General features: G+C 42.5%; 55 protein-coding genes, 4 tRNA genes and 2 pseudogenes (2 of these 61 running past the window's edge). 18 read left to right on the forward strand and 43 right to left on the reverse strand.

Annotated elements, in window-relative coordinates; all coding sequences use genetic code 11:
* The 6 genes and pseudogenes from bioA to queA form a co-directional block, all read right to left on the reverse strand.
* A protein-coding gene (bioA, locus tag QUE24_RS02255; RefSeq protein ID WP_286305052.1) for an adenosylmethionine--8-amino-7-oxononanoate transaminase crosses the window boundary here: on the reverse strand, positions 1-221 show its start. Its footprint begins 1,081 nt before the window's first position; only the first 221 of its 1,302 coding nucleotides appear in the window; it begins with the start codon at positions 219-221; the stop codon falls past the left edge of the window.
* A gap of 104 nt (positions 222-325) precedes the next feature.
* A complete protein-coding gene (locus tag QUE24_RS02260) occupies positions 326-652 on the reverse strand; it encodes a HesB/IscA family protein (RefSeq protein WP_286305053.1) in 327 nt (108 codons plus the stop codon).
* Between the two features lie 146 nt (positions 653-798).
* Positions 799-1,244, reverse strand: a pseudogene (locus QUE24_RS02265) (Rrf2 family transcriptional regulator).
* 57 nt (positions 1,245-1,301) lie between these two features.
* Positions 1,302-2,087: a serine O-acetyltransferase gene (gene cysE / locus QUE24_RS02270; RefSeq protein WP_286305054.1), complete on the reverse strand. Its 786-nt coding sequence runs from the start codon at positions 2,085-2,087 to the stop codon at positions 1,302-1,304.
* The gene (locus QUE24_RS02275) at positions 2,084-2,815 is read right to left on the reverse strand and encodes an RNA methyltransferase (RefSeq protein ID WP_286305055.1); all 732 of its coding nucleotides are present in this window, start codon (positions 2,813-2,815) and stop codon (positions 2,084-2,086) included. The genes cysE and QUE24_RS02275 overlap by 4 nt, the downstream gene beginning before the upstream one ends.
* A complete protein-coding gene (gene queA / locus QUE24_RS02280) occupies positions 2,799-3,842 on the reverse strand; it encodes a tRNA preQ1(34) S-adenosylmethionine ribosyltransferase-isomerase QueA (RefSeq protein ID WP_286305056.1) in 1,044 nt (347 codons plus the stop codon). Before queA ends, QUE24_RS02275 begins: the two co-directional genes overlap by 17 nt.
* A gap of 182 nt (positions 3,843-4,024) precedes the next feature.
* On the opposite strand from queA, the gene QUE24_RS02285 reads away from it, so the two are divergent.
* Positions 4,025-4,109, forward strand: a tRNA-Leu gene (locus QUE24_RS02285).
* A 509-nt stretch (positions 4,110-4,618) separates the two neighbouring features.
* Here the strand turns inward: QUE24_RS02285 and QUE24_RS02290 are convergent.
* Positions 4,619-5,218 carry a helix-turn-helix domain-containing protein gene (locus QUE24_RS02290; RefSeq protein ID WP_286305057.1) on the reverse strand — a complete coding sequence of 200 codons (600 nt, stop codon included), beginning with the start codon at positions 5,216-5,218 and terminating at the stop codon, positions 4,619-4,621.
* Positions 5,219-5,387: 169 nt separating this feature from the next.
* Here QUE24_RS02290 and QUE24_RS02295 point away from each other — a divergent pair, with 169 nt between their 5' ends.
* Positions 5,388-5,618 carry a DUF2789 domain-containing protein gene (locus tag QUE24_RS02295; protein ID WP_286305058.1) on the forward strand — a complete coding sequence of 77 codons (231 nt, stop codon included), beginning with the start codon at positions 5,388-5,390 and terminating at the stop codon, positions 5,616-5,618.
* Here QUE24_RS02295 and cfa read toward each other — a convergent pair whose 3' ends face one another.
* The 3 genes from cfa to QUE24_RS02310 form a co-directional block, all read right to left on the reverse strand.
* Positions 5,619-6,806: a cyclopropane fatty acyl phospholipid synthase gene (gene cfa / locus QUE24_RS02300; protein ID WP_286305059.1), complete on the reverse strand. Its 1,188-nt coding sequence runs from the start codon at positions 6,804-6,806 to the stop codon at positions 5,619-5,621.
* A 161-nt stretch (positions 6,807-6,967) separates the two neighbouring features.
* Positions 6,968-7,447: a bacterioferritin gene (gene bfr, locus QUE24_RS02305; RefSeq protein WP_286305060.1), complete on the reverse strand. Its 480-nt coding sequence runs from the start codon at positions 7,445-7,447 to the stop codon at positions 6,968-6,970.
* A 318-nt stretch (positions 7,448-7,765) separates the two neighbouring features.
* On the reverse strand, positions 7,766-7,966 hold the full coding sequence (locus tag QUE24_RS02310) for a (2Fe-2S)-binding protein (protein ID WP_286305061.1): 201 nt from the start codon (positions 7,964-7,966) through the stop codon (positions 7,766-7,768).
* Positions 7,967-8,128: 162 nt separating this feature from the next.
* On the opposite strand from QUE24_RS02310, the gene QUE24_RS02315 reads away from it, so the two are divergent.
* On the forward strand, positions 8,129-8,827 hold the full coding sequence (locus QUE24_RS02315) for a response regulator transcription factor (protein WP_286305062.1): 699 nt from the start codon (positions 8,129-8,131) through the stop codon (positions 8,825-8,827).
* Between the two features lie 3 nt (positions 8,828-8,830).
* Here the strand turns inward: QUE24_RS02315 and QUE24_RS02320 are convergent, their stop codons facing one another.
* Genes QUE24_RS02320 through QUE24_RS02355 form a run of 8 tightly spaced genes read right to left on the reverse strand, consistent with a single transcriptional unit; the run spans position 8,831 to position 16,644 of the window.
* Complete coding sequence (locus QUE24_RS02320) at positions 8,831-10,129, reverse strand: sensor histidine kinase (protein ID WP_286305063.1); 1,299 nt, start codon at positions 10,127-10,129, stop codon at positions 8,831-8,833.
* 7 nt (positions 10,130-10,136) lie between these two features.
* Positions 10,137-11,219, reverse strand: a complete 1,083-nt coding sequence (locus QUE24_RS02325) for an SAM-dependent methyltransferase (RefSeq protein WP_286305064.1) — start codon at positions 11,217-11,219, stop codon at positions 10,137-10,139.
* Complete coding sequence (locus QUE24_RS02330) at positions 11,149-11,919, reverse strand: DUF1295 domain-containing protein (RefSeq protein ID WP_286305065.1); 771 nt, start codon at positions 11,917-11,919, stop codon at positions 11,149-11,151. The genes QUE24_RS02325 and QUE24_RS02330 overlap by 71 nt, the downstream gene beginning before the upstream one ends.
* The gene (locus QUE24_RS02335; RefSeq protein WP_286305066.1) at positions 11,912-12,436 is read right to left on the reverse strand and encodes a DUF2878 domain-containing protein; all 525 of its coding nucleotides are present in this window, start codon (positions 12,434-12,436) and stop codon (positions 11,912-11,914) included. The genes QUE24_RS02330 and QUE24_RS02335 overlap by 8 nt, the downstream gene beginning before the upstream one ends.
* Positions 12,429-13,694, reverse strand: coding sequence for an SAM-dependent methyltransferase (locus tag QUE24_RS02340; RefSeq protein WP_286305067.1), 1,266 nt, complete (start codon positions 13,692-13,694; stop codon positions 12,429-12,431). The genes QUE24_RS02335 and QUE24_RS02340 overlap by 8 nt, the downstream gene beginning before the upstream one ends.
* Positions 13,691-14,488 carry a DUF1365 domain-containing protein gene (locus tag QUE24_RS02345; RefSeq protein ID WP_286305068.1) on the reverse strand — a complete coding sequence of 266 codons (798 nt, stop codon included), beginning with the start codon at positions 14,486-14,488 and terminating at the stop codon, positions 13,691-13,693. The genes QUE24_RS02340 and QUE24_RS02345 overlap by 4 nt, the downstream gene beginning before the upstream one ends.
* Positions 14,489-15,733 (reverse strand): NAD(P)/FAD-dependent oxidoreductase, encoded by a 1,245-nt coding sequence (locus QUE24_RS02350; protein ID WP_286305069.1) that lies wholly within the window; start codon positions 15,731-15,733, stop codon positions 14,489-14,491.
* The gene (locus QUE24_RS02355; RefSeq protein ID WP_286305070.1) at positions 15,730-16,644 is read right to left on the reverse strand and encodes an acyl-CoA desaturase; all 915 of its coding nucleotides are present in this window, start codon (positions 16,642-16,644) and stop codon (positions 15,730-15,732) included. The genes QUE24_RS02350 and QUE24_RS02355 overlap by 4 nt, the downstream gene beginning before the upstream one ends.
* A gap of 142 nt (positions 16,645-16,786) precedes the next feature.
* Here QUE24_RS02355 and QUE24_RS02360 point away from each other — a divergent pair, with 142 nt between their 5' ends.
* Positions 16,787-17,317: a chalcone isomerase family protein gene (locus QUE24_RS02360; RefSeq protein WP_286305071.1), complete on the forward strand. Its 531-nt coding sequence runs from the start codon at positions 16,787-16,789 to the stop codon at positions 17,315-17,317.
* A gap of 8 nt (positions 17,318-17,325) precedes the next feature.
* Here the strand turns inward: QUE24_RS02360 and QUE24_RS02365 are convergent, their stop codons facing one another.
* The 6 genes from QUE24_RS02365 to ectA all read right to left on the reverse strand — a co-directional run bounded on the left by QUE24_RS02365 (position 17,326) and on the right by ectA (position 23,624).
* On the reverse strand, positions 17,326-18,765 hold the full coding sequence (locus tag QUE24_RS02365) for a sodium/proline symporter (RefSeq protein WP_286305073.1): 1,440 nt from the start codon (positions 18,763-18,765) through the stop codon (positions 17,326-17,328).
* 38 nt (positions 18,766-18,803) lie between these two features.
* Positions 18,804-19,688: a TPR end-of-group domain-containing protein gene (locus QUE24_RS02370; RefSeq protein WP_286305074.1), complete on the reverse strand. Its 885-nt coding sequence runs from the start codon at positions 19,686-19,688 to the stop codon at positions 18,804-18,806.
* Positions 19,673-21,115, reverse strand: a complete 1,443-nt coding sequence (locus QUE24_RS02375; protein ID WP_286305075.1) for an aspartate kinase — start codon at positions 21,113-21,115, stop codon at positions 19,673-19,675. The genes QUE24_RS02370 and QUE24_RS02375 overlap by 16 nt, the downstream gene beginning before the upstream one ends.
* Before the next feature lie 128 nt (positions 21,116-21,243).
* Positions 21,244-21,648, reverse strand: coding sequence for an ectoine synthase (locus QUE24_RS02380; protein WP_007145567.1), 405 nt, complete (start codon positions 21,646-21,648; stop codon positions 21,244-21,246).
* A gap of 71 nt (positions 21,649-21,719) precedes the next feature.
* Positions 21,720-23,057, reverse strand: a complete 1,338-nt coding sequence (ectB, locus tag QUE24_RS02385) for a diaminobutyrate--2-oxoglutarate transaminase (RefSeq protein ID WP_286305076.1) — start codon at positions 23,055-23,057, stop codon at positions 21,720-21,722.
* A 57-nt stretch (positions 23,058-23,114) separates the two neighbouring features.
* Positions 23,115-23,624: a diaminobutyrate acetyltransferase gene (ectA, locus tag QUE24_RS02390; protein WP_286305077.1), complete on the reverse strand. Its 510-nt coding sequence runs from the start codon at positions 23,622-23,624 to the stop codon at positions 23,115-23,117.
* 194 nt (positions 23,625-23,818) lie between these two features.
* Here ectA and QUE24_RS02395 point away from each other — a divergent pair, with 194 nt between their 5' ends.
* Together QUE24_RS02395 and QUE24_RS02400 are read left to right on the forward strand one after the other, a co-directional pair.
* Positions 23,819-24,256 carry a chemotaxis protein CheW gene (locus QUE24_RS02395; protein ID WP_286305078.1) on the forward strand — a complete coding sequence of 146 codons (438 nt, stop codon included), beginning with the start codon at positions 23,819-23,821 and terminating at the stop codon, positions 24,254-24,256.
* Positions 24,249-24,848, forward strand: a complete 600-nt coding sequence (locus QUE24_RS02400) for a MarR family winged helix-turn-helix transcriptional regulator (protein WP_286305079.1) — start codon at positions 24,249-24,251, stop codon at positions 24,846-24,848. Before QUE24_RS02395 ends, QUE24_RS02400 begins: the two co-directional genes overlap by 8 nt.
* On the opposite strand, the gene QUE24_RS02405 is transcribed toward QUE24_RS02400, so the two are convergent.
* The 4 genes from QUE24_RS02405 to QUE24_RS02420 all read right to left on the reverse strand — a co-directional run bounded on the left by QUE24_RS02405 (position 24,845) and on the right by QUE24_RS02420 (position 30,510).
* The gene (locus QUE24_RS02405) at positions 24,845-26,941 is read right to left on the reverse strand and encodes a two-component system response regulator (protein WP_286305080.1); all 2,097 of its coding nucleotides are present in this window, start codon (positions 26,939-26,941) and stop codon (positions 24,845-24,847) included. The genes QUE24_RS02400 and QUE24_RS02405 overlap by 4 nt on opposite strands.
* Positions 26,941-28,692 (reverse strand): response regulator, encoded by a 1,752-nt coding sequence (locus QUE24_RS02410; RefSeq protein ID WP_286305081.1) that lies wholly within the window; start codon positions 28,690-28,692, stop codon positions 26,941-26,943. The genes QUE24_RS02405 and QUE24_RS02410 overlap by 1 nt, the downstream gene beginning before the upstream one ends.
* 26 nt (positions 28,693-28,718) lie before the next feature.
* Positions 28,719-29,180, reverse strand: coding sequence for a hypothetical protein (locus QUE24_RS02415; protein WP_286305082.1), 462 nt, complete (start codon positions 29,178-29,180; stop codon positions 28,719-28,721).
* A 286-nt stretch (positions 29,181-29,466) separates the two neighbouring features.
* Positions 29,467-30,510 (reverse strand): NADP(H)-dependent aldo-keto reductase, encoded by a 1,044-nt coding sequence (locus QUE24_RS02420; RefSeq protein ID WP_286305083.1) that lies wholly within the window; start codon positions 30,508-30,510, stop codon positions 29,467-29,469.
* 697 nt (positions 30,511-31,207) lie between these two features.
* Here QUE24_RS02420 and QUE24_RS02425 point away from each other — a divergent pair.
* Entirely contained in the window at positions 31,208-32,518 is a 1,311-nt protein-coding gene (locus tag QUE24_RS02425; protein WP_286305084.1) for an MFS transporter, read from the forward strand.
* 38 nt (positions 32,519-32,556) lie between these two features.
* Here QUE24_RS02425 and QUE24_RS02430 read toward each other — a convergent pair.
* The 3 genes from QUE24_RS02430 to QUE24_RS02440 form a co-directional block, all read right to left on the reverse strand.
* Positions 32,557-32,633: transfer RNA gene (locus QUE24_RS02430), tRNA-Pro, on the reverse strand.
* Positions 32,634-32,742: 109 nt separating this feature from the next.
* Positions 32,743-35,109, reverse strand: coding sequence for a phosphoenolpyruvate synthase (gene ppsA / locus QUE24_RS02435; RefSeq protein WP_286305085.1), 2,367 nt, complete (start codon positions 35,107-35,109; stop codon positions 32,743-32,745).
* Positions 35,110-35,117: 8 nt separating this feature from the next.
* Positions 35,118-36,008 carry a pyruvate, water dikinase regulatory protein gene (locus QUE24_RS02440; protein ID WP_286305086.1) on the reverse strand — a complete coding sequence of 297 codons (891 nt, stop codon included), beginning with the start codon at positions 36,006-36,008 and terminating at the stop codon, positions 35,118-35,120.
* Positions 36,009-36,284: 276 nt separating this feature from the next.
* On the opposite strand from QUE24_RS02440, the gene QUE24_RS02445 reads away from it, so the two are divergent.
* A complete protein-coding gene (locus QUE24_RS02445) occupies positions 36,285-37,295 on the forward strand; it encodes an HpcH/HpaI aldolase/citrate lyase family protein (protein ID WP_286305087.1) in 1,011 nt (336 codons plus the stop codon).
* A 167-nt stretch (positions 37,296-37,462) separates the two neighbouring features.
* Here QUE24_RS02445 and QUE24_RS02450 read toward each other — a convergent pair whose 3' ends face one another.
* The 10 genes and pseudogenes from QUE24_RS02450 to uvrB all read right to left on the reverse strand — a co-directional run bounded on the left by QUE24_RS02450 (position 37,463) and on the right by uvrB (position 46,949).
* A complete protein-coding gene (locus QUE24_RS02450; RefSeq protein WP_286305088.1) occupies positions 37,463-37,828 on the reverse strand; it encodes a MerR family transcriptional regulator in 366 nt (121 codons plus the stop codon).
* Positions 37,812-38,108 carry an integration host factor subunit alpha gene (ihfA, locus tag QUE24_RS02455; RefSeq protein WP_091711658.1) on the reverse strand — a complete coding sequence of 99 codons (297 nt, stop codon included), beginning with the start codon at positions 38,106-38,108 and terminating at the stop codon, positions 37,812-37,814. Before ihfA ends, QUE24_RS02450 begins: the two co-directional genes overlap by 17 nt.
* Before the next feature lie 39 nt (positions 38,109-38,147).
* Positions 38,148-40,523 carry a phenylalanine--tRNA ligase subunit beta gene (gene pheT / locus QUE24_RS02460; protein WP_286305089.1) on the reverse strand — a complete coding sequence of 792 codons (2,376 nt, stop codon included), beginning with the start codon at positions 40,521-40,523 and terminating at the stop codon, positions 38,148-38,150.
* A gap of 16 nt (positions 40,524-40,539) precedes the next feature.
* Positions 40,540-41,577, reverse strand: a complete 1,038-nt coding sequence (gene pheS / locus QUE24_RS02465) for a phenylalanine--tRNA ligase subunit alpha (RefSeq protein WP_286305090.1) — start codon at positions 41,575-41,577, stop codon at positions 40,540-40,542.
* Between the two features lie 107 nt (positions 41,578-41,684).
* Entirely contained in the window at positions 41,685-42,044 is a 360-nt protein-coding gene (rplT, locus tag QUE24_RS02470) for a 50S ribosomal protein L20 (protein ID WP_286305091.1), read from the reverse strand.
* A 16-nt stretch (positions 42,045-42,060) separates the two neighbouring features.
* Positions 42,061-42,258 carry a 50S ribosomal protein L35 gene (gene rpmI, locus QUE24_RS02475; RefSeq protein WP_007145589.1) on the reverse strand — a complete coding sequence of 66 codons (198 nt, stop codon included), beginning with the start codon at positions 42,256-42,258 and terminating at the stop codon, positions 42,061-42,063.
* A gap of 34 nt (positions 42,259-42,292) precedes the next feature.
* Entirely contained in the window at positions 42,293-42,811 is a 519-nt protein-coding gene (gene infC / locus QUE24_RS02480) for a translation initiation factor IF-3 (RefSeq protein ID WP_286306064.1), read from the reverse strand.
* A 3-nt stretch (positions 42,812-42,814) separates the two neighbouring features.
* Positions 42,815-44,740 carry a threonine--tRNA ligase gene (gene thrS / locus QUE24_RS02485; protein ID WP_286305092.1) on the reverse strand — a complete coding sequence of 642 codons (1,926 nt, stop codon included), beginning with the start codon at positions 44,738-44,740 and terminating at the stop codon, positions 42,815-42,817.
* 71 nt (positions 44,741-44,811) lie between these two features.
* A tRNA-Val gene (locus QUE24_RS02490) sits at positions 44,812-44,888 on the reverse strand.
* Between the two features lie 49 nt (positions 44,889-44,937).
* Positions 44,938-46,949: pseudogene (uvrB, locus tag QUE24_RS02495) on the reverse strand (excinuclease ABC subunit UvrB).
* Positions 46,950-47,027: 78 nt separating this feature from the next.
* Between uvrB and QUE24_RS02500 the strand changes: the two are divergent.
* Both QUE24_RS02500 and QUE24_RS02505 read left to right on the forward strand, forming a co-directional pair.
* Positions 47,028-48,212 (forward strand): pyridoxal phosphate-dependent aminotransferase, encoded by a 1,185-nt coding sequence (locus QUE24_RS02500; RefSeq protein WP_286305093.1) that lies wholly within the window; start codon positions 47,028-47,030, stop codon positions 48,210-48,212.
* A gap of 63 nt (positions 48,213-48,275) precedes the next feature.
* Positions 48,276-48,351: transfer RNA gene (locus QUE24_RS02505), tRNA-Asn, on the forward strand.
* Between the two features lie 231 nt (positions 48,352-48,582).
* On the opposite strand, the gene QUE24_RS15760 is transcribed toward QUE24_RS02505, so the two are convergent.
* Together QUE24_RS15760 and QUE24_RS02510 are read right to left on the reverse strand one after the other, a co-directional pair.
* Positions 48,583-48,702, reverse strand: a complete 120-nt coding sequence (locus QUE24_RS15760) for a PIN domain-containing protein (protein WP_339608432.1) — start codon at positions 48,700-48,702, stop codon at positions 48,583-48,585.
* Positions 48,703-48,922: 220 nt separating this feature from the next.
* A complete protein-coding gene (locus QUE24_RS02510) occupies positions 48,923-49,765 on the reverse strand; it encodes a LysR family transcriptional regulator (RefSeq protein WP_286305094.1) in 843 nt (280 codons plus the stop codon).
* A 102-nt stretch (positions 49,766-49,867) separates the two neighbouring features.
* Here QUE24_RS02510 and QUE24_RS02515 point away from each other — a divergent pair, with 102 nt between their 5' ends.
* The 8 genes from QUE24_RS02515 to QUE24_RS02550 form a co-directional block, all read left to right on the forward strand.
* Positions 49,868-51,586, forward strand: a complete 1,719-nt coding sequence (locus QUE24_RS02515) for a diflavin oxidoreductase (RefSeq protein WP_286305095.1) — start codon at positions 49,868-49,870, stop codon at positions 51,584-51,586.
* Positions 51,587-51,602: 16 nt separating this feature from the next.
* Positions 51,603-53,321: an NADPH-dependent assimilatory sulfite reductase hemoprotein subunit gene (locus tag QUE24_RS02520; RefSeq protein ID WP_286305096.1), complete on the forward strand. Its 1,719-nt coding sequence runs from the start codon at positions 51,603-51,605 to the stop codon at positions 53,319-53,321.
* On the forward strand, positions 53,322-53,648 hold the full coding sequence (locus QUE24_RS02525) for a DsrE family protein (RefSeq protein ID WP_286305097.1): 327 nt from the start codon (positions 53,322-53,324) through the stop codon (positions 53,646-53,648). It begins immediately after the preceding gene.
* Between the two features lie 9 nt (positions 53,649-53,657).
* A complete protein-coding gene (locus tag QUE24_RS02530; protein WP_286305098.1) occupies positions 53,658-54,071 on the forward strand; it encodes a DsrE family protein in 414 nt (137 codons plus the stop codon).
* Positions 54,072-54,506: 435 nt separating this feature from the next.
* Complete coding sequence (ccoN, locus tag QUE24_RS02535) at positions 54,507-55,958, forward strand: cytochrome-c oxidase, cbb3-type subunit I (RefSeq protein ID WP_286305099.1); 1,452 nt, start codon at positions 54,507-54,509, stop codon at positions 55,956-55,958.
* A 4-nt stretch (positions 55,959-55,962) separates the two neighbouring features.
* Positions 55,963-56,205 carry a hypothetical protein gene (locus QUE24_RS02540; protein ID WP_286305100.1) on the forward strand — a complete coding sequence of 81 codons (243 nt, stop codon included), beginning with the start codon at positions 55,963-55,965 and terminating at the stop codon, positions 56,203-56,205.
* Entirely contained in the window at positions 56,202-57,167 is a 966-nt protein-coding gene (locus QUE24_RS02545; protein ID WP_286305101.1) for an NAD(P)H-dependent flavin oxidoreductase, read from the forward strand. Before QUE24_RS02540 ends, QUE24_RS02545 begins: the two co-directional genes overlap by 4 nt.
* Positions 57,168-57,374: 207 nt before the next feature.
* Positions 57,375-57,671: the 5' portion of a SufE family protein gene (locus QUE24_RS02550; RefSeq protein ID WP_286305102.1), read on the forward strand. It continues 156 nt past the right edge of the window; 297 of the gene's 453 nt are visible here — the first part of the coding sequence; it begins with the start codon at positions 57,375-57,377; its stop codon lies beyond the right edge, outside the window.

Genomic DNA, 57,671 nt, shown 5'->3' on the forward strand with positions numbered 1-57,671 from the left:
TCAATCTGCTGATGTGCAGCCTCATTAAGCTTTGGGTGATTATAACCATGAATAGCTGACCACCAAGATGACATACCATCAACCACTTCACGACCATCAGCCAGAGTTAATCTAACGCCTTTTGCTGATGTCACCTCATGTAATAACGGTGGGTTTGACACGCTGGTATAAGGGTGCCAGATGTGGGCGGCATCAAATTCAAGATTACTTAGTTTTGTCATGTCTGTTTTACATAGTCTTAGAGCTGGCTCACCGTTTTTAATTCAGAGAGCTAAAAACAAGAATGCCCGCATTGAGCGGGCACTTTTGAGAAATAGTGTTTCGTTTATTTAGTAACACTGAAGCTCTCACCACAGCCACATTCAGAAACCACATTAGGATTTCGGAATTTAAAACTCTGATTCAAGCCTTCGCGAACAAAGTCGAGTTCCATACCATCGAGGATTGGCATAGCGTCTTCGTTAATAACCACTTTCACATCACCATGCTCAACCACCACATCGTCAGCGGCCACTTCGTCTGCATAGTCAAGCGCATAGCTATAACCTGAACAACCACTTTTGACGACGCCAATTCTTAAGCCGACACCCGATGCACGTTTTGTCATCATATCTCTGACACGATTAATGGCAGATTCAGTCAATGTAATCATATTTTCACCTGTAACATTCAGTGATTAAGACCATAAATAATTGAGAACGTTTGATTCTGATTGAAGAATATCAAAGGCTTCTTAATTAGATTCACTCATTTAGATCTGTAAAAGTGATAAGTCGAAAGTTTGGGGCAAAGAGCAAACTAGAGCATATCAAATGCGATAACTTTTTCGCCGTTTCTACTCTTTTCAAAGTTAGACACGACTTGTGCCAGAGTGATGCCATCAAGATATACACGAATCTGATCACTTAAGCTTTGCCAAAGCTCATGGCTTAAACACTGCTCATGACCGTGACAATTTTGTCGACCTTCGCATTGTGTGCTATCGACCTTCTCATCAACTGCCGATATGACATCTAACACCGTTATGGTATCTGCTGCACGACTTAAACGATATCCGCCCCCGGACCACGAGAGCTGCTCACAAGACCTTGCTTTCTCAACCTTGCGAATAACTGCTCCAGATAAGAGAGAGAAATACCTTGTCTTTCTGAAATATCTGCCAGAGTTATTGCGCCTACGCCATAGTTCAGACTGAGGTCAAGCATGGCGGTCACAGCATAGCGACCTTTAGTGGTTAAACGCATTCTTACAAATCCAGAATAAACTTAATCGTCTAAAGTTTACATGCCTGACTATTTTAGTCAACTTTTATTCTCTTCGTTGTCCTTGTAGATATCACACCCTTCTAAATCCGGCATTTCAACGTCAGGTAATTCACCACCCAGACGATGGATAGTTTTGCACATCACATCAACGCGCTTATCCATAGCGTGAACATGCTGAATCAGTCCATGAATGGCCAAAGCCACCGGATCCATAGTTTTACTTGAGGTACCGTAGGCATCAAAACCAACCGACTGTGCTAGTTTTTGACGTTGTTTTTCGTCTTCACTCAAGTTGGTTTTCACTACCCTACCCGGCACGCCCACAACGGTATCACCTGAGGCAACATCCTTAACAACTACGGCATTGGAACCTATACGGGCACCATCATTAAGCGTAATAGGACCAAGTACTTTTGCACCGGCACCAACAACAATATTATTTCCAAGCGTAGGATGGCGTTTCCCCTCTTTCCACGATGTGCCACCCAGGGTGACTCCATGATAAAGCGTCACATCATCGCCGATTTCTGCGGTCTCACCAATGACGACACCCATACCGTGATCAATAAAAAAACGGCGGCCAATCTTAGCGCCGGGGTGAATTTCAATACCGGTAAGCCAACGTGAAATGGAAGAAATAAACTTGGCGAGCCATTTCCAGTTTGAACGCCACAACCAATGACTTAGACGGTGAAACTGCAGCGCATGTACGCCGGGATAAGTGGTGACAATTTCAAATACATTCCGTGCTGCCGGATCGCGATCAAAGACACAAGAGATATCTTCTTTGATGCGTTCCCAACGGCTTATTTTTTCTGTCATTCTTTCCTCGCTTTGGTTTCTGCTGCACGCAAAATACCATGCATAATCTGTAATTCGTTTCGATCCATATCCGCTCTGTTAAATAGTCGGCGTATACGTCGTAACAGGTTACGTGGGTTTTCAGGATCCAGAAAACCGATGGTCGTCAACGAACGTTCAAAATGATCATATAAATGAGCTAAATCTTCTGAAGTTACCGCCTCACGCTCTTCACCAATACGACCAAAATCAATATTAGGCTGGAAGCTCATTCTGAGTTCATAAGCGACGACCTGGACTGCCGCAGCCAGGTTTAGAGAACTATAATCTGGATTAGCAGGAATATTGACTAAATACTGACATCGATCGATTTCATCATTGGATAAGCCAGAATGTTCACGACCAAACACAATAGCTATATGTGTATCATCATCGAACTTTTCAAGTTGCGTCACTGCTTCACGCGGATTCATTACTGGCATATGCAAGTGACGTAAACGGGCACTCATCGCAAAAGCATAGTGGCAGCCTGCCAATGCATCATCGAGACTATCATGTACCACCGCACGGTGTAAGACATCATCCGCACCGGATGCACGTGTTGTTGCTTCAGCACTTGGGTAAATTTTAGGCGAGACAAGATGTAGATTTGTGATCCCCATCGTTTTCATTGCCCTGGCTGCCGCACCGATATTACCGGGATGCGTTGTACCGACAAGCACAAAACGAACATTATCCAGCGACTTCATTAGAATTCCTTGTTATAAACATGGCATCACCATAACTAAAAAACCGGTAACGCTGTTGGATGGCATGTTGGTATGCCTCCAGAATGTGTTTTTTACCTGCAAAGGCTGAGACCAGCATTAACAGTGTGGATTCAGAAAGGTGAAAATTCGTTACCATGGCATCAACGCTTCTAAATTGATAACCCGGATAGATGAAAATATCCGTTTCTCCTTGATAAGCCGTAATCTCACCGTTAATGGATGCTGACTCTAACGCTCTGACACTGGTAGTGCCGACAGCGATAACCCGGCCACCACGTGCTCTGGTTGCTTTTACTTGTTCTGCCACTTTATCACTGACGGCAATGACTTCTTTATGCATCTGATGAGAACGCACATCATCCACTCTGACCGGCTGAAATGTACCAGCGCCAACATGTAACGTGAGCTCAGCTGTTTCAATTCCTGCTTCACGAATTTTATTCAATAAGGCTTCATCAAAATGTAGACCCGCTGTAGGTGCAGCCACGGCTCCAACATTCCTGGCATAAACCGTCTGATAACGATCTAAATCCGCTTTATCCACTTCCCTTTCAATATAAGGGGGTAATGGTAATCGTCCATACTGATCAAGCGCATCTATCACAGAATGAATATCGTGAAACTTCAACTCAAATAAAGCATCATGCCGCCCGAGAACTTCCGCATCAAGCACACCTTCAAGTTGCAAATGACGACCGGCTGCTGGCGATTTGCTACTTCTTATATGCGCCAGTACCCGAGTTTCATCAAGCACCCGCTCTATCAACACTTCAACTTTACCACCACTATCTTTGACGCCAAAAAGGCGAGCGGGAATCACTTTTGTATTGTTAAAAACCAATAAATCATCAGGCTTGAGTAGTGATAGCAGATCGGTAAATTGGAGATCCTGGCGCTGACCGCTATTCCCTTCCAGAAACAATAATCGACTGGCAGTTCGGTTCTCTGAGGGGTATTGGGCGATTAGCTCTTCGGGCAAATCAAATTGGAAGTCACTCGTTTTCATGGGCGCGATCATAGCAAAATGTCTATCAAAACAGCATTTAAATCATCCATGTCGTCCAGCTTCAGCGAGAATAACGTTCGCTTTAGCTATTACTATCAATTAGTTAGATTTTTCAGTTAAGAACAAATGAAAATCACCCTTCCAATACTCAGGGGTAGACGTTATAATTTCGCGCTTAGGTTGCCGGGGTGGCGGAACTGGTAGACGCGCCGGATTCAAAATCCGGTTTCTTCGGAAGTGCGAGTTCGATTCTCGCCCTCGGTACCAACCTAACTCTTCTCAGCATCAATCAACTATCCCTATAAATCTGTATACACCAATCCCTATAGAATGAACGTAAATTGTTGATTTATTTTCAGTGGCTCTATTAGCACAAGCCCGACTTCACTCTATATGCACTCCCAGGCTATTTGTATAAATTAATCTCCGTGTGGCTCGATGATGGGTGGCAAACACCCACTTGGATGACATCAGGGGTGTAATGTTTTTTGTAAGTGGGGATCTGCCATTGAAAAAAGCGGGTATCCAAAAGCAACAATTGAAGCCGAGGAGAGTAAGAGAGAGGTGTAACTGATACCCGCGATTCAGAAAATATAGCAATGAATTATGACTATTTTATGAATCGAAAAGAATTATTACCCAGCGATGTGTGGCCCCATACTTTTTATAGTTCGGCGATTCTCTACTTTTATCACTTAACGTTAAGTGATGTAACCACCTCTCTCCCCTTTCAAATAATTCAGCCCATTTCCATCTGAAAAACTTTGTTCTAGATCCTAGGCAGTCTGTTTTTCGAGTAATCTTTTTATCAAAGCAAAAGACACCGGTTTTTCTTCTATCATCGCGCTAGCAGGTAGCGTGACTTCTTTGCCTAATGCTGATTTATCTTGTGTTGTCACGATAATGATTTTGGCGTGCTTGGTTTCTTTATTTTTACTTATGGCATCGACAAGATGTGCCACATTCATATCATCCATTTCCCAATCGACAATGATGAGGTTGGGTTTATAGCGGCCTGTCAAAATGAGGGCATCAAATCCATTGTCTGTCACATGAATATTGGTCGGCAGCCCTTCCTGCCACTGTAGTAATTGTGATTCGTATAACCTCAATAGTTCGCTGTCTTTATCAACAAGTAACACCGTTAATTCAGCATGACTATTCAGTGTTGATTTGCTGGGTATTGCTAATTCTTGAGGGATCGGTTTGCCTAGTTTTTCTGCCAGACGAATCACTTCATCTTCAGAAATTCGTCGGTGGCCACCCAGTGTTTTTACAACATTAATCAATCCTTGATTTGCCCATAGCTGGATTGTTCTTGCTGTCACGCCGAGTAACTTAGCGAGTTGAGTAGTAGTAAACAATCTTTTTTCCATATCAGTCACACCATATTATGTTGTGTACAATAGTTTACACTAATTTATTCTTTTTTTGATTTTACGCTTAGATGACAAGGATAAGTAAAATTAGTTATGAATTTGAAAGCATTGGCTCCTCTATTGTACTAATATGAAATAAATTAGACTTTGCTGAAGAGGATTCATTATGGATACAAGTTCTCATTCCTTAGAAAACTTATTTCTCCAATTAGGGTTGGATAATAGCCCGGCCGCGATGGATGAATTTATTTTTGAGCATAAACTGCCTCCAGAAAAAACGATTGAGGCTGCGGAATTCTGGACAGCCTCACAGAGGGCGTTCATCAAAGAATGTCTCTCAGAAGATTCTGACTGGGCAGAAGTTGTCGATCAGCTCAATGTGTTACTGCATGAATAACTAACGGATTGAGCGATAGGTTCCAGTACGATCACGTTTGGTGAGTACTATTTGCCAAAGTTGGCCTTGTCGTGATTTAAAAAAGCCAGCGCAGCTCATCAAGTAATATTTCCACATACGGTAGAAACGTTGGTCATATTTTTCAGACAGCATTGACCAGGCGGCCTCAAACCTATCCCACCAGGCCAGTAATGTCAGCGCGTAGTCTTGTCCAAAATTATGCCAATCTTCTATCACCATGCGTTTATTTAATACATCAGCAATCTGCTCAGCTGATGGCAGCTTGCCATTTCTAAAAATATATTTATCAATCCAGGGGTCAACCCGATGAATGGTTTTATATATACCGATAGTATGCAAAAGGAATAAACCGTCTTTTTTTAATAAACGATTCACGGTATCGAAATAGATCGGATAATTTTTTTCGCCCACATGTTCAAACATGCCAACCGAGACTATTTTGTCGAACTCACCCTCTAGATCACGATAATCTGTCAGACGAATTTCTACAGGTAATCCTTTACAGCGTTGCTGAGCGAGTTTTTGTTGCTCTTGAGATATCGTTATCCCCAATACTTCAACGCCATAATGTTCAGCCGCATGACTTGCAAGACCACCCCAGCCACAACCAATTTCCAATAACTTTTCGCCTGGTTTGAGTTGTAGTTTTTTGCAGATCAGATCTAATTTATCCAGCTGAGCTTGCTCCAGCGTATTGGCTTTTTGCCAGAAACCACATGAGTAACTCATCGTCGAGTCGAGCATGGCCTCAAATATATCATTACCGATATCGTAGTGTTGTTCACCCACCTGATAGGCACGTTTTTCAGTTTGTAGATTAAAGAAGCGGTGTCTAAGACTTTGAAGAATCAGAGCAAACTTACCCACGCCCACAAGGTTTTCTTCAATATTAGCGCGCATGATGCGATAAAAAAGCTCATCCATTCGCTCACAGTCCCAGAGACCATCCATGTAGCTTTCCCCGAAGCCTAATGAACCTTTCGTTAAAATCTGAGAGTAAACATCACGATGGTGAACTTGAATATCCCAAGGATTGCTGCCGTTAAAACGAACATCACACTGTTTGGCTAGCTCACGTAAAACTGCAGGCGGAGACAAAGAAGCCTGACTGGATGTTGATGAATTATAGATGTCATCACGATTATCATACTGCTCGAATCTAGCCATGCTTTTCCCTACCTCCAGAGAGTGAGCCTGAATAAATTAAAGAATTTGATTAACCTGTAAATTACTTGTTTAGACAATATATTACAATCCGTGTAATTACGTACAGACATAAAAAAGCCCGAACAGACCGCGTCATGTTCGGGCTCTCAGAAGCATGATTTTTATTCTGCTTCTTTTACAATTTGTGCTTGGTGGTAGTTTTGTAAGCCCATTTTTTCTATCAAGCCAAGTTGCGTTTCTAACCAATCAACATGCTCTTCTTCAGAGTTTAAAATATCCTGAAACAAGTCACGGGTGACATAGTCCCCGACAGATTCACAATATTTAATGCCTTCTTGTAAATCGGGGATGGCATCTAATTCGAGAGCTAAATCACTTTCGAGCATTTCTTTTGTATTTTCACCAATACGCAGTGCACCTAGATCTTGTAAATTTGGCAAACCTTCTAAGAATAAAACTCGCTCTGTTAATTTGTCTGCGTGTTTCATTTCATCAATAGATTCATGATATTCATGTTCGTATAGGTTGTGCAGACCCCAGTCTTTATACATTTTGGCGTGAAGGAAATATTGATTGATAGCAATTAGCTCATTCCCTAATACTTTATTTAAGTATTCGATAACTTTTTTATCGCCTTTCATAAACAACCCCTTAATTTCATGTAAAGTTGCCATGATTATCGTTTGTCTGAGTCAAAAGTCAAAGCTAAGCGACTGTTTTAAAAATAAAATCAGAATTATTATCATCTAGATTGGGATATATACGGCAGGGTTGTTTGGACGATGAAAGATGTCTAATGACATGATAAACACAAAAAGACCTTTATGTTTATCAACTTAGCTAATTGAATAGAAACAGATACTCAGTTATTGAGCGGGAATGATGGTTACACACTGAACTGAGAGTGGTAATGAGAATGACTTATAGTTAACTAAAATACTTTTTACCGTGCGGGAAGATTAGCCCTCTCCGGAACATGCACTGGGGATAACATTCGTTTGTTCAAATTCATTTAGCAAACGATTAACTTTGAACTGACACTTCCCACAACATGCAGACGCGCCGGTTTGTTCACGAATGTGATGAAGTGTGTTTGCACCAGATTCCATGGCTTCGTTGATGGCGTCCGAGTTCACATTGTTACAGATACATACAATCATTGCAGTACTCACTTGAGGTTTGATGTTAATGATAATGATTGTTATTTAATGAGTCAATTATATTTTTAGATTATTCCTTAAAAAATAATGATTTTTTCACAAAGCCCATACAGCAATACGTTATGCTTACGTTGCAGGCAATCAAAAAGTAAGGACCGAGAGATGAAGATCAACCCAGCAACCGTTCTCATTGTCGAAGATCATCAAGATCTGGCGGCAAATGTAGGGGACTTTCTAGAAGAAGGAGGCATGACTGTCGACTTCGCTGCCGATGGATTGACAGCATTAAAGTTATGCAGTCAGAACCATTATGATGCTGTTGTGTTAGACGTCATGATGCCGGGGATTGATGGCTTTGAAGTCTGTGAACGAATTCGTGGTGAGCTACAACTTGATATGCCTATCGTAATGCTCACAGCCAGAGATACACTCAATGACAAATTGAGCGGCTTTGAGTATGGGGCAGATGACTACCTCATTAAGCCTTTTGAGATGAAAGAATTAGAGGCAAGACTGACCTCACATATACGTCGTCATAGAGGAGAAATGGATACAAAATCATTGCAAATTGCCGATATGATTTTTGATCCTAAGACCATGCGTGTGACACGAGCTGGTGAAAATGTCCGCCTTTCACCCATCATGCTACAGATTTTGAAAATTCTTATGCGTGAATCACCAAAGTTAGTGACACGGGAAAAGCTGGAAACAGAGATATGGGGTGAAGATACCCCTGACAGTGATACGCTACGTAGCCATTTATACAATCTTAGAAAACTGATTGATAAACCTTTTCAGCAACATCTGCTACACACTATCCCTGGCGTAGGATATAAGCTCTGTGAAGAGAAAGATCTATAAGAGTTAGCTTTCAATCTGTGACTTAGGAAAATGGACGCTCACCTCTGTCCCTTTTCCAATTTCACTGGTGATGCGTAAATGCCAGAAGTAGCGATTGCATAAACGTTTAACAATGGTCATTCCTAAACCATAGCCCTTTTCATTATTATCACGCTCTCCGCGATAAAAAGGTTCAAACACATTTTTCACTTGTTGCTCACTCATCCCAACACCACTATCAGCAACAGAAAAGCCCTGCTGCCAAATTTTGATAATCACATGGCCTTTGGGCGTGTAATTAAAGGCATTACGCAACAAGTTACTCATCAAAATAGACACTACCGCTTCGGGTGCCTTAACCACTAATTTAGCTTGTTCATCAATATCGACGGTTATCGACTTGTCTTGGAATAGTGTCTCCAGTGTGTCCAACTGTTTCAGGGCCATCGCATTAATATCAACATCCTGAACCGGTAGCACGGCTTTTTCTTCCCTCGCCAGTATGAGCAGTGTTTCAATCAATGCTTCCATGTCATATAAGGTGCGATAAACTCGGCGCATCGTTTTATCATTAGCCACATCGTAACGACGCTCGAGTAATTCCATGGCACTTCTTAATACAGCTATTGGGGTTCTCAGTTCGTGACTGGCATCTCGTGTGAAATGGCGCTCCCGATCAATAAAGAGCTCAAGACGCTGGGTAAACTGATCCAACGCGCCTACTAAGCTTGATACTTCATCGTCGGGGATATCACGTAGTTCTTGCAAATCCAAGTCCGGTAGACTGCCATCTTTGATTTCGGCTTGTCTCACCGACTTAGCTAACTTCACGATAGGCGATACCGCTTTATGCGATTGACGATACGCTATCCAGGCCAAGATATATAACACCACTAACACGCCAGCGAGCGGCAAAATGCCAAATAAAAGCGCCAGACGAGAGACTTTTACTTCATCAAAAATCAGATAAAGTCGGCTATTACCTTTGTCTTCTATGTAGAGAATGGGGGTTTCTTGATTTAATCCAGCTCGCTGATAACCAGGTGACAAAGGCACTAATTCTTTAGGTAAGGAAGAATAGTCTCCATCTGTGACCAGATAGGTTTTTAAATTCATTGTATCTGGTGGTGGAAAATCAGGATCTTTCTCACGCATTTCCCAAAAGTGCTGAGCTTCACCTTCTAATGCCTGTCGCACCAGCACATCTTCAACCATGATTTTTGCGGCATAAATACCACCGACAGTGACCAGACTAATTAATAGAACCTGTATAAGAAAAACTTTAACTAACTTGGCTTGAAGCGTGGATTTATTTTTCAGCATTCACTGCTCATCTTTTCTCAAATAAATAGTGTCCGACAAGCCACTGGTTTCCATTTTCATATCCAAACAACTCTGCACACGCCATAAAAAACAAACGCCAGCGCTGTAACCAGGTTTCCGCTTGGTCGCCATAAACATCTCGGAATAAACGTAGCACATTCGCTTCATTTTTATCTGTATTTTCCAGCCAGGCTTCTGCTGTTTTCTGATAGTGACTACCATTAACCAACCAGTGTTGCTGTATGGATAATTGTGATTGAAAGTACAGCAAAGTATCGGCAGAAGGCATGAGACCACCCGTAAAGAAATAGCGCCCCATCCAGTTATCTTCACCTTCAGTTTCAAATGGATAAACCACTTCCCGGTGACAGAAAATGTGCACAAATAACTTGCCTTGAGGCTTTAGCCAGTCTCCAATCTTGTCGAATAAACGCTGGTAATTACGCATATGCTCAAACATTTCAACTGACACCACACGGTCGAATTGTTGTTCCAGCTCTAAGTCATTCACATCACAAGTAATCACCTGAACATTACTCAAACCACGATCTAATAATTGCTGTTCGATATATTGGCGTTGTGAATGTGAGTTAGACACGGCTGTTATCTTGGCAAAGGGCAGTTTTTCGGCCATGTACAAGGTCAGAGAGCCCCAACCACACCCCAACTCGAGAATGTGTTGACCATTGACTAACTCTGCTCTCTCCAGATAAATGCTCAGCATGGCTTCTTCTGCATCATCGAGGGTCAAACAACTGTTTGTCCAGTAACAACCACTGTATTTAAAGTGCTTGCCTAGTACTTCTTTATAAAACTCAGCAGGCACTTCATAGTGCTGCTCATTCGCAGCATCTGTTTCTATGGCGATAGGACTTTGTTTTAGTTGCTCAATGCATTGCTGTTTACGTTGAGTTAATTTATCTGGCTCTGAAGCGTATTCCTCTTTTAGGCGTTGTTTCAGTAACTGCCTTATTCCAATTCGAATCAAGCTGTCAGGAAACCACTTCTTTTCTGCCAAATCAATCATGCCCATCTTTCTTTCTCCACGGAATAAATGCACTGGTTGTTTTTTGATATTGTCGGTACGCATCGCCACGACTTCGGATGGCTTGTTGCTCGGTGTAAGGAATCCCTGTGATGAAGTACAGAAAGGCAAACATCACAACAGGCATTATCCATAGCCACTCACCACCAGAAATGCCTATGGCCATGATGGGGTAACTAAACCAGTGACACCATTCAAAAAAGTAATTCGGGTGACGAGAATAAAACCAAAGCCCTTTCTCACATACTTTGCCTTTGTTAGCGGGATTCTTTTTAAATTCGGCAAGTTGTTTATCCGCTACGTAGACCCCGACCCAAGCGCCAAACGCGAGGGCTAATGCAACAACAAGCCATACCAGTTGAAAAGTGTCTACCTGAGCTAACCACCAAATCGGCAAGGTAAAACCCCAGGCTAAAACAGCCTGAAATTGAAAAAAGAAAAAATGATTCCGATGTGCTTTGTCTCCCCAATACTCACGCAGATAACGATAGCGCCCGTCTTCCGGTTCTGAAAAAACTCGTGTACTGAGGTGAATAAACAAACGTAGATACCAAAAGCTCATTAATGCAGCACTGGCTACTCGTAACACGACATCACCCTGCATCTGCGTGGCATACAGAATGGGTAACCCCATCATCAATCCAGACCAGAGAACATCCACCACGCCAGCATTATTGGTTCTTCCTTCATATATCCAGCCAAACAGCATGGTAATACTCGCAATCAGCAGGCCGAGTTCAAGCATGTTCAGTCTCCTCTTTATGTCGCCAATGGTTTGCAATCTGCATCAACAAAGGAATCCACAAAGCCCAGCTGATTGATACCACAGCTAGTGCCAGAAAAGGTGTATTCAGACTGACTGCACCGGCTTCGCTACCAGCATAATAGGACAGTGGAGCAGCGACTATGCACAACAATCCCAATAAAACAGGCTTCCGTTGCAGCCAGCTTAATGAGTGATTCAAGGTCAACATAAAGTTGATCCACAAACATCCTATCCACCAGGGAGCAACATGAATAAACGTTTTATCGATGTAATTCATGAGATCCAAGTTGAGCCAGACAGTATCTAAGAGCATCCCAGCGGAAAGCCCGAGCAGAATCAATTTGATATCTGTTTTTTTCCATGGACTCAGGGCTAGCTGGAAAATGATAAACAGCGCTGTCGCTAGTAATGCGTAATGACTACTGTTGGCAGCAGCTGAGAAAATACTGATAAACCAAACTAGCTGGAAAGCAATAAAGTTGAATACATTAACCACGTTGTGGAACCCACTGTGCCTGTCGCGTATCCTGTTTACTAAACAGTAAATGAACATCACTGATACTGCGTTCAATAAAGCCACCTTCGCAGTAACAAAGGTAAAACTCCCACATTCTTATAAAACGCTCGTCATACCCCATCGCTTTAACTTGCTCTTCCTTATCGAAGAACCGTTCACGCCATACCCGCAATGTTTGCGCGTAACTCGGCCCAATGTCTTCCAGATTAGTTAATCTCATCTGTGCTTTTGCAGCGGCATTGACCAAAACACTGACACAGGGAATAAAACTACCGGGAAAAATAAACCGTTTAATAAAATCGACTGATTTCAATGATTGTTGATAACGGTGATCTTCCAGCGTAATCGCCTGAATCACCGCAACGCCATTCGCTTTTAACAAGTCACTGCAACGTTGAAAGTACTCATTAATAAAATGATGCCCCACAGCCTCAACCATTTCGATGGAGACAAGCTTGTCATATTGGCCTTCCAGATCACGGTAATCTTCCAACAACACGGTGACTTTATCTTGCAGGTTGTATTCTTGAACGCGACGAACAGCATAATCATATTGCTGTTGAGAAATCGTGGTGGTTGTTACCCGACAGCCATAGTGGAGTGCTGCAAACATCGCACAACCACCCCACCCGGTACCAATCTCCAGTAAGTGGTCATCTGGTTGCAAGTCTAACTTGTCACATAAGCGGGCTAATTTGTTAGTTTGAGCCTGCTCTAAACTTTCAGCAAAGTCATAATACAGTCCAGATGAATACATCATATGTTCACGATCCAAAAACAACTCAAACAAGTCGTTACCCAGATCATAATGTGCAGCAATATTTTTACGGCTGCCGTCACGCGTATTTTTCCTTAACCAATGCACGCCTTGCATGACAACACCAGTCAGCCTGGCCAGGCCCTTTTCCATACCATCTACCAGATGGCGGTTTCTGACTAACAATCGTATTAATCGTGTTAAGTCATCCGTTTGCCATTCACCATCCATATAAGATTCTGCTGCACCAACAGAACCACCCAGAACAGCTGCTTCAAAAAAATGTGGGTGTTGAACAAAGATATGACTTTTTAATTCGGCTTTTGGATCTCCAAATTCCAGACGACTATCAGCCATTTCGATGACTAAAAAACCTTCTTTGAAGCCATCCAATTGCTTGCAGAACAGAGTCATACAAAGACGATGAAACTTACTGATTCTTAATTCACTTTGTCGAGTAGCATGAATGGGAGGTGTCATGATTTATCCTTCAAAGCTGGTTTGTCTGAGTATGTACGGTTATCAGATGAATTCTGCGGATGGCTATAGAAAGGCACTCTTCGAATCCACAACTTCAAAGCATGCCAATAGATCCGCCAGATAATCTTGAATGTTTGTAACGGGTAATCCCGTGGTAAGCGAGACATACTTTGTTGGTCAAGAGGCTGGCGCTTTAGCATCATATCTGCAGTGAATTGTTTTTCATTATTGCGAAATAAATGCATATCGATACTCAGCTCATCTTCACGCCAGAAAAATCGCCACTCATATTGAATATCCATGGGCATAAAAGGTGAAATGTGGAACTGTTTATCGAATGTCGATATCACAGATTGATCTTGACTACTCGGCTTCGCTTTTAATACATAACAATAGCGTTCATCCCAAGGTGTGTTGTTGATATCCGCCAGGACATACTCAAGTTGCCCCTGATGATTCACACAAAAATAAAAACTGACCGGATTAAACACAAACCCTAAGTAACGTGGATGGGTTAACAGATAAACTTGGCCGGAAAACTGCTCACCCGTCCGTTTAAAAATCAGCGACTCAACCGTCGTTTTTAAATCACCATTATGTCGGCCTAAATAATCCTTACGCTTAAAACTAATCAGATTAAAGCGTTCTAATGACCACCAACGGTGACGCTCAAAAACAGACGCTATTTCATCGACATCCAGCATTAACATGGCAATCGGATATTGAAACTGGTGGCGTTTAGGCTGAAAACGCGTGTGGTTCACCTCACCTTTCATCAACGCAGTAGAGAACATTTACAACACCTCGCCATTAAGCTGCTGAACCACTTTCAATGCACTTTTTACTCCATCCTCGTGAAAGCCCCAGCCCCAGTAAGCACCACAGAAATACGTATGCCGTTGGCCGGAAATATCGGCCCAGCGTTGTTGCGCGGCTAAAGTTTTTTCAGTGTAAACCGGATGTGAATAATGTCGCTCTACCAGCACTTTATCAGGAGAGATACGAGCGGCAGAGTTCAAGGAAACAATAAACTCGACCGGAGCATCTAATCTCTGCAAGGTGTTCATATGGTACGAAACGGTGCATTGCTCTTGCAGATCAGGGCTGACATGAACATTCCAGCTCGCCCATGCAGCTCTATTGCTTGGCAGTACAGATTCATCTGTATGCAACTGCATATGATTGCGCTGATAATCAATATTTCCTAAGACCGTTGCCTCATCATAGCTGGAGTCAGCAAGAAGTGATAAAGCCTGGTCAGAGTGACACGCCAAAACGACAGCATCAAACATCTGCTTTTCACCATTAACAGACAAGATAACGCCATCATCCGTGCGTTGAATATTTTCGACGGGAGAATTTTGATGAATCTTTCCACTAAAGTGATGAATAAATTGTTTTATGTACTGATTGGAGCCACCCTCGACGACACGCCACTGAGGTCTTTTCATTAACGACAGCATTTTATGATTTGCCATAAAAGACACCAGATAACGAACTGGCATATCTAACAAGCTAACGGATGGACCAGACCATAATGCACATGCCATGGGAATAAGGTGATCGTGAATGAACACATCACTATAACCATGCTTCTTAAGATACTCTCCTACAGTTTGTGTGTTACTAGGTTGCTTGAGAATATCCGGTGATGCTTTATAGAACTTGATAATGTCGGCAATCATCCGATAAAAAGCAGGATTAATCAGATTTTTTCGTTGGCAGAATAATGTATTCAGACTCGTCGCATTGTACTGCAGTCCAGTATCAGCATGATCAACACTGAAACTCATTTCAGTATCGATGGCCCTTACCTTGAGTTCGCTTAGTAGCTGGCTGAAGTTTGGATAGTTGTATTCATTAAAGACGATAAAACCGGTATCAACTGACCATGATGTGCCTTCGATATGGATCTGATGGGTATCGGTATGTCCACCAATGTAATCATTCGCCTCGAATAAGGTGACATTATGCTGCTTTGATAAATACCAAGCGGCAGTGACACCTGATATTCCGCCACCAACAATTGCAATATTCATTGGCTCACCTTGTTGAGTCGGTGGTCGCGCTTTTTGACTGGTATCGTTCTCATATCCCATATCAAGCCAAATTTATTCATCAAGCAAAGCAGGTAAAAACTGATATCCACTTCCCACCAGTAAAACCCTTGTCTTGCCGACGATGCATGATAGTGATGGTTGTTATGCCAGCCTTCGCCCAGCGTTAAAAGTGCTAATAAAAAATTATTACGGCTATCATCGCCAGTGTTGTAGCGGCGCTTTCCCCATTTGTGAGCGAGAGAGTTAATCAGTAATGTTGCATGTAGCAGGATGACCGTCGAAATAAAATATCCCCAAACCACCATTTGCCAGCCATTCGTATTCAATCCCGGATTTAGCCAACTTAACCATTCACCCAGACCAAACAAACTCAGCGCCAGCAACAATGGAATTGCTATATCAAATCTGTCCAGCCAACGTAGTTCTGGATAACGAGACAAATCCTTTACAAGCCCATAATCAGCGTGGAAGTGGCGTTTGGTCAAAAACCACCCAACATGGCTCCATAGAAAACCCTCTCGTGGTGAATGAGGATCTTGATTGGTATCCGCATGACGGTGATGGTTGCGATGATGTGCCGCCCACCAGATTGGGCCTCGTTGAGTCGAGGCAGCACCGATAACTGCAAATACAAACTGCACTGGTCTGCTTGTTTTAAACGATTTGTGAGCAAAATATCGATGATAGAAAGCGGTAATAGCAAACATTCTGACAAGATAGAGAATCACCGCTGTGTATACGGCTACAGCTGATATCCCCACCAAAAAAACAGCAAGACAGGCTAGATGTAACACGATAAACGGTATGATTCTAAACCAATCAATCCTGTCATCAGCTGCGGCATATCGGATGCTACTATCACTATCAAACCAGTATCGTAACGATTTCATATCAGTCCTTCTAAGATAGTGGATAGCGTATTGAGCAATCTGTGAATTTGATGTGAAACAAGCTGTCATGCGGCTTCACCTTAAATTCACGCTGTGAAGATTGTAATGCCGTTGTGTTTAATAATTAACCACTGAGAGAGAAATGCTGAAATTTTTAGTCGCGATGATAACGATGTCTGTCTGCACCACGCTGTTAGCCGAAGTTCGCTTCCAGGATACTGTCAAAACGACGTCATCTACATTACAAAAATGTAATGAAACATCCATCACAGTGATGGCATTTGTTGATGTAGCGGACGCTGCGTTTTACCTGCCAGATTGCAATTTTTTACCTGACATCGCAGGTGAAAAACAACTTTCTTTTTATTACCATCGCTCAATTACAGCTGATGATTTTATTGAAGCTTCAGAAACACTTCTCGAGCGTAATCTGACAAGCACTGAGTATTCCAAGATTGAGGATGAGTTAACCCGCTTTAATGCCAACTACCAGGATGTGGAAGATGGCGACGTATACGATATCAGGAAAACAAAGAGCGGTTTATATCTGCTAAAAAATGGCCAGCAAATTTCCCACAGCTCTTCAATTGAACTGGCAAACTTTTACTATCAGATCTGGTTTGGTCCCAAACCTTTTAACAAGGGCATGAAAGAAACGCTTCTCGAGCGATAGAAGCTGCATTACCCTACGTCAGAGTCAGCCACTAATCTATGTGCCGTGCCCACGGTCTTTTTCTTCCAGATGAGGCCGATTGTTAACACCAATAGACCACTCATAATACCCGGCAGTCCCTCATAGACAGCGTTATGCAGTTCAAAATAACGCCAGGACAATGCCACCATCAGACCGATTAACATGGCAACGATACTCAGGCGCTGGCTAGGCCTGAAGCCCAGACATAACGCGACAAGCAATGGGGCAAAAGCGCTAGCCAAACCAGACCAGGCAAATATCACTAAGCTGAACACACTCTCTGAACTGGTCAGCGCCCATAACAATGCGACCGTCACTATCCCAATCGTACTCAGCTTAAGGATCAAGGTATTTTCGATATTATGAGGCAGCAAATCGTGGGTGACCGCCGCTGAACAGTTCAGCACCAAGGAGTCTGCCGTTGACATGGTAGCGGCAAATACACCCGCTAACACCAAGCCCACCAAAACCGGTGGCAATAACTCCATAGCCATAGTGGGTAGCGCCAGTTCAGCATCAAACGATGCCACATCACCGAGGTAAACACGAGACAGCATCCCTACGCCAGTCGCCAGGCAATAAAATGCTGTAAACCAGAGGTAATACCAAAGGCGTGCACGCAGCATTTTATTATCATGACTTAATGCCATAAACCGAATCATGACATGTGGCTGTCCGATAACTGAGAACCCCGCAAACATCCAACTTAGCGCAAATAAGACACCACCAGTTAATCCTGGAATCACTAAATCCTGAGGGAATAAATTGAGAAAGCCGTCCACTTGATCCATTTGTTCAATTGCGGCTGATGTGCCTCCTAATGAGGATACGGCGACGATTAGCATCAGAGTCATCGCCACAATCATAACTACCGATTGCGCAGCATCCGTCCAAATAGAAGCTCGTATACCACCAGCAAAGCAATATAAGGTCACCATAATGGCACCAATAATCGCACCGGTGTATGACGGCCAGCCGAATAAAACATGTAGCGCTTTGCTACCTGCAACCAATTGAGCGCCGGCATAAGCCAGCAATAACACGAGAGAAATTAAGGCGATTAACCTTTGTAGCACGATATCATTTTGCCCATACCAGTTACTTAACACACCAGCATAACTTGGTTCAGCACTGTCACTTGTAGCACGACGCAAACGTGAATGGACAAACGTGGACGCAATTAAATCACCCAATATCCAGCCAATCATTATCCAAATAGACGCCAATCCTGTTGCATATGTGTAACCAATAACACCAATGAACATATAGCCACTGTTATTGGTTGCAACAGCAGATAAGCCGACAAGACTGGGGGGAATATCACTACTGGCAAGATAATAATCTTTTTTAGTGCCACGGCTGAAAAAAACAGAACTTACGCCAATAGCAACAAAAATGGCAAGAAATCCTAAAAAGCTCCAAATCATGGCATTCTCCTTTTGCAAAAACCACCGCGCAAGGAGGCTTAGCTTTCAACTGTGACTTTCAGTAAATTTTCCAGTTCAGGGTGGTTCTGCAGCGGCTCAAGTGCAGGATCGTCTTTACATTGTTCACGATAAGTATCGCTACACTGAATCGCTTGCTTGAGATAACGGATGGCTTCATCAAACTGATTCAATGCGGTGTTAGCACACGCCAGTTGATAGAAGGCATGACCGTTTTCCGGATCAGACTCCAGAGCTTGATGACAAAGATTGGCAGCCCATTGAGGCTCGTCCAGCTCGAGCACCGCATCTGCTTTATAGGTTAAAGCTTCTACATCGTACGGCCTTATCGCCATGATTTGATCATAAACGGCGATTTTGTTGCTTGGACTGGTTTCCTGCCCCGCACGTAACCACAAGGATTGAACTTCTTGGGTATGTTCAATTTTCTCGCGGTTCTCTTCAATTTGCTGGGTTTCTTTGCTGAGTTGCTGCTCAATAGCATGAAGTCGTTTTTCATACTCATTGATTAAGCTGTTAATTTCCTGATCGGCCAGCGTATGCACCCGCTCTTTAATTTCACGAATCGATGACCACCCCACTAATACCAGTACGGATGAAGCTGCAGCAATAAGATAGAAAAAATAAGTGACAGTATCAGTGGCATATCCGACAGCTCTGTCTGCAGCTGACAGTTCTTTATCCACTGTCATCTGGATCATTTCAGCACGCTGTGCTGCCATATCGGTACGAAGCTGCTTCAACTCATCGAGCACATAACGCTCAATAAATGGGGTATATAAAGGCTCATTAAGGGCATCAACAGACTCACGCATCTGTTGTTCTGTAGGTGCCTGCTCAGCGGCAAACAGCTGAGCAGGTATAAGTAAGACAAGAAATAAGCTTATCGTTATGAAGCGAGGCATATGGCTCTACCATGGTCATGAATCTCTACCAGCACACTGTGCAGGCTCTTAATCGCATCGTCATAATCATCTTCGTTGATAATGAACTGCATATCAACCTGACGCATGGATTGATGCATCGCTAAGACACTGATGTTTTCTTTGGCCAGTGCCCCAACTGTTTTTGCCAGAATACCAGGAATTTTCATATCACTGCCGATCGCAGAAACAATGGCCACTTGTTGCTGATTGATTTCAGCATCCTCGAACCGCTCTTGCAGTGCATTTCGAATACGTTTAATCGTCTTCAAGTTTGCTGATAAATAATGCGTGATCGTGTTGGCATTAATATCTTTAGAGATGATATGTGCATTAAAGCGATGGATAGTTGCCAATATCTCACGATCATACACATCAATATTGCCCGCCATATCCTGGTCGAATAACTCAAACGCATACACGCCTTTACAGCCAGCAATGATTTCGACACATGGGGTGGCGCTGACATAATCGCCGGTAATTAATGTACCCGCATGCTCGGGTTCAAACGTGTTACGTACACGAAGAGCAATCTCGTTTCTACGCAGGCCTTTGGCTGCTTTAGGATGAATGGCTTCCATACCTAAATTAGCTAATTGGTCTGCGACATCATAATTCGTTCTGCCGATAGGTACGGCATTGTCTTCACCCACCAGTCTCGGGTCTGCACTGCTGAGATGAAATTCTTTATGAATGATCGCTTCGTTTGCTTCAGTCAGCACCGCAATACGACTGAAGCTCATTTCACTATAACCACGGTCAAACGTCGACATCAGACCATCATCACTGTGGGCGTAACCAGTGACTATAGGTAGTTGTTTTTTCAAGTCAATATCTTGAAAGGCGACTTTAATACGTTCGTCCAGCGGTAAATGTTTGTCTGTTTGCCAACCAGTTAAATCAACAAAAATGGCATCAATGCCATCACGTTTTAGTAGCTGGGTCATATTCCATGCACTGTGTGCTTCACCAATACTGGCCAGCATTTCACGGACTGTTTCAAGATGCATATCCAGCTCAAAGTGCCCATGCTGACAGAGTCTTTGCAAATCGGCTAAGCAACGTTCAGCATCATCTAAACGTTCACCAATGAACTGATTAGCACGCTCAAGATTGTCTGGTTTTTTGTAAAACGTTTCATTGATGGCAAAGATTTTTTGCTTCAGATCTTCGAGAGCTTGTTTCCAGCTGTCATCATGTAGTCCGTTTGCAAACAAGCCGAACACACCTGGTTGTCCGGTCTTTTTATGTTCCAGTAGCAGGTCGGTAATGCCGCCGTAAGCTGAAACAACAAATATACGATTGTAGAGCGAGTCGTTATGAACCGGTTTCAGAATAATGTTATCGCGCACAGCAACGTAGTCGCTCATAGAAGTGCCGCCGATTTTTTCTACCGTATGAAAACTCATTGTAATCTCTCTATTTCATCCTTCTGGGATTGGATATTGTTTACTGCCAAGGCGGCAGTTATGTAAGTCGATTGGCTTATTCGCCAGAGAAAGGCATCGGTTATGAGAAACCGATGCCTTGGCTCAATTTAGTCACTGATGGTGTCTGCTTCTAATTCGTAAGCACCATCTTTGTTATGAACTTCTGTGCCATGAAGCGGTGGATTAAACACGCATGCCAACTTCATTTCTTTAAAAGCACGAAGCATGTGTTTGTCGTGTTTGTCGAGGTTATATAACGTACCTGGCGTGATAGCGTATTTTTTACCATCATCCAGTGTTTCAACCTCACCTTCACCACTAATGCAATACACAGACTCCAGGTGATTTTGATAATGCATTCTGAAATCAGCACCTTCGTAGATAGTGGTGATATGGAAAGAAAATCCCATATTGTCATCTTTTAACAGCAAACGAGTACTGTCCCAGTTGCCATTAGGATCAACGATTTTACGATCCGTTTTTTCTGCTTCTTGAAGTTGTCTAACAAGCATTTCATATCCTCTGGTTGATTAATATTCGGAAGTAAAACGGGTGTCTGGGCACCCGTTTTATGTTCATAAGCTTATGATTGACGAGTCATTTTCTCGACTTCTTCACTCACTGAATAATCACCTTCGAAATAATCTTTTTCTTCTGGAATATTGTCAGCCTTGGCACATACTTCTTTGATTGATTGCTCAAGGATATCAATACCCTTCTCTAAGTTTTCTTGTGTGATCGTGAGCGGACATAAAAATTTGACCACATGATCATCAGTACCACTTGTTTCGATGATCAGACCTTTCTGGAAGGCGTTGTGGGTGATTTTTCCAGCAATTTCACCGCTCACACAATTAATACCACGGAACATGCCACGACCATGTGAGTTGAAGTTACCTTCACCATACAACTCAACGATCTTATCAACACGCTTAGCGATGTAATCACCTTTCGCTTGTACTTCTTTAGCGAAAGTATCGTCTTTCCAATAGTTATCCAGTGCCGCTTTTGCTGTAATGAAGGCAGGGTTATTGCCACGGAATGTACCGTTGTGCTCACCTGGTTTCCATTGATCTAACTCAGGCTTCATCAACACAATAGCGAAAGGTAAACCATAACCACTGAGTGATTTAGAGACAGTCACGATATCAGGGTAGATACCCGCTTCCTCAAAGCTGAAGAATGTGCCTGTTCTACCACAACCGGCTTGGATGTCATCAATAATTAGAAGTACGTCATGCTTCTTACATACTTCAGAAAGACTTTTTAACCAAGTCATTGAACACGCATTGATACCACCCTCACCCTGCACAGTTTCCACAATGACAGCAGCAGGTTTATCTACACCACTGCTTGAATCAGAGAGAACTTTGTCTAAGTAGTTAGTTGTATCAACATCATCACCCATATAACCATCATATGGCATACGAGTGGCACCACTGAGGCTCACGCCTGCACCACCACGGTGATGTCCATTACCTGTGATAGCTAAAGAACCCAATGTTTGACCATGCCAACCATTAGTAAAAGAAATGACATTTTCCCGCCCTGTATATTTACGAGCTGTTTTTAACGCAGCTTCTACAGCATTGGTACCCGTTGGACCTGTGAACATAACAATATAGTCAAGGTCACGTGGCTTAAGAATATTGTTGTTGAAACTCTCTAGAAACTCACCTTTGGCACGAGTGTGAAGATCAAGACCTTGAGTGATGCCATCGTTGTTGATGTACTCAAGCAATTTTTCTTTGAATAGATCGTTATTGTGACCGTAGTTCAGTGAACCTGCACCGGCTAAGAAGTCTAGATAGGCATTGCCTTCTTCATCATAAATAAACTCGTCTTTTGCACGGTTGAACATGCGAGGGAAAGAGCGGGCATAAGAACGTACTTCTGATTCAATTTCATCAAAGATTTTCATAGGTTATTTTTCTCCTAGTAATATTTTTTTCGTATCCTGATATCTGTATCTATTCTGCTATAGCTCGAATGGACCGACTCTGACCAACATTTCTGTCTCATGTTGACCTGCAAAATGTTGTTGGCGATCAAACATCACTGATCGGTTTAGCTCTGCATCAAGCTTATTGGCCAAACTTTCAAATAATGCCCACGATGCACGATTATCCGGTGTGATAGTGGTTTCGATAAATTTCACATTCTTACATTGCTCACGGATCAGTATGTGACGAAGCATTCGGCTTGCAAGCCCTTGTCCTCTTGCTTTCTCGCCCACAGCGACTTGCCATATAAACAAAGTGTCAGGTTTCTTAGGTAAAACATAACCAGAAATAAAACCGACCAGTGTTTCATTCATTTCAGCAGCTACAGATGTTTGGGAAAAATGACTGCTCTGCAGCAGATTGCAATACATAGAATTGGTGTCCAGAGGAGGACAGGCAGCAATTAATTCGAAGACAGAAGAACCGTCTTCTGCTGTAGGTTCTCGGAGGGTAATGAAAACATTCTCATCGTTATTATTTGTCATTTATAAATAGCTCTATTATTTATATCTCTATTATTTTTAAGTCACAATAAACCTGAAATTTATCTAATAAAACTGCATATTTCTTATTAAACAGCAATTTAAATAAAGTAAGTCAGGCTGTTAATGATTTGATATATATAGTACACTAAATAAACATATTGTCCAGCCCGAGATTATCAACGTATATTCAATAGATGACATTACAGTTACAAGGCAACAAACAATGGCTCTGCTTCGCCATAGAAGATGAAACTTACGCTCATGCGGTAGATAAGGTGAGGGAAGTTCATGACTATATCACCCCCGTCCCTGTACCGGGCTCGCCGTCATATGTAGACGGGGTACTCAATATAAGAGGAGAGATTGTCACTATTGTATGCAGCAGAAAACTGCTTGGTATTGCTGATTCATATGATGCGCGCCACATCATTATTCTGGAGTCAGATAATGGCTTAGTCGGAATAAGCGTCGATGAGGTGATAAGGATTACCTTGCTGGATTTGCAAAATATGGTTCATGTTGAACAAAAAAATACATTGAGCCCTATATATGCAACCGTAAAACATAAACAACAGCTAATTATATTGGCCGACTTTGAGCGTTGTTTTAACCAATTGGAAGATTATGAGTAAAACTATCGGTTTAAATTTAGATGCAGTTTATAATCTTGATCTGACTGATAAGCAGAAGGATCACCTGTTGAACCAAATTGAAGAAGTTTTAATCGCTTTACGGCGAGTTATTCGTGCAACTGATTTGCACTCTAAATATCTGGCAAAAACCACCAGCTTAACTGCACCACAAATTCTGCTTCTGCAAAGCCTCAGAGATAAAGGTCAGATAACCATTGGCGAACTGGCCAGTGAGATGAGTCTTAGTCAGGCAACGGTCACGACAATTGTTGATCGTCTGGAGAAGCGTGAACTGGTTTATCGAATGCGTTCAGAATCAGATAAGCGCAAAGTACATGTTCATCTGACTGATAAAGCATTGGAAATCCTGAAGAACGCACCGATTCCTCTCCAAGAGCAATTTACACGTCAGTTTGGCGACCTTCAGGAGTGGGAACAAACCATGATCATTTCTGCTCTGAAACGGGTAGCCCAGATGATGGATGCTCAGCACATCGATGCCTCCCCTGTTCTAGATATTGGTCTGTTAGATCGGCATGATGCTCTACTCGATAATCATGCCGCTTTTCTAGACGAAAAAAATAAGACCTAGTGGTCCAATAATAAACGTAACTGCTGTGCAGGCATCGGGTGACTGAAAAAGAATCCCTGAAACTCTGCACAGCCTAACTTCCTTAAGACCTCCGCTTGCTCACTGGTTTCAACACCTTCAGCGATCGTACACAGTTGCAAATTATCCGCTAACTGTACAATTGTTTGTGCTATGGCACAGTCTTTTGTATTTGAGACAATTTCCTCTACAAAAGAACGATCGATTTTTAAAGTATCAATAGGAAAGTTCTTCAAATAACTCAGAGAAGAATAGCCTGTACCAAAATCATCAATTGCCAGCCGCACGCCCAACTTTTTTAACGAAAACAAAAGTGGAATAGTCTCAGCAGTATCTTTCAACATGGCTGTTTCCGTAATTTCTAATTCAAGCGTTTCTGGTGGTAGATCAGTGACATCCAAAGTATTTTTTATCGTATCTAACAGATAAGATTGCGTAAACTGAGACGCCGATAAGTTCACAGCAATACGGTAGGCACAGCCTGATGTTTTCTGCCACTCCCTCACTTGGAGGCAGGCTTGCATCAAGACCCAGTTCCCAATTGATAAAATGAGTCCCGTGCTCTCGGCCACTTCAATAAATACATCCGGTGTTAATAAACCCTTTGTAGGGTGACGCCAACGAAGTAATGCTTCAACCCCCACAATAGTGATGCTCTGAGCATCATATTGCGGCTGATAAAACACCTCAAACTGCTGTTCAGCCAACGCTATTCTGAGATCATTCTCCATCTCTAAACGTAATTTAAGATAGTTGTTCATAGTTTCAGAAAAGAACTGATAATTATTTCTTCCCTTTTCTTTAGCATGATACATAGCCACATCGGCATGTTGTAATAAGGTCTGAACATTGTGACCATCATCAGGAAACAAGGTAATGCCCATACTAATTGAGATATGTAAAAACTTATCACTAATCAGGAAAGGCTCAGAAAACGCTTGAATTAAACGCTGAGCAATTTCAGCAACCTGCTCGACCCGGCCTACATCATCCAATAAGACAGTAAATTCATCACCGGCCAAGCGAGCAACACGATTATCAGCATCATAATTTGCTTTAGCGACGACATCTGAGTCTCTGACACACTCTCGAATTCTGACGGCAGACTGACAGAGCACCTCATCCCCAATGTGATGACCATAGGTGTCATTGATATATTTGAAACGATCTAAATCAAGAAACATCAGAGCAAATTTATTCTGATGGCGTTTTGCACTGGCAATGGCCGTTTCTAACTGCTCAATGAAAAGACGTCGATTTGGTAAATCTGTCAGCGTGTCGTAGTAAGCATAATAAGTAATCTCCTGCTCTGACTGTTTTCTTGAGGTAATGTCGTGCAAGGTACCTACCATTCGCCATTGACCATATTCGAAACTAATATCGGTCCGCTCATTCACAAATAACACGCTACCATCGTTACGAATAATTCGGTATTCAATATCATATGACTGCTTTTCGTAAACGGCTTGTTTGAGCGCCATCATCAAACGTGGCCTGTCATCTGGATGCACTTTTTTTAGCGCGGTTCGAACTGTCAGATTGGTTTCTTTTGAAAAACCCAGCATGTCGAACATATCTGATGAGCATTCGAGAAACTCGGACTCAAAATCCCACTCCCAATACACCAGATTGGCGATTGACTGGGCCTTAGCCAATTTATTTTTATTCAGGCTCAGCTCTTGAAGCGTTTTGTTCGCCTTAAGAATATAACGAACCCGATGTTTAAAGAGCGGCCACTTCAATGGTTTGGTGATAAAGTCGGTGGCGCCAGATTCAAAAGCCTGTTCAATATCTTCAACATCATCCAGTGCTGTCACCATCACAATGGCACACTCAGCACCTTTCGGCAGAGCACGCAGTTGTGCACAGCACTCAAAACCATTCATGCCGGGCATCGATACATCAAGTAATGTGATATCTGGTTTATGCGTCGTAAATTGAATGATCGCTTCTTCACCCGATGCAGCTTCGACGATCTGTAACTCACTCGAGGTCAATGACTGAGTCATGAGCATACGTGTGACGGGATCATCATCCACGATCAAGACTACTTGCTTTTTGATGGTATTTGCCATCAAATCCCCCGCCACTGTTCATCTAAGAAAGAAGTCAATTCAACATAATGCGTATCTAGTTTATCTATATATCCCCCAATCTGGTCAAGATTATTTTGTCTTGCCAACATTTCTATTTGTTTTGCTAACTCGGCAACAGCCGAAGCGCCAATATTGAGTGAACTGGATTTCAAGGCATGTGCTGATTTAAATAATTGCTCTGCGTTTTGATTTTTATAGGCCTGTTTGATTGCATGGATGAGGCTTGGAGTATGCTCCATATAGACCTGAAAGATTTGCTCAACCATCTGTTGGCCACTTTCCCCTGCCATAGCGCGAATATCATCCACAACACGCATATTAAGTATAGGGGTTGAGCCCTTGGCATGATCAAAAGTAGTGGATTCTGGCAACTTTTCTTTGGTATCTCCTAAGAATCTAGTCAATAAATCCACCAGCTTATTGAAATTGACTGGTTTAATCAGAATATCGTTTGCACCAGCAGCATAGAAGTCAGATTTAACTTGTTCATCATCATCCGCAGTTAACGCAATAATGGGGACTGTCAGCTTCAACCCCTCTCTGATTTGTTGAGTCACTTCGATACCGCTCATCATCGGCATGTGATAATCCATTAAAATCATGTCGTATTCAGACACACGACATGCATCTAATGCTTCTTTTCCATCACTCACTAAATCCACATTGCAATCGAGTTTTTCTAGCATATTCAGAGCAACGGATTGATTGACTTCATTATCTTCTACGACAAGTATTGTTTTGAGTGCCTTTTCGGCAGATGTTTTTAGCGAAGATGGTTTTTCTTCTGGTAACACCGTTGACCGAAAAATGACTTCAATAGGTAGGGTGAACCAAAAACGATTACCTTTTTTAGTCGCCCCCAGGCCGTAATCACCCAACATCAAGCTGATCAATTGGCTTGAGATCGCTAAGCCCAGTCCTAAGCCTACTGTCATGGCTTGTTCATTGTTCGAAGCTTGTTGAAAAGGTTCAAAAATACGTTGTTGTTCGACCGTATCTATAATTGGTCCAGGGTCGCTGACTGAAAATGTCAGAAAAGGTTTTGTCTCGTTAGTGCTCTCAACAAGGCTTAACTCAATATTCCCAGGCGAGGAGAACCGGATGGCATTATCGATTAAGTTATTGAGGATTTGTCTTAGCTTATGAGGATCCAATATGGCTTCTCTGACATCACACTGGAAGCTTAATGTCAGTGTATGTTCATTTTGACTAGCCTTGGCTTGATTACTCTCCAGTACTGAATGAAGCAGTCGATATAAATCCGTCTGTTGTAGCTCGACTGGCAGTTGGTTGTCATTTAGTTTTGAATATATTTGTAATCGTTCAATAACATCTAATAACTCATGAACTGAATCATTCAGCTGACTGGCCTTTTCATGTACTTGTGATTCAGTGATGTGAACTTTCAGAAATTCGACATCATTAATCATTTTATGCACTAAAGCCTTTAACCCACGACCGCTGAGGTTAATAAGTGCTAATTTCGTGTTTTTTTCGTTCTCATATTGTGCTATCAAACGATTCGTTATTTCTAACGTTTCATCAGTTTGTTGCTTTAGCTTTAGCTCCAACTGTTTGCTGTGCTCAACCCAGTTCTGATTATCAGATTGTAAATCGACAATTGTGTGCTCTATATCTTGTAAACTTTGCTCACAGCTTAATAGCTGATCCTGCTTTGTTTCCAATACAGCGTCGACAAACCGTCTTACTGGAAGAATATATCGACGCATAAAAAACCAAACTGTAGCGAGGATGGTTAGAAAAAAATCACGAGTCCAGCATATCCGCCAAGCCAGATTGGATGAAAAGGCTTTTGCAATAGACGTTTATCAACCTCTAAATAAATACTCTCCACATTTTCATGCGCTCCACCAATTGGCTGAAGCGTATGGAGAACCTCTGAATCTGAATAATGATTTGTCTTAGTGAACGTTTGCCGCCATTGATTGGCATACTTATGCGTGACCTCTTGATTCGGTTTTTTATAATAAAAAAGCGTCTCCGCATTTTTACCAAAGACCACGGCCTGCTTAATATAAGGCACCGCATCTAACCAGGACAGTGCTTCCGTCTGTTCAGTAATATCATCAATACTGATATTTTTAGACTGTATTGATATCTGTTTTATGAGCGGCTCAAGCTGGTTCTGAGTGACTTTATCCACTAATAGGTTGAATACGGCCACAAAAGTTATAGTGGAAACGGTGAGAAATACCACACTTCCCACCCATACAGATCGTGAAATACTCGTTTTCGATAGCGTCATGACTCACGCAACATGTGAGTGATTAACCAATAACACCGTCGCTGAAGGAGTGAAAGAGGAAAGCCTATCAACAATTACAAGCTTGCAGCCAAAAAAAGTCATATTGCCTTTCCTCCTCTTATATTGCTCATTGATGCCATTTTTTATGTCATGCTTAGTCAGCGACTAAAATAAGGCCACTCTTATTGTTGTCGTCCCCATTTCATTTATATTTAATTTTTACAAATAAAAATTATTACTAGGGTGCAGGATTAGGAATACGTTGATGAATATTCGTTATTTCCGACAGTAATTCTTCTGACAATATCAGCTGCTCACTGGCGATATTATTTTTGAGCTGGGACATGTTAGTGGCGCCAATGATATCAGCTGTTAGGAATGGCCGTGAATTAACAAAAGCCAATGCCATCTGGGCTGGGTCAAGCTGAAAACGCTGAGCAAGCTCCACATAGGCACGTGTTGCCTCAACCGCCTGAGGGTTACTATAGCGACTATAATTCGGCCAGCGAGTTAAACGAGCATCAGTAGGTTGTGCATTAAGGTATTTTCCTGTCAGTACACCAAATCCCAACGGAGAATAGGCAAGCAGACCGATATTCTCCCGATGACTAATCTCTGCACACCCGACTTCATAGGTTCTGTTCAATAAACTATAAGGGTTTTGCACACTCACAACTAATGGCAGATTCATCGATTTAGCCACAGTGATAAATTGCATTATTCCCCATGGTGTTTCATTGGATAAACCAATATGGCGAATTTTTCCTGCCTGAACTTGTTTCTCCAAGGCTTGTAAAGTCTTAATGATCGGTGTCAAACCTTGCTCTTTCTCAGACTGTTCGTATCCTAATCGACCGAAGTAGTTTGTATTACGCTCCGGCCAATGTAATTGGTATAAATCAATATAGTCCGTTTTTAGACGTTTAAGACTGTTATTCAGTGCTGTTTCTATTGTTTTCTCATCAAAGCGGGTTTGACCATCTCTGATATGAGAAACCCAATCACCGCCTGGTCCTGCGATTTTGCTCGCTAAGACAATGTCGTCTCTACGAGCTCTTTTTTGTAGCCAGTCACCAATTATTGTTTCGGTTGCACCGTAGGTCTCAGCGCAGGGAGGGATGGCATAGAGCTCGGCAGTATCAATAAAGTTAACTCCCTCACTGAGAGCGTAGTCTAATTGCTGATGTCCCTCAGCTTGGGTGTTTTGCTCGCCAAAGGTCATCGTACCCAGACAAATTCGGCTGACTTTTAAATCTGTATTCCCAAGATACCGATAGTGCATATAAATAATTCCCTTTTAAAAATTCAAACCAATAATTCATCATACATTAGTCATGTTATATGCAGAGATAAGCATAAAAAAAGGGTGGTTACTGGAACCACCCTACTCCAAAAAAGGAGATTTACGCAGATAGGATTACTGACGTACAGGTCAGTGAACGTCAGTACGATTATTGACTATACAAACAAAAGAAATATTCATTGGAATTAACGAATGAAAATCGATTAGTTATCTACTAAGCAAGAAAAAAGGCGGTAATGTAGACATCACCGCCTTCTCAAAACAAGGAGTAGAAATTACACCCATGACGATAGTCTCAGGTAAAACTATGACACGATAAAAAAATAATGGTTGCAGTGGGAATGTAAAGTTTTGAAAAAATAAGCCAGCTTATCGGGAGTAAGCTGGCTAAGGGTGGTGAACTGCTAACAAGGATAGTTCGAGATTGATAGTATCACCTGACTGCGAAATTTCTGTGAAAATCACTCTGTACCCAATCGCCTCAATCATCATGACCAGATTATCGGTGCAGCATTTGCATCAAATGCCTTACATCGAGGTAAAGAACAGCAATGATGACTCTTAAACCTGCAGTTTATCTCTATATTGCATGCTTCTTCACTATATTCACATGGATTAAGCATGTTTTTGGTGCACGACATTCCACAATAAGGTGCAGAAATACACAGGAGAACATATGCAATCCTTTGCATTATTAAAACCAATCCAATCTATTTTATGGAGTGTTGCCCTTTTATTGTTAGGCAATGGGCTCATTAGTACCCTACTCACATTGAGAGGTACAGATGAAGGTTTTTCTAGCGCGACAATGGGCTTCATTATGTCGAGCTATTTTATTGGCTTTATTTGTGGCACCTGGGTGAGCGGTAGACTCATACGCCGAATGGGACATATCCGGACATTTGCATTTTGTGCATCGATATGTGCGTCCTCGACTTTAATACACATTATTTTTATTGATGCATGGGTCTGGATTATCTTGCGATTTTTCTATGGGCTTGCCTATATCACCCTGATGACGGTCATTGAAAGCTGGCTCAATAGTCAAGCCGCCAGTCATGAGCGAGGCCGTGTATTTGCTTTTTATATGGTAGTTAACTTAGGTGCACTCACTATCGCGCAACAAATGTTACATATCGCGACACCAGATAATTTCTTATTATTTGCTATCGTTTCTATTCTCATAAGCTGGGCGATACTGCCATTAACATTAACACGACGAAATCAACCCACCATCAATTCAGAAAAACCTAAAAGCAGTTTAAAAAATTTATTAAAAATTGCGCCACTCTCTTTTGCCGGTTCAACCCTATCGGGTTTAGCGATGGGCGCATTCTGGGCAATGACGCCAATCTATGCCACTCAACTTGGCTATGACATCAGTGGTATTGCTCTCATCATGAGTTTAACCATTTTAGGTGGTGCCGCTTTGCAGATTCCTATTGGTCGTTATTCAGATAAGCATGACAGGCCAAAAGTGATTACATGGGTAGTGACATTAGCCGGTCTCATCGCTTTATCCATGGCAATCATTCCCTCTCAAACAGCGTTACTTATTGTCTTTTTTATCTGGGGTGGTCTGTCTTTCTCTATCTATCCGCTTTCTGTTGCTCAACTTATCGACCAACTGCATCCTGACGAAATTGTTTCAGGCTCATCGGATATGTTGGTTCTTCATGGCCTAGGATGTGCCTTTGCACCTGTCGCAGCAGGCTCATTGATGACACTGATTGGAGCACAAGGTCTGCCACTTTACATTGGCGCAGTTTTATTAATATTGGCAGCTTATACAGTTTACCGTCGTCGCCGTGTAGTTGATCTTGTCAGTGGAAATAATGCTCACTTCGAACCGATGGTCCAAACCAGCTCCCAAGTACTCAGCATGATGTTCGATCAACCACAAAGAGACTTATTTGATGATCCAAGCTTTTATGGAGAAGAAGAACGAGAACGGATTATCAATGCTTTAAGACAAAGCGGCTCGTAATTGTGAGTTTATATCTTGAGAATATTAACAAGAGAAATTGGTCGGGACAGAAGGATTTGAACCTTCGACCCCTTGCACCCCATGCAAGTGCGCTACCAGGCTGCGCCATGCCCCGACGATTTTTGTGTCAACCTATAGATTGCTTGAGACAGCCAGATTGACGAGGTCGCTATATTAGCAAAGCCCGGCCTGAAAAAACAGGCCGGACACTCGCTTTTTTACTTTTAAACGTGCTTTTCAGCTAAAGCCTGCCAAGTACTAACAACAGTATCCGGATTCAGAGAGATACTGCTGATGCCACGCTCTAATAACCACTCTGCAAGATCTTCATGATCTGAAGGTCCTTGACCACAAATACCGACGTATTTATCGGCTTTCTTACACGCAGTAATAGCCATATCAAGCATCTTCAATACAGCAGGATTACGTTCATCAAATGAACCCGCCACTAATGCTGAGTCACGATCCAAGCCCAGTGTTAACTGAGTCATATCATTTGAACCGATTGAGAAACCATCGAAGAACTCAAGGAATTCATCTGCCATCACAGCATTTGAAGGTAACTCACACATCATGATTAGACGCAGACCATTTTTGCCACGCTCCAGTCCGTTTTCTTTTAGTAAGTTAACGACTGACTCAGCTTCGTCTAATGTACGAACAAATGGAATCATCAATTCAACATTAGTTAAGCCCATTTCATCACGAACGCGCTTCATTGCTTCAATTTCAAGTTTAAAGCATTCAGCAAAATCGTCTGATGAATAACGCGAAGCACCGCGGAAACCGATCATTGGATTTTCTTCTTCAGGCTCAAATAATGTGCCGCCAATTAGATTGGCGTATTCATTTGATTTGAAGTCTGACATACGTACGATGACCGTCTCAGGGTAGAATGCAGCAGCGATAGTTGATACACCTTCTGCAATACGGCTTATGTAGAATTCTACTGGGTCGCCATAAGCAGTTGTACGTTCTTTAATCGCTTGTTTAACTTCACCTTCCATCTCATCTGCATTCATCAATGCTTTTGGATGAATACCGATCATATTGTTGATGATGAATTCCAAACGAGCCAGACCGACACCTTTGTTTGGTAATTGTGCAAAGCTGAATGCACGGTCAGGGTTACCAACGTTCATCATAATCTTGACTGGCAACTCAGGCATATTATCGAGTTCTTCTACGCGATGTTCGAATTCGAGCAAGCCAGCATAGATATTACCTTCATCACCCTCAGCACAAGAGACAGTGACTTCTGTGCCTTCTTTAATGGTTTCAGTCGCATCGCCACAGCCTACAACAGCAGGAATACCTAATTCGCGAGCGATGATAGCCGCGTGGCATGTACGACCACCACGGTTAGTGATAATCGCAGAAGCACGTTTCATGATAGGTTCCCAATCTGGATCTGTCATGTCTGTTAACAGAACGTCACCTTCTTGGAATTTATTCATTTGATCAAGACTGTTTAGTAAACGCACTTTGCCTTGACCAATTTTGCTGCCAATAGCGCGGCCAACAGAAAGTAATTCACCTTCTTGTTTCAGAACGAATGTTTCACGAACGTTTTTCTTGGTACGACTTTGCACTGTTTCAGGACGTGCCTGAACAATGTAAATTCGGCCATCATTACCATCTTTAGCCCATTCCACATCCATAGGACGCTTATAATGTTTCTCAATGGTGACAACCATTTTCGCTAAAGACTCAACTTCTTTGTCAGTTAAGCAGAAATGTAAGCGTTCTTCTACATCAACATCCACCGTTTTAACTGGAGATGAAGCATCCCCAGAGTAAATCATTTTAATGGCTTTATGACCGACTGTACGGCGTAAAACTGATGGACGACCGGCTTCTAGAGTATTTTTGTGAACATAGAACTCGTCAGGGTTGACAGCACCTTGCACCACCATTTCGCCCAGGCCATAACTACCAGTGACGAAGACAACGTCACGGAAGCCACTTTCTGTATCAAGAGAAAACGCAACACCGGCACTTGCAATATCAGAACGCACCATTTTTTGGATGCCAGCAGATAAAGCGACTTCACTATGATCAAAGCCTTGGTGGTCACGATACGCAATAGCACGATCATTAAATAATGATGCAAACACTTCACGAATCGCTTTTTTGATGTTTGCTAAGCCAGAAACGTTAAGAAATGTTTCTTGTTGCCCCGCGAAAGAAGCATCAGGTAAATCTTCTGCCGTTGCTGATGAACGCACAGCAAAGCTTGCTTCAGGACCGTATTCTTTTTCCAGCGCGGCATAAGCTTCGTCTATCGCTTTTTCCATCGCTTCTGGATAAGGAATAGTCATAATCCAATCACGGATTTCCTGACCTGTTTTTTGCAAAGCAGTGACGTCATCGACATCCAGCTCACGCAAGCGTTCATTGATTTTACTCTGGAGTCCATCGTGCAGAAGAAACTCCCGGTAAGCATCCGCTGTTGTGGCAAAGCCACCTGGGACATCGACTCCTAGAGGGGCGAGATTTTGCAGCATTTCACCTAATGAGGCGTTTTTACCACCTACTCTGCCGACATCCTCCATGCATAGCTTATCCAGAGAGATAACATATTCCGACATAGTTATAACTACCTTGCTTTTATAGATTTATTAAACATTAAAACCGACTCTCTTACTCGCTCCCGGCCCAAGCCCAGTGCACGTACTACACGGCTTGAGATTTCTTCGATTGAAGTATCGGTTGTTTCGAAAACGGCAATTCCCGCTTTATCGAACATAGATTGTGCTTGTGTCAATTCTGCCTGACAAATTTCCAGAGAGGCGTATTCACTCCCGGGCCGGCGTTGGCGTCTGATACGACTTAATGGTACGGGCTTAATTGTTAGCCCGACCAGTTTATCAATATTATCCAATAAACACTGAGGTAATTCATCTGAAGACAAGTCTTCTGGCGTCAAAGGATAGTTCGCCACTTTGAGTGAAAAGTTCATTGCCAGATAAAGACTTGTAGGGGTCTTACCACAACGTGACACACCAGCAAGAATCACATCGGCATCATTATAATGATCGGGTCTGACACCATCATCATGCGTCAGAGCGAAGTCAATGGCGTCTAATCTGCGCTGGTATGTGGTATCGCTAAATGCAATTCGCGAGACACCTTGTTTATGTGATGACTCAACACCAAAGAAACTTTCCAATGAGCCAATATAACTGTGAAACAAACTAATAACACAAGCGTTGGCGCTCTCGATAATGTATTGCTCATCATCATGCACTAAAGTGCTAAAAACAACGGGTTTGAGATTAGACTCTAAGCTGGTTTCGTTTATTTTCTCTCTGGCCTGTAATGCTTTTTCTGGGGTGTCTACAAAGGCCAGTGTGATGGTTTCGAACTCGAGATCAGGAAATTGAGCCAACAAGCACTTTCCATAAGATTCGGCAGTAAGTCCGGTGCGGTCTGATACAAAGAACACTTTCCGTATTTGTTCAGAATATTGTAGTTCTGTTTCTGTCATGTGTTAATCATGTGCCGAAATACAGGAATTGATCAACAAAAATTTTGCGTTAAGACAAAACACTGTTTACTCAATTCAGACCATACCGTATTTACTCGTCATATCAAAAAGACCTGTGGGATCATTTTCAAAACGAAAATACGGCAACCAAAACCGTGAATAATCGCATCTTTTTAAACTAAAAACCAGACTTAATCGATATATTATACTTCTGACAATCAGACACTTTATGATAACAGGTCCGAGGGAAAGGGCCTATCTAGGATAGATATATAAATGAGTACCTTGATTCATCCCAATGATGCGCTTGTGAATGAAGAGCAAACACTTCCACTGATACCGGTATGTGAACACTTTGCAGGTAACCGTCACACACTACTCAAAGCCTTTGCGATTCAAGCTGAGTATGGCCCTGTTTTCGACATAACTTGTGATTGCGAAGATGGTGCAGCAACGGGGACAGAAATTTCCCACGCCAATATGATTGTTGAGCTTCTCAATAGCGAACATAACATTCATAAAATGGCAGGTGTGCGTATCCATGGTTTCAATGAGCCTGTCTGGAAACAGGAAGTCGATATTTTATTATCTGGGGCAAGAGATCTCATTCGTTACATAACACTTCCCAAGGCGCAGGATGCGACTCAAGTTGAGATGATGCTTGAATACATCCAGCTAGCCTCACAGAAATATAGCCTTCAGCATCCGCTGCCAATACATGTTTTGATTGAAACCCATGGCGCCTTAGGTGATGTCAACAAGATTGCCATGATGGAGCCAGTTGAAGTGCTCGATTTTGGCATTATGGACTACATCAGTACTCATCAGGGTGCGATAACAGATGAAGCGATGCGGAGCCCTCTACAGTTCGAGCATGCGTTAATCGTAAAAGCAAAAACTGAGATAGTCAGTGCATCGATAACCTCAGGTTGTATCGCCTCACATAATGTCACCCTAGCAATTAAAGATTCTCAACAAACCTACGATGATGCCTATCGAGCCCGCCATCAGATCGGCTTTATGAGAATGTGGAGTGTTCACCCTGCTCAGATCAAACCTATTATTGAGGCTATGAGTCCTAACCCACAGCAGCTCCAACTAGCCAGTGAGGTTTTACTATCAGCACAACAATATAACTGGGCACCTATTCAGCTGAACGGAAAACTGTATGACAAAGCTTCGTATCGTTATTACTGGCAACAAATTCAACAGGCCTATTTAGCTGGTATTCCTCTCGAAAAACCTGTGCAACAACAGTTTTTTAGTCAGAATAATTGCACACCATAAGGACTACATTACATAGGTAGATATGAAATTAACCATACATTATTCCTGTCATGCTATTAACAAGTTAAATACCCACAATACCGACTAGCCAAAAATCATTCAGTTAAAAAAAAGCCCGCACAAGAACTTTGTACGGGCTTTTTTATTTGAAAAGAATGAACGAGAAATTAGTTTAAAAACGTTCTTAAATCTTCAAGTTCTTTCAGCAACTCTTTTACGAGCTGTTTTTGATCAGTTTGATTATCAGCAGAAGCACTCGCTTTTGCATCGGTTCCCAATTGCTGTCTGGCACCACCGATGGTGAAGCCTTGCTCATATAACAAGCCACGAATCTCACGAATCAACACAACATCATGACGCTGGTAATAACGACGATTACCTCGACGTTTAACCGGTTTAAGTTGTGAAAATTCTTGTTCCCAGTACCGAAGAACGTGAGGTTTTACACCACACAACTCACTGACTTCACCAATCGTAAAATAGCGTTTCGCCGGTATTACAGGGAGTTCGTTGTTGTTACTTGCTTCCAGCATAATTGTCCACCCTTGCCTTCAGTTTTTGTCCGGGTCTGAACGTGACCACGCGACGGGCTGTTATTGGGATTTCTTCACCAGTTTTTGGGTTACGACCTGGTCTTTCACTTTTATCTCTTAATTCAAAATTACCGAACCCAGATAACTTTACTTGTTCACCTTTTTCTAATGCCGTACGAATTTCTTCAAAAAACATTTCAACTAATTCTTTTGCTTCACGTTTGTTGAAACCTAATTCATCGTACAACTGTTCTGTCATATCGGCCTTAGTCAGTGCCATGTCTACCTCAAATTAATTCTTATTGTTTATTAAGCGATGTTAAGATCTTATCGTTGCATTAAGCTTTTGCGACAGCGTTTCTGTCACAGTTTTAAGCAATGAGTCGACTTCATCGTCTGTTAATGTTCGCTCTTTGTGCTGGAGTATAAAGGCCACTGCCAAGCTTTTCTTACCAAGCTCGACGCCTTCTCCACTATACACGTCAAATAATTGAAATGACTTAAGAATATCAGAATCGATCTTACTCAAGCAATCTTCAATTTGACCCGCATTGACAGCATCATCTACCAAAAGAGCCAAATCACGACGCAATGCTGGGAATTTTGACAGTGTCTCAAACTCGGGAACGACAGAATCAACGACATCATTCAGGCTTAACTCGAAAACGTAGACCTTCCCATCAATATCCAGTGATTTGTTTAGTTTTGGATGGATAGCGCCTAGCCAACCAATAGCTTCATCGTTCTTATAGACACGTGCAGATTGGCCGGGATGTAATGCTGGGTGAGATTCTTTCTCGAACCTTACTTGACCACCACCAAGTGCAAGCAGCGCTTCTACATCGGCTTTGATGTCGAAGAAATCCACTTCACGTGGATTCTGCGACCACTGTTCGGCATAATTACTGCCGTATATTAAACCACCAATTTGACGCGGTTGTGCAATATCGTTCAAATTACCTTTGAAGACACGTCCTACCTCAAATAGACGAATCCGGTCATGCTGTCGATTTGCATTATAAACCATTGCCTGAACCAGGCCCGGCCAGAGTGATGTTCTCATCACAGAAAGATCAGACGAAATGGGATTGGCCAATTTTATCGGCGCTGAGTCGTCTTGTGCGAGTAGCTGCTGGATTTTAGGCTCAACGAAACTATAGGTCACAGCTTCATGATAACCACGGTCAACCATGAGGTTTTGCAGCCGTTCAACTGGCGTCAACGTCTCCGTAATATTGGTTGTTAGAACGGTTCCCTGCGGACGTGTATTAGGCAATTTATCGTAGCCGTACAAGCGGCCTAACTCTTCGATTAAATCCACTTCGATTGCGAGATCAAAACGAAAAGACGGGACTGATACCTGCCAGCCATCTTCAACGACATCAACAGCCAAACCCAATCTTGTTAATTGTTCAGCCACTGTTTTACCGTCCAGTTCAAGGCCAAGCACTCGTTTGATTCTGTCAGAACGAAGATGAATCGTTGCTGTTTTCGGTAAATCTTTCTCGCTACATTCTTCAACAACAGGGCCAGCTTCACCACCCACAATTTCAAGCAATAAAGATGTTGCACGATTCATAGCCTTGCTAGCTAATTCTGGATCCACCCCTCGTTCAAAGCGATGTGATGAATCTGTATGCAAACCATAGCTTCGCGCTTTACCAGCAATAGCTTCTGGTGCAAAGAATGCTGACTCTAGGAACAGAGAGGTGGTGAGTGAACTCACTGATGAGTCTTGTCCACCCATAACACCAGCTAAGGCTAGTGGCTTTTCTGCATCACAAATCAATAAGGTATCTGCTTGCGTATCGATTGTTTGGCCGTCTAACAGGGTCAGCTTTTCACCCTGTTGTGATAAACGCACATTAATTGATTGTTCAATCTTACCCAAATCAAAGGCATGCATAGGCTGCCCTAATTCGAGCATGACATAGTTAGTCACATCAACCACAGGTCCCAAACTTCTTAACCCACTGCGGCGGAGCTTCTCTTGCATCCACACAGGTGTTTCTGCTGCTGGATTAATATTTTCGATGGTGCGTCCCAGATATCGTGGGCAGGCAGTAGTTGCTTCAACTTTGACATCCAAAATCTTGGAAGAGGTTGCGCTGACAGGCTCAGATGCGACAGCGTTGATATCTTCTGAAGTCAGTACACCGACTTCACGTGCTACACCCGCGACACTTAAGCAATCACTACGATTGGGTGTGAGATCAATATCGATTGCATTATCATCTAAATCCAGATAAACACGAAAATCTTCACCAACAGGTGCATCATCAGCAAGCTCCATCAAACCGTCAGCAGATTCCGTCAGGCCTAATTCTTTTGATGAACACAACATACCAAACGATGGCACACCACGCAGTTTGGCTTGTTTAATTTTAAAGTTACCAGGTAAAACAGCACCGATGACCGCAACAGGTATTTTCAATCCTTCGCGAACATTACTTGCACCACAAACAATATCCAGTAACGCTTCGCCACCCACATTAACTTTTGTGAGACGTAACTTATCGGCATCCGGATGCGGTGTGACAGAAGTCACTTGCCCCACAACGACGCCTGAAAACTCGCCTGCCACAGCTTCTACGGCATCAACTTCGAGACCAGCACCAGTGAGTTTATCAACTAATGCATCTGTATCAAGTGCAGGGTTTACCCACTCTCTTAACCATTTTTCACTAAACTTCATTGTCTTATCTCGTCGCTTAACTGAATTGTTTCAGGAAACGTAAATCGTTTTCGAAGAACATACGTAAGTCATTGACGCCGTATCGCAGCATCGCCATACGTTCGACACCGAGACCAAACGCAAAGCCAAGATACTTTTCACTATCAATGTTGACGTGTTTGAATACATTCGGATGAACCATGCCGCAGCCAAGTATTTCAATCCAACCGGTATGACTACATACGCGACAACCTTCTCCACCGCAGATTACGCACTCGATATCTGCTTCAGCTGAAGGTTCGGTGAACGGAAAATATGAAGGACGAAAACGTACTTTTAATGGTTTTTCAAAGAATGCTTGCAGAAAGTCTGACAAGATACCTTTCAGATCAGTAAAACTGATATTTTCATCCACCATCAACCCTTCAATCTGATGAAACATCGGTGTGTGGGTTAAGTCTGAGTCGCAACGATACACTCTGCCCGGGGCAATCAGACGTAAAGGTGGCTGTTCTTCTTCCATCACACGGATTTGCACCGGTGAGGTATGTGTTCTTAATAATTTATCTGCGTCAAAATAAAATGTGTCATGCATAGCACGAGCAGGGTGATGCTCAGGAATATTAAGCGCAGTAAAGTTATGATGACCATCTTCGATTTCGGGGCCTTCCGCCACATCAAAACCAATATTCTTAAAGTAACGTTCTATACGCTGTAATGTACGAGTGACGGGATGTAAACCACCCACCTCGCTGTTGCGACCAGGTAAAGTCACATCAACAGTTTCTGCTGCTAAAGCAGCTTCCATTGCAATTTCAGCTAGTGCTTTATTTCTGGCATCGATGAGCGCTGACACATCTTGTTTAGCTATATTTACCGACTTACCAATAATAGGTCGCTCTTCAACGCCCACATTGGCTAATCCTTTCAGATAAGCCGTGATTTTGCCTTTCTTACCCAAAAACTCAACGCGAACGTTATCCAAAGCCCGATTATCATTCGCTTCTGCAATTGCTGCTTTCGCAGACTCAACAATGTCGTTTAAAGCTTCTAACTGTGTGTCCAGTTCAGCCATTATTACCCCCACCTGAGGAACAATATTCAGAAACAAAAAAGGGCCGTTTTGGCGGCCCTTTTCTACTTACATGCAAACACGTAGGTTTAATCAATAAACCGACGATATTAGTTTGCCAGTGCAGCTTTCGCTTTTTCTGCAAGTGCAGCAAATGCAGCTTCATCATGTACAGCGATATCGGCCAAAACTTTTCGATCGATTTCGATAGAGGCTTTTTTCAGACCATCGATCATTCTGCTGTAAGACAATCCACACTCACGTGCAGCAGCATTGATACGTGCAATCCATAAAGTACGGAAATTACGTTTTTTCTGACGACGGTCACGATAAGCATATTGACCTGCTTTGGTGACTGCTTGGACAGCTACGCGGTATACGTTCTTACGACGACCGTAATACCCTTTTGCTTGGTCAAGAACTTTTTTATGGCGAGCACGTGCTGTGACGCCGCGTTTTACTCTAGGCATTAGAAAACTCCCTCAATTACAGGTTTGGCAACATTTTACGAACTGACATGTGATCTGCTTTACAGATTGTCAGAGTAGAACGTAATTGACGTTTACGCTTAGTGCTTTTTTTGGTCAGGATATGACTAGTGAAAGCTTGTGAGCGCTTGAATTTTCCACTACCAGTGCGTTTAAAACGCTTAGCAGCACCACTATGGTTTTTTAATTTAGGCATTGAATTAACAACTCCGCATTGAAAGTTTATATAGTTATTTTTTACTGTTTGGAGCCAAAACCATAATCATTTGACGCCCTTCTTTCTTAGGTCGTTGTTCAACGCTAGACAGTTCTTTAAGATCTTCTGCAACTCGTTCAAGTAGCTTAAGACCCAAGTCCTGATGCGCCATTTCACGTCCACGAAATCGGAGGCTGACTTTAGTTTTGTTCCCGCTTTCTAGGAAACGTATCAGGTTGCGTAGTTTTACCTGATAATCCCCTTCTTCTGTTCCAGGCCGGAATTTAACTTCCTTCACCTGAATTTGTTTTTGTTTTTTCTTAGCTAGCGCTTTCTGCTTGCCTTCTTCAAACAAAAACTTGCCGTAATCCATGATACGGCATACTGGTGGAGTCGCTTGTGGCGCGATTTCCACCAAATCCAGATCAGCTTGTTCGGCTCGTTCTAACGCGTCTTTCAGCGTAACGATGCCCACTTGCTCACCATTAGAATCTGTTAATCGTACTTCTTTGGCTGTGATTTCTCCATTCAGCCTTTTTTGATCTGTAGCGATGTTCTAATCCTCTATAATTATTCGACCGCGACTCGCAACATCTTTCTGTAGCAAGCCAACAAAGTCCTCAAGTTGCATTGCACCTAGGTCTTCGCCTTTTCGAGTGCGTACTGCCACGGCATTATTTTCTGCTTCACGCTCACCCACCACAATCAAGTAGGGGACGCGACGTAAAGTGTGCTCGCGTATTTTAAAGCCAATCTTCTCGTTTCTCAAGTCCGAATCGACTCTAAATCCTTGTTTCTGCAAATTGTTGGTGATATTTCTGACATATTCAGATTGTTTATCACTGATTCCCATCACCACCACTTGCTTAGGTGCAAGCCATGTTGGGAATGCACCAGCATACTCTTCTATTAAGATACCGATGAATCTTTCTAAAGAACCAAGTATTGCCCTGTGCAGCATAACTGGCACTTGTTTACTGCCATCATCTGCGACATATGTCGCATCCAGACGACCAGGCATTGAGAAGTCAACCTGAATAGTACCGCACTGCCACACACGGCCAAGACAATCTTTTAATGAGAATTCAATCTTTGGTCCGTAGAATGCGCCTTCACCTGGCTGTAGGTCCCAGTCTAATTCTGCGGCATTTAATGCCTGTTCTAGGGCATGTTCAGCCTTGTCCCATACCTCATCGCTCCCTACTCTACTTTCAGGACGAGTCGATAATTTAACGATGATTTCATTGAACCCGAAGTCGGCATAAACCTCGTGTAATAAATCAATAAAAGTGGCGACCTCTGACTGAATTTGATCTTCAGTACAGAAAATATGCGCATCATCTTGGGTAAATCCGCGTAAACGCATCAGGCCATGTAAAGTACCTGACGGTTCGTTGCGATGACATGAACCAAATTCAGCCATACGTAGTGGCAAATCTCTGTAGCTTTTCAGACCTTGATTAAAAATCTGAATATGACAAGGACAGTTCATTGGTTTCACGGCATAGTCACGATTTTCTGAATGGGTACTGAAAATCATATCGCCAAATTTATCCCAGTGACCTGATTTTTCCCACAAAGTGCGATCGACAACCTGAGGTGTGCGCACTTCCTGATAACCATTATTGCGTAACACGTCACGAATATAGTTTTCGACAACACGATAAATCTGCCAACCATTATCGTGCCAGAAGATCATGCCTGTGGCTTCTTCCTGCAAATGGAATAGATCAAGATTTTTAGCGATTTTACGATGATCGCGCTTTTCAGCTTCTTCCAGACGATGTAAATAAGCCTTAAGGGCTTTTTTATCTTGCCAGGCAGTACCGTATACCCGTTGTAACATTTCGTTATCAGAGTTACCACGCCAGTATGCACCCGCCAATTTCATCAATTTGAAGGCTTTTAACTTACCTGTGCTTGGTACGTGAGGACCACGACATAAATCGACAAAATCACCTTGGCGATAGATAGATAAAGTCTCGCCTTGCGGAATATCTTCCAGGATTTCAGCTTTATAGATTTCACCCATATCACGGAATAACTCGATACCCGCATCACGAGAGATTTCTTCACGAACCACTGGAAGATCTTGCTTCACGATCTCTTCCATACGCTTCTGGATCTTAGCTAAATCATCCGGCGTAAACGCTTCTTTATATGAGAAATCATAATAGAAGCCATCTTCAATCACCGGACCGATGGTGACTTGTGCTTCAGGATAGAGCTGTTTTACAGCCTGAGCCATTAGATGTGATGTAGAGTGACGGATGACATCCAGACCATCTTCATCACGCTCAGTGATGATGGCTACCTCAGCATCCTGTTCAATGACGAATGACGTATCAACCAGCTTTCCATCAACTTTACCGGCTAATGCAGCACGGGCTAAACCAGTACCAATATCAGCGGCAACATCATGGATAGAAACGGGATGATCGAATTGGCGTTGAGAGCCGTCGGGAAGTGTTACTGAAATCATATGAAGTCCTGGTTGTGGCCGATACAAAGGGCCTTAAAAACCAAAAAAGCGCCTAAGCGCTTTTGAATATCTGGTAGGCACGAGTGGATTCGAACCACCGACCCCCACCATGTCAAGGTGGTGCTCTAACCAACTGAGCTACGTGCCTGCCGTGAAGCTGCGAAATTATACGCAGCTACTGACAGATTGCAAGCCCTTTAAACAGCGGCCGGACCCAAGGCTATCTTCCTTAGATGTTCCAAGTCATCACGTAGCTTGGCAGCCTCTTCAAATTCAAGGTTTTGCGCATGTTTGTACATGGCGTTTTCTATCTGCTGAATTCGTTTAGCCAGTTGCTGTGGCGTGAGTGAGGCATACTTGGCCTGCTCTTCAGCGACTTCTGCGGCATATTTATCATTGGCTGGTTTGGACATAGCCTCATCCATGCCCATTCGAATCGCTTTTTTATGCCCTGTGGCGTAATGCCATGTTCTTCGTTAAAGGCAATCTGTTTTTCCCGACGACGATCAGTCTCATCAATCGCGCGCTTCATAGAGCCCGTGATTTCATCGGCATATAAAATAGCTCGACCATTCAGGTTTCTTGCAGCACGACCTATTGTTTGAATAAGAGAGCGATCACTGCGAAGGAAACCTTCTTTATCAGCGTCCAGTATTGCTACTAATGAGACTTCCGGTATATCCAAACCTTCTCGTAGTAGGTTAATACCGATAAGCACATCAAATTCACCCAGTCGTAAATCACGAATAATTTCCACTCGCTCAACGGTATCGATATCAGAATGTAAGTAACGTACTTTGACATTGTGCTCACGTAGATACTCCGTGAGATCTTCTGCCATGCGTTTGGTTAACGTGGTGATTAATACACGCTCACCGATAGCTGCGCGCTTATTAATTTCAGATAAGACATCATCGACTTGTGTCCCAACAGGCCGAATTTCGACTTGTGGATCGACCAGTCCTGTTGGCCTAACCACTTGTTCGACGATGGTGCTGGAGTGTTCATTTTCATATTTGCCCGGTGTCGCCGAAACAAAAATCGTTTGTGGGGCTAACTTCTCCCATTCTTCAAACATCAAAGGCCGATTATCCAATGCAGAAGGAAGTCGAAAACCGTAGTTGACCAAGGTCTCTTTTCTAGAGCGGTCGCCTTTATACATCGCACCAATCTGCGGCACCATCACGTGACTTTCATCGATCACCAGAATGGCATCGTCAGGCAAGTAATCAAATAAGGTTGGCGGTGCTTCCCCCGGCCCACGTCCAGATAAATGGCGGGAATAGTTTTCAATGCCGTTGCAATATCCCAGCTCCAGCAACATCTCGATATCAAAGCGGGTGCGTTGTTCTAAACGTTGTGCTTCGACCAGCTTATTGTCAGCATTGAGATGTTCGAGTCGTTCTTTTAACTCTTCTTTGATGGCATCGACGGCTTTTAAGAGGTTATCGCGTGGTGTGACATAGTGCGTTTTCGGGTAAATGGTAATGCGGCTCACCCGCTGTAGAATTTCACCTGTCAGAGGATCGAAGTAGCTGATTTGTTCGACTTCATCATCGAATAACTCAACTCTTACAGCATCACGCTCAGATTCTGCCGGGAAGATATCTATCACCTCTCCTCTCACCCGATAAGTACCTCGATGCAATTCGACATCGTTACGGCTGTATTGCAACTCGGTCAAACGTCGCAGAATATCCCGCTGACTGATGACATCACCCTGAACCAGATGTAACACCATCTCCAAATAGGCATCTTTTTCACCCAAACCATATATACAGGACACACTTGATACGATAATCGCATCCCGTCTTTCCAACATGGCTTTGGTTGCCGACAAGCGCATTTGTTCGATCTGCTCGTTGACCGACGCATCCTTATCTATAAAAGTATCTGAGGATGGTACGTACGCTTCCGGTTGGTAATAATCGTAATAAGAGACAAAATATTCCACCGCATTATTGGGGAAGAAATCTTTCATCTCACTGTATAATTGCGCGGCCAGGGTCTTATTAGGGGCCAGAACCATCATTGGCCGCCCCAGAGCTTGCGCAACATTGGCAATGGTAAACGTTTTACCAGAACCTGTTACCCCAAGCAGGGTTTGCCACATTTCACCGTTTTCCAAGCCTTCAATCAAAGTCTTGATTGCAGTTGGTTGATCCCCGGCAGGAGAAAATTCGCTGACTAGCTGAAAATGTTTACTCATACGTCTTTAGCATCGATTATGTTTGGCGTATATTATTGAGATATTTATCAATTTACCGTGTTAAATGAAGGAAAGATTTTGACTATCAAGCTCTCCCAACGTGTTCAAAACATCAAACCGTCTCCGACTTTGGCAATCACAGCACGCGCTGCGGCGCTGAGAGCCGAGGGCAAAGATGTTATTGGTCTGGGTGCAGGCGAACCCGACTTCGATACTCCTGAACACATCAAACAAGCTGCCATTGAAGCTATCCACAGCGGCAAAACAAAATACACGCCCGTAGATGGCACCGCAGATTTGAAAGATGCCATCATCAAAAAGTTCTCAAGAGATAATGGGCTCGAGTATGCCGCGAATCAAGTCCTAGTTTCCGTCGGTGGTAAACAAAGCTTTTTCAACTTGGCTCAAGCCTTCATTGAAGCAGGTGATGAGGTCATCATCCCCGCACCATACTGGGTATCATACCCGGATATGACACTGCTTGCTGACGGCGTACCCGTAATTATCGAAGCCGGTCAGGAAAATCAGTTCAAAATCACACCAGAACAATTAGAAGCGGCGATCACAGATAAAACCAAACTGTTCGTTATCAATAGCCCATCTAACCCAACTGGCATGGCTTACAGTCTGAAAGAGCTGGAAGCACTAGGTGAAGTGTTACGCAAACATCCAAACATTTTTATCGCCACTGATGATATGTATGAACATATCTACTGGGCTGACGAACCGTTCTGCAATATTTTGAATGCCTGCCCGGATCTACATGATAGAACACTGGTTATGAATGGCGTTTCCAAAGCGTATTCAATGACTGGCTGGCGTATTGGTTATGCAGCTGGCCCAGCACCATTAATTGCTGCAATGAAAAAAGTACAGTCGCAAAGCACATCCAACCCAGCATCTATCTCACAAGCAGCAGCCGTAGAAGCATTGAACGGTGATCAGTCATGCATTAAAACCATGTTAGCTGAGTTCAAAAAACGTCATGACTATGTCGTTTCTGAATTAAACAAAATGCCTGGCGTGGATTCATTAGAAACAGACGGTACGTTTTATGTTTTCCCAAGCATCGCCGGTGTATTGGAAAACAAAACTGAACTGAAGGACGATATGGATTTTGCCGAAGCCCTATTAGTAGAAAAAGGCGTAGCTGTTGTGCCTGGTTCTGCGTTCGGATTGAAAAACCACATTCGTCTTTCAATCGCGACCAGCGAAGAAAACCTTCGTAACGCACTGATTCGTATTGCCGAATTTATTGCGTAAAAAATTATTCAAATTTAGGCTTGACCTACACAGGTCAAGCCACTAGAATAGCCATCTTTCTGTTCCCCGATAGCTCAGTTGGTAGAGCAAATGACTGTTAATCATTGGGTCGCTGGTTCGAGTCCAGCTCGGGGAGCCAAAGAATATATAAAGCCTCAAAGAGTCGCTCTTTGAGGTTTTTTTATTTCAGCAATATTTATGTCGACTCGTATTCTTTACCTGCTAAATTGACGAGTTTGATAGAAGGTTGCTGCTATAAACCAATTTGGTAATTTCTTTAATACTCTCCTCTGAAGCATCAATAGTTTTACACTTAGCACTTTATTTTTAAGATATAAATCTCAAAACAGGCTATTTACTGATTTTTACTTCAGTTGGCTATAGCGACCATTGATGTGAAATCAAAATCAGCTGTTACAAAACACTTCGCGACAACTTGTTTTGTGTATATGCCATCCACTGCATCAATAATCAAAGCGATGTCGGACACGTTCTTTCCTCTGACTAAATTGTATTACTACAACGGTGATTAGCCTGTTTTTGTAGAAGTTCAGGCCATGCTTCTCGCGTCGATGACGTTCAATTTCCATAGACCTAACAAATATATATACAACACCATAATTAACATCATCACTAGATATATCTTCAAACTTATTGGCCGATTATTACCGACAAATAGGGTGCTGTAGTGATTGGTGCATATGCTTTACTTATGGCAACCAGGGTGACTCAATTTTCGATGATTCAAACAGGGCATCAATTTGTACGCTATACCGTTGTTTATCTGCTTGTTTGTATAAGACATACACTGGAAAAGTAAACTCAGGATAGTGTTCATTGTGCTTTAAAAGTCCTGCTTTTATATGGTGCTCAACCACACGTGTTCGAAAATAGCCGCTTCCACCGTTTGTTAAAATGTAATGTAATGCTAATGGTCCAAGGCTAATAGTGAGTTGTGCTCGTGCATGTTCCGGTAAAGCCACATCATGTTGACGTCTAAAGTCATCTCCCCAGTCCACGTAGACATATGGGTGAGGATTATCAACGGAACTCACGTGGATGAGTTTTTCTTCTAATAGTTGCTCGACCTGAACGCCAGGCCAATATTCAGGTTGATGAACCAAAATAATATCTAGAACACCATTCTCAAGTTGCTCCATAAGCGATTGACGTTCACCAATCTCTGTTCTTATAGCCACTTCACTTTCAGTGATATTGAGTGCATTTAGCCATTGCAAGACAAGCGGACTCCATAAACTCACTTCACTGCCAATATTGAGTACATTTTGTACTCCTTGGGGTAAAGGCAGATCACGTTTCGCCAGCTCCCACGATTGCACCATTTTCGTAGCATGTTCAACAAACCTGACACCATTTGAAGTCAAACTTGCACCGGAGCGGTTTCGAACAAATAATTTACACCCAAGTTGTCCCTCAAGGTTATGAATTCGAGCCGTTACGGTCGTTTGAGTGACATGCAGCTTTTCTGCTGCTGAGATAAAACTTCCCGATCTGACAATTTCAAGAAAGGTTCTGGCTAAACTGACATCCATATGAATATTTTTGATATTAAATTAAGATAATATTCATTATATATTATTAAACATTCTCTCCATAATGTGTTTCAACATTCACAGCGATTAGAAACACACTTCATGCAAAACTTAGCTACATCATTATTCACAACATCTGAGTGGGAGGCTGTAGCAAACCTTCTAAAGCGTTTGTCTAATGAACAAACAGAATGGTTAGCGAATAACTTATTAGATATTTCTACTACAGATAAAAGCATAGCTACTGAAAAGAGAGCAGTTGTAGCCTATGGAACAGAAACAGGCAATTCCAAAGGTATTGCTCAGCAGTTTTATGAAAAAGCAGTTCATCATAATAAATCAATAGAACTCATTAACCTGGCGGATTTCAAACTCAAGCAACTAAAACAGATTAATCAGCTATATATTGTGTGTAGTACTCATGGCGATGGCGAACCACCTGAGCCCATCGCATCGTTCTATGATGAGCTAATACACCTTAATGAAGACCTTTCTCATCTATCCTATGCTGTACTCGCTTTGGGTGACAGTTCATACGATCACTTCTGTCTCACCGGCATCACAATTGATGATAGATTGCGTGAGCTCAATGCTTCACCATTTACTGAATGTGTAGAGTGTGATGTTGATTTTGAAGAAACAGCTGAAGAATGGATTACTTACTGTCTTCCAACGTTACCGAATATGACGAAAAACAGCGAAGTACTCACAAAAAGCCGTCATAAAATCCGTACATCAACCTACTCAAAAACCAGTCCACTCTCTGTAGAAGTGATCAAGAATACGCGTTTATCTGATGACTCAAGATCAAACCCGATCCATCATTTAGAGTTACAGGTACCAGACAATATTCAACTGAGTCTCACCGCGGGTGATGGAATCGGGGTTTTACCTCAAAATCCCCCTCAGCTCGTTCGCCAAATTTTATCCTTAACAACATTTTCTGGGGATGAATCTGTCGTTGTAAAACAGAGAGCTGTACCACTGGTGGAGGCTTTACGTGAATATTGTGATCTCACTTTAGTCACAGCACAATGTTTAACTAAATGGAGTGAGACTTCAAACAACCGTGACCTGATAAAACTGTGCCAAGATAAACAAACATTACGCTCATATCTCAAACGGCATCAGTTAACAGACATTCTAGTCAACCACTCTTTACAGTTAACTCCACAGCAGCTGGTCGATAGCTTAAGACCATTACAACCTCGTTTATATGACGTTGCCAACAGTACTCGCCAGATTCAAGATGAATTGCATCTTACTGTAGAAAAGTATCGGTATTCTTGGTCTGGGAAATTACAAAATGGAATTTGTTCAACATATTTAACGGGTATTGAAGAAGGTGAAAATCTTCTTGTTTTCCCCCACCACAATAAACGGTTTCATTTACCCACGAATCAAAACAGTCCCATTATCCTCATTGCTGACGGTACAGGAATAGCCCCTTTTCGCGCCTTCATACAAGAGATTCAGTCTAATCCTAACCGTGAACACAGCGTGTGGTTGATACTAAGAGAATGTACATTTTTAAATGACTTCCTCTATCAAACGGAGTGGTCCCAGTATCTAAAAGATGGCTTATTAACTCGTTTAAATACCTCTTTTTTTGACGATGTTCCCAATAAATCAATCTACGACATCATTCAAGATAATGAAGAAACGTTTAACGGTTGGTTAAGTGCTGGCGCGCACCTGTATCTATCTGGTCACAAAGAGATATTTGACCAACTTACACAAACGTTGAGCAAGACATCATCTTATAAGCAAAGCTGGCTTCAACTCACCCAACAAAAACGACTACACAAAAACGTATATTAATTTACGGAGAAATAAAGTGACTACACTCACTATTGCGCGACACTCTGATATTAGCCAACCTCTTAATGAACAGCACAGTAATGAGCAGCTTAAAGCAAAAAGTCATTTCTTGAGAGGCACGATCCGTGAAGGACTCCATGATGCTAATACGGGAGGTATTAGTCACGATGATGGATTGTTAACAAAATTCCATGGTATCTATCAGCAAGATGATCGTGATACACGACAACATCGTCTCATTCGAAAACTTGAGCCTCATTATCAATTTATGGTGAGACTACGAATTCCAGGTGGAAGATTAACCAAACAACAATGGATTGAAATAGACCGTTTATCACGAATTTACTCATCGAATGGAATTCGTATTACCACACGTCAAACGATTCAATTTCATGGTGTGGGAAAACAATGCTTACAACCACTCCTGATAAGTCTAGAAAAAATCGGAATTGATACTCTTGCTGCGTGTGGCGATGATAATCGAGGTATTGTTTGTGGAGTCAACCCTGACGCGTCAAGAGTAGCTCAACAAGTCTATGACCTAGCAAGAGAGACAAGCTCACGCCTCTTACCTAAAACAGATGCTTATCGAGAAACTTGGTATGACACCCCTCCTTCAGCCTCCCAATCTGAGGAGCCACTTTATGGCGAAACGTATTTACCCCGTAAATTTAAAATAGGATTCGTCATCCCTCCTGATAATGATATTGATATATTTGCCCAGGACGTCGGTTTTATAGCTGTTATTGAGAAATCTCGACTGGTTGGTTTCAATGTGTGTGTTGGCGGTGGTATGGGGCAACTTGATTCTAGAGAAGATAGCTATCCGAGGCTATCCACCCCCATTGGCTTTATAGAAGCATCAGACGCACCATTTATTGCTGAAGTCATCATGACTATTCAACGCGATTATGGGGATAGAAAAGATAGACATCGTGCCCGTTTCAAATACACATTAGATAGAATCGGTCTAGACAGCTTTAAAAATTTACTCGTAAACCGTTTCGGCAAAAAACTAGCCCCTTTGAAGCCATACAGATTAACAAATAATGGTGATAAGTTAGGCTGGCATCAGACTGAGGATAGTCAGTGGCTGGCAACATTGCATATTCAAAGTGGACGTATCAATCATCATTTACAAGATCAGTTACAAGCTTTCTTTCAGCAATATAGTGGTGAAATCCGGTTAACAGCGAACCAGAATATTCAGCTTATCAATATTCCACCATATGACATTTATGACGTAGCAAGGCGATTGTCTGATCTTGGTTTATACGAAAGGTTGATCCCCTCCAGTCAAGAAGCCGTTACGTTGAGCTGTGTTGCACTTCCAACGTGTGGGCTGGCTATGGCTGAAGCAGAAAGAATAACGCCAGACTTTCTTGCCCTTTTTAATGATTTGAAACGTCAGTATGACCTCCAAACAAAACCTATCACACTAAGAATTACTGGTTGTCCCAATGGGTGTGCTCGCCCCTACTTAGCTGAGATAGCCTTAACAGGACGAGCGCCAGGTTTATATAACTTATATCTTGGAGGTAGCCACCGAGGAGACCGGCTAGCCACGCTACATGAGAAAAATCTCAGTCAAACTCAGGTTCTGGATGCCTTGGCTCCTTTATTCGATTTGTATTCAACAGATCGCCTCAACAACGAGTATTTTGGGGACTTCCTTCACCGATGTCATTTCATTAAATCCTCATCCATCTCAAATCAGTCAATACAGGAAAGATAGATGTCTGAATTTCTTTTTATACAAAGCCGAGATCCCTTCACAGATGCACTGACTAAATCGCAATATGAATTAATTCACCATCTCGCCAATGCAGGCAATCGTGTGACGGTAGTACTTATCCAGAATGGGGTTATGCCTGCCACCAAAAGCAGCATTTTTACGCCCTTTACTAAATTACTTCATGAAAACATCACATTGGTTGCTGACAAATTCTCTCTCCAACAGAGAGAAATAGATGCTGAACAATTGATACCAGAAATATTAACCACTGATCTGGATATTGTTATCAAAGCATTACTGTCGGGACAAAAAGTCATTTGGAATTAGGAGATGTCAATGTCACATAATAAAACACTCACTTTCGCCTTTATGGATCCACCATTTGAGAGCGAGCGCACCGTCACTTTTTTTAGATTACTCGATGCCGCCTTAGATGCTAATTCTCATGTGAAGGTATTTGCTTATGAAGGTGCTGCTGCTTTGTCATTCGCCAAGCAACAACAACATGGCAATGCCATCCATGGACATGATACTGAACAAGAAGATCATCCACTGACCAAAACATGGATTGCGTCGCTACAGAATAAAGCACGTAAGAAAGCACTCTCTTTTGAATGGATTAATTGTGGCTTATGCGTCGATGAGCGTGGCGTCAATGACACCATCCCCGGTTGTCATCGTGGAGGACCAGCCGATTTATGGCGCTATGCCTCAGAATCATTTAACACATTAACTATTGGAACTCGCTAATCATGAAAGTCTTACAAATACTCGATCAAGCTTTCAGAACAGTTGTGGAAGAACAAGATGAAACGATTCTATGGTTAATTCAATGCATGCAAAAAAATTGAGCATACCGATATCGATCAACTCCAGTTATTACTCACAGGCCAAGCCGTCTATTACACGCAACAAAAAAAACAGCAGCCTCAACTAAAAATAGGTGATTGGCAGCAAACTCAACCAGCGAATATCAATACCGATATAGGCAACCTGATTTCATCTCATATTCCTATTTATGTTGTGTATGAAGATTTATGGGATAGAGGGTTAGAAATGGAAGCGCTTAGAGAAGGTATACAAGTCGTGAATAGACAACAGCTCGTGCCTATCTTCGAACAAGCCGACCAAATATGGCACTGGTAATGCTCACCAAAATAGCCATTCAAAATCAGGAGTTCTATCATGAACACAACACATAGTTACAATGAAGATATTACCAAGTGGTTTTCCGTCGCCGCCTGTATTTATCTTGTCATTGGTACAGGCATCGGTGTGTATATCGCCTCCGAACTCGCCTGGCCATTTCTTAATTTTGATAATCCATATATTAGCTTCGGACGACTAAGACCCGTGCATACCAATGTGGTCGTCTATGGTTTTGGTGGCTGTGTTCTAATGGCAACGGCCTATTATGTCGTACAGCGTACCTGCTATGTCAGACTATGGAGTGACAAGATGGCCTGGTTTACATTCTGGGGCTGGAATCTCTATGTGATTGGCGCTCTGGTGACGCTTCCACTGGGCTACACTCAAGGCAAGGAGTACGCAGAATTAGAATGGCCTTTTGATATTTTGTTAACCGTTGTGTGGCTCGCCTACTCAATCAACTTTATTTTCACATTGAGCATTCGCCGTGTTTCCCATATCTATGTAGCGAACTGGTTCTTTCTGTCCATGATGATTATGTTCACCTATCTCCATGTGGTGAATAGTTTATCGATTCCCGTTGAATTGATGAAATCCTACTCGATTTTTGCTGGCGTTCAGGACGCCATGATTCAATGGTGGTGGGGTCATAACGCCATTGGCTTTTATCTCACCGCGGGTTTTTTAGGCATCATGTATTATTTTGTGCCCAAACAAGCTAATCGGCCTGTTTATTCTTATCGCTTATCAGTGATTCACTTCTGGGCATTGATATTTGGCTATGTATGGTTAGGTGCGCATCACCTGCAATATACAGCTCTGCCTGATTGGACAGGCTCTCTTGGTGCAGCAATCTCTCTCGCCATGATTATTCCATCATGGGGAGGAGCAATTAACGGTATGTTCACATTAAGCGGTGCTTGGGACAAACTCAGAACCGATTATATTCTCCGTTTTCTCATCGTGGCGCTGGCTTTTTATGCCATGTCAACGTTTGAAGGCCCTGTAATGGCATCAAAAACAGTTAATGCTCTTTCACACTATACCGACTGGACGATTGGTCATGTTCACTCTGGTGCATTAGGCTGGGTGGCGATGATTTCTATTGGTGCGCTTTACCACATGGTCGAGCGTTTATGGGATACGCGTATGTTTTCTGTAAGGTTAGTGAATGTGCATTTTTGGTTAGCGACTGTGGGCACAGCCATCTATATTACTGCCATGTGGGTGGCCGGTATCATGCAAGGCCTAATGTGGCGTGCGTACGATGACTATGGCAACCTGGCCTACACCTTTGTTGAATCGGTGGCTCAAATGCATCCTTATTATGCTATCCGTATGATGGGTGGCCTCGTCTTTTTCAGCGGTGCATGTGTGATGTTATTTAATGTAGTCATGACCATTAGAAAAACAGTAAAACATCATCACAGCACGGTTTCTGTTATTACTGACAATAAAGCTGCTATTTCGGTTAAGCCGGGAGGATAAAAGGATGAGCACTTTTTTTCTACTAGAACTATTCCTGAAGTATCACGGTATGCCTCATTTATTGATGTTTATGGGTACTGACGCTTTAATCATTCTCGCTTTCTATTTCATTATCAGAAGCGTTTATTCACCTGAAAATGAACGGCACTACAGAGAAGAAAGTTTTATTCCTCTTGATGATGATAGCGATGAAGAAAAACAGTTATTTGGTACTCATCAGACCTTCTCATCCAGGAGAAACAAATGACCCTTAGCACTAAGCTCACGAGTGCGTTAGGCATTCAACACCCTATTGTACTAGCCCCCATGGGTAATGTGGCGGGAGGCCAACTTGCCGCTAGTGTGTCGAATGCAGGCGGACTTGGCATGATTGGTGTCGGCTATGGAGACCTTGATTGGCTAAAAATCGAACTTGAAAAGGTGAAGAGCTCGACGAGTCGGCCATGGGGAGTCGGTTTCATTACTTGGTCACTTACGGATGACGTGTTTGATTTTGTCATGGAGTACTCACCCAAGGTAGTGATGATGTCTTTCGGTGACATAAGCCCGTGGGTAGATAAAATTAAAGCCCACAATATTCCCTTGATTTGCCAGGTTCAATCGTTAGCTGAAGCCCTGGAAGTCAAAAATAAAGGCGCTGATTTTATCGTCACTCAAGGTAGTGAGGCAGGCGGTCACGGTAAAAGTCAGCGATCTACCCTCTCTCTAACGAAAGGCGTTATTGATCATCTACCGAACACGCCAGTGATAGCGGCTGGAGGCGTTGCCGACGGCAAAAGCCTGGCAGCGATGTTAAGTCTGGGTGCTGTCGGCGCTTCTATCGGCAGCCGTTTTTATGCATCGACAGAGTCTATGGCTGATAATACATTAAAGAACAAAATGGTAGAAAGCGGTGGTGATGATACTCAGCGAACACAGGTGTTTGATATTATTAGAGAAATACCATGGCCACCAGAGTATACTGGCAGAGCCCTTAAAAATGTGTTCACCGCTAAATGGCATGATAATGAAACAGAATTAAAACGTCAGCTACATCAGCATCAAGCGAAATTCTTTTCTGAACAACAATCAAATAATTTAGACTCAGCGATCATCTGGGCAGGAGAATGTATCGATTCAATACACGCTATTCAATCTGCTGAGACAATTATCAATGAGATGGTCACGGATGCAAAACACTCACTAGAGAACCCAACATACAGCAGATAATCCATATAAACCATTGATGACAAAACGATAACGCCATGAAGCTTAACCCTAAACCCTCCGTGACCGATGAGTCGTGATTACTGGGGTAATGACTCAAGCACGACTTACACCTAGGCAAGTCCTCGTTTATACCAAACTGAAATAAAGTTTAATAACAGCCTCACTAATGATACGATATATCATATTAACAACTTTACTATTTGCTAAATGACTTCAGATACGATTCTCGACACACAACAGCAGATTGTTAGCGATTTTGAGTTGCTTGGTGACTGGCAGCAGCGCTATGCCTATGTCATTGATTTAGGTAAAAACTTAATCAAACACAGTGACAGCGAATTACAGACTGAAGAAAACCGTTTGTACGGTTGCCAGTCGAATGTCTGGTTATCATCGGAGTACAAAGACCAAAAGCTATTTTTCACCGGCACCAGTGACTCGGTCATTGTTGCAGGTTTGATGGCGTTGTTATTTAAAGTGTATTCAGGGCAGTCTCCGAAAGCG

This window comes from Methylophaga marina, assembly GCF_030296755.1.
GTDB classification, from domain to species: Bacteria; Pseudomonadota; Gammaproteobacteria; order Nitrosococcales; family Methylophagaceae; genus Methylophaga; species Methylophaga marina.

Coding starts and splice junctions, on each gene's coding strand:
- rpmI (WP_007145589.1), bottom strand. CDS start 42,258: ATGCCTAAATTAAAAAACCATAGTGGTGCTGCTAAGCGTTTTAAACGC.
- QUE24_RS02310 (WP_286305061.1), bottom strand. CDS start 7,966: ATGATTGTATGTATCTGTAACAATGTGAACTCGGACGCCATCAACGAA.
- QUE24_RS02410 (WP_286305081.1), bottom strand. CDS start 28,692: ATGCGTCGATATATTCTTCCAGTAAGACGGTTTGTCGACGCTGTATTG.
- QUE24_RS02370 (WP_286305074.1), bottom strand. CDS start 19,688: ATGCCTCGCTTCATAACGATAAGCTTATTTCTTGTCTTACTTATACCT.
- QUE24_RS02545 (WP_286305101.1), top strand. CDS start 56,202: ATGACCCTTAGCACTAAGCTCACGAGTGCGTTAGGCATTCAACACCCT.
- QUE24_RS02525 (WP_286305097.1), top strand. CDS start 53,322: ATGTCTGAATTTCTTTTTATACAAAGCCGAGATCCCTTCACAGATGCA.
- QUE24_RS02320 (WP_286305063.1), bottom strand. CDS start 10,129: ATGCTGAAAAATAAATCCACGCTTCAAGCCAAGTTAGTTAAAGTTTTT.
- QUE24_RS02340 (WP_286305067.1), bottom strand. CDS start 13,694: ATGACACCTCCCATTCATGCTACTCGACAAAGTGAATTAAGAATCAGT.
- QUE24_RS02290 (WP_286305057.1), bottom strand. CDS start 5,218: ATGGAAAAAAGATTGTTTACTACTACTCAACTCGCTAAGTTACTCGGC.
- ccoN (WP_286305099.1), top strand. CDS start 54,507: ATGAACACAACACATAGTTACAATGAAGATATTACCAAGTGGTTTTCC.
- QUE24_RS02360 (WP_286305071.1), top strand. CDS start 16,787: ATGCTGAAATTTTTAGTCGCGATGATAACGATGTCTGTCTGCACCACG.
- cysE (WP_286305054.1), bottom strand. CDS start 2,087: ATGACAGAAAAAATAAGCCGTTGGGAACGCATCAAAGAAGATATCTCT.
- bfr (WP_286305060.1), bottom strand. CDS start 7,447: ATGAAAGGCGATAAAAAAGTTATCGAATACTTAAATAAAGTATTAGGG.
- QUE24_RS02350 (WP_286305069.1), bottom strand. CDS start 15,733: ATGAATATTGCAATTGTTGGTGGCGGAATATCAGGTGTCACTGCCGCT.
- QUE24_RS02325 (WP_286305064.1), bottom strand. CDS start 11,219: ATGCGTACCGACAATATCAAAAAACAACCAGTGCATTTATTCCGTGGA.
- QUE24_RS02295 (WP_286305058.1), top strand. CDS start 5,388: ATGGATACAAGTTCTCATTCCTTAGAAAACTTATTTCTCCAATTAGGG.
- cfa (WP_286305059.1), bottom strand. CDS start 6,806: ATGGCTAGATTCGAGCAGTATGATAATCGTGATGACATCTATAATTCA.
- QUE24_RS02375 (WP_286305075.1), bottom strand. CDS start 21,115: ATGAGTTTTCATACGGTAGAAAAAATCGGCGGCACTTCTATGAGCGAC.
- queA (WP_286305056.1), bottom strand. CDS start 3,842: ATGAAAACGAGTGACTTCCAATTTGATTTGCCCGAAGAGCTAATCGCC.
- QUE24_RS02450 (WP_286305088.1), bottom strand. CDS start 37,828: ATGCTGGAAGCAAGTAACAACAACGAACTCCCTGTAATACCGGCGAAA.
- QUE24_RS02530 (WP_286305098.1), top strand. CDS start 53,658: ATGTCACATAATAAAACACTCACTTTCGCCTTTATGGATCCACCATTT.
- QUE24_RS02345 (WP_286305068.1), bottom strand. CDS start 14,488: ATGTTCTCTACTGCGTTGATGAAAGGTGAGGTGAACCACACGCGTTTT.
- QUE24_RS02395 (WP_286305078.1), top strand. CDS start 23,819: ATGACATTACAGTTACAAGGCAACAAACAATGGCTCTGCTTCGCCATA.
- rplT (WP_286305091.1), bottom strand. CDS start 42,044: ATGCCTAGAGTAAAACGCGGCGTCACAGCACGTGCTCGCCATAAAAAA.
- ectB (WP_286305076.1), bottom strand. CDS start 23,057: ATGAAAATCTTTGATGAAATTGAATCAGAAGTACGTTCTTATGCCCGC.
- ihfA (WP_091711658.1), bottom strand. CDS start 38,108: ATGGCACTGACTAAGGCCGATATGACAGAACAGTTGTACGATGAATTA.
- QUE24_RS02275 (WP_286305055.1), bottom strand. CDS start 2,815: ATGAAGTCGCTGGATAATGTTCGTTTTGTGCTTGTCGGTACAACGCAT.
- QUE24_RS02260 (WP_286305053.1), bottom strand. CDS start 652: ATGATTACATTGACTGAATCTGCCATTAATCGTGTCAGAGATATGATG.
- QUE24_RS02405 (WP_286305080.1), bottom strand. CDS start 26,941: ATGGCAAATACCATCAAAAAGCAAGTAGTCTTGATCGTGGATGATGAT.
- QUE24_RS02510 (WP_286305094.1), bottom strand. CDS start 49,765: ATGGATGTCAGTTTAGCCAGAACCTTTCTTGAAATTGTCAGATCGGGA.
- thrS (WP_286305092.1), bottom strand. CDS start 44,740: ATGATTTCAGTAACACTTCCCGACGGCTCTCAACGCCAATTCGATCAT.
- QUE24_RS02420 (WP_286305083.1), bottom strand. CDS start 30,510: ATGCACTATCGGTATCTTGGGAATACAGATTTAAAAGTCAGCCGAATT.
- QUE24_RS02425 (WP_286305084.1), top strand. CDS start 31,208: ATGCAATCCTTTGCATTATTAAAACCAATCCAATCTATTTTATGGAGT.
- QUE24_RS02445 (WP_286305087.1), top strand. CDS start 36,285: ATGAGTACCTTGATTCATCCCAATGATGCGCTTGTGAATGAAGAGCAA.
- QUE24_RS02540 (WP_286305100.1), top strand. CDS start 55,963: ATGAGCACTTTTTTTCTACTAGAACTATTCCTGAAGTATCACGGTATG.
- QUE24_RS02400 (WP_286305079.1), top strand. CDS start 24,249: ATGAGTAAAACTATCGGTTTAAATTTAGATGCAGTTTATAATCTTGAT.
- QUE24_RS02315 (WP_286305062.1), top strand. CDS start 8,129: ATGAAGATCAACCCAGCAACCGTTCTCATTGTCGAAGATCATCAAGAT.
- QUE24_RS02515 (WP_286305095.1), top strand. CDS start 49,868: ATGCAAAACTTAGCTACATCATTATTCACAACATCTGAGTGGGAGGCT.
- QUE24_RS02330 (WP_286305065.1), bottom strand. CDS start 11,919: ATGCTTGAACTCGGCCTGCTGATTGCGAGTATTACCATGCTGTTTGGC.
- QUE24_RS02440 (WP_286305086.1), bottom strand. CDS start 36,008: ATGACAGAAACAGAACTACAATATTCTGAACAAATACGGAAAGTGTTC.
- pheT (WP_286305089.1), bottom strand. CDS start 40,523: ATGAAGTTTAGTGAAAAATGGTTAAGAGAGTGGGTAAACCCTGCACTT.
- ppsA (WP_286305085.1), bottom strand. CDS start 35,109: ATGTCGGAATATGTTATCTCTCTGGATAAGCTATGCATGGAGGATGTC.
- QUE24_RS02365 (WP_286305073.1), bottom strand. CDS start 18,765: ATGATTTGGAGCTTTTTAGGATTTCTTGCCATTTTTGTTGCTATTGGC.
- ectA (WP_286305077.1), bottom strand. CDS start 23,624: ATGACAAATAATAACGATGAGAATGTTTTCATTACCCTCCGAGAACCT.
- QUE24_RS02380 (WP_007145567.1), bottom strand. CDS start 21,648: ATGCTTGTTAGACAACTTCAAGAAGCAGAAAAAACGGATCGTAAAATC.
- pheS (WP_286305090.1), bottom strand. CDS start 41,577: ATGGCTGAACTGGACACACAGTTAGAAGCTTTAAACGACATTGTTGAG.
- QUE24_RS02355 (WP_286305070.1), bottom strand. CDS start 16,644: ATGAAATCGTTACGATACTGGTTTGATAGTGATAGTAGCATCCGATAT.